42 protein-coding genes, 3 tRNA genes and 1 pseudogene are annotated in these 52,944 nt (G+C 41.3%); 23 read left to right on the top strand and 23 right to left on the bottom strand.

All coding sequences use genetic code 11. The annotated features are described in order from the left end of the window. The 3 genes from IQ211_RS03580 to IQ211_RS03575 all read left to right on the top strand — a co-directional run. Positions 1 to 321 (top strand): hypothetical protein (locus IQ211_RS03580; RefSeq protein WP_193836327.1); only part of this gene is annotated, 321 nt, incomplete at its 5' end. Between the two features lie 256 nt (positions 322 to 577). After that, the gene (locus tag IQ211_RS19470) at positions 578 to 751 is read left to right on the top strand and encodes a HipA domain-containing protein (RefSeq protein WP_223281547.1); all 174 of its coding nucleotides are present in this window, start codon (positions 578 to 580) and stop codon (positions 749 to 751) included. Further along, the gene (locus IQ211_RS03575; protein WP_223281548.1) at positions 748 to 1,236 is read left to right on the top strand and encodes a HipA domain-containing protein; all 489 of its coding nucleotides are present in this window, start codon (positions 748 to 750) and stop codon (positions 1,234 to 1,236) included. Before IQ211_RS19470 ends, IQ211_RS03575 begins: the two co-directional genes overlap by 4 nt. Before the next feature lie 25 nt (positions 1,237 to 1,261). Here IQ211_RS03575 and IQ211_RS03570 read toward each other — a convergent pair whose 3' ends face one another. From IQ211_RS03570 to pgaA, 8 genes are all read right to left on the bottom strand, one after another. Beyond that, positions 1,262 to 2,236 carry an EAL domain-containing protein gene (locus tag IQ211_RS03570; RefSeq protein WP_228011584.1) on the bottom strand — a complete coding sequence of 325 codons (975 nt, stop codon included), beginning with the start codon at positions 2,234 to 2,236 and terminating at the stop codon, positions 1,262 to 1,264. Positions 2,237 to 2,566: 330 nt separating this feature from the next. After that, positions 2,567 to 3,052, bottom strand: coding sequence for an outer membrane lipoprotein YfiB (yfiB, locus tag IQ211_RS03565; RefSeq protein ID WP_189758178.1), 486 nt, complete (start codon positions 3,050 to 3,052; stop codon positions 2,567 to 2,569). Continuing rightward, a complete protein-coding gene (dgcN, locus tag IQ211_RS03560) occupies positions 3,049 to 4,311 on the bottom strand; it encodes a diguanylate cyclase DgcN/YfiN (protein WP_189758179.1) in 1,263 nt (420 codons plus the stop codon). Before dgcN ends, yfiB begins: the two co-directional genes overlap by 4 nt. A 5-nt stretch (positions 4,312 to 4,316) precedes the next feature. Continuing rightward, a complete protein-coding gene (gene yfiR / locus IQ211_RS03555; RefSeq protein ID WP_189758180.1) occupies positions 4,317 to 4,931 on the bottom strand; it encodes a regulatory sequestration protein YfiR in 615 nt (204 codons plus the stop codon). Positions 4,932 to 5,261: 330 nt separating this feature from the next. Continuing rightward, positions 5,262 to 5,693 (bottom strand): poly-beta-1,6-N-acetyl-D-glucosamine biosynthesis protein PgaD, encoded by a 432-nt coding sequence (pgaD, locus tag IQ211_RS03550; RefSeq protein WP_189758181.1) that lies wholly within the window; start codon positions 5,691 to 5,693, stop codon positions 5,262 to 5,264. Next, positions 5,690 to 7,021 carry a poly-beta-1,6-N-acetyl-D-glucosamine synthase gene (pgaC, locus tag IQ211_RS03545; RefSeq protein WP_189758182.1) on the bottom strand — a complete coding sequence of 444 codons (1,332 nt, stop codon included), beginning with the start codon at positions 7,019 to 7,021 and terminating at the stop codon, positions 5,690 to 5,692. Before pgaC ends, pgaD begins: the two co-directional genes overlap by 4 nt. Then, the gene (gene pgaB / locus IQ211_RS03540; RefSeq protein ID WP_189758183.1) at positions 7,014 to 9,050 is read right to left on the bottom strand and encodes a poly-beta-1,6-N-acetyl-D-glucosamine N-deacetylase PgaB; all 2,037 of its coding nucleotides are present in this window, start codon (positions 9,048 to 9,050) and stop codon (positions 7,014 to 7,016) included. The genes pgaC and pgaB overlap by 8 nt, the downstream gene beginning before the upstream one ends. A 10-nt stretch (positions 9,051 to 9,060) precedes the next feature. After that, positions 9,061 to 11,544 carry a poly-beta-1,6 N-acetyl-D-glucosamine export porin PgaA gene (pgaA, locus tag IQ211_RS03535; protein WP_189758184.1) on the bottom strand — a complete coding sequence of 828 codons (2,484 nt, stop codon included), beginning with the start codon at positions 11,542 to 11,544 and terminating at the stop codon, positions 9,061 to 9,063. A 1,079-nt stretch (positions 11,545 to 12,623) separates the two neighbouring features. Here pgaA and menD point away from each other — a divergent pair. The 6 genes from menD (at position 12,624) to IQ211_RS03505 (ending at position 19,011) form a co-directional block, all read left to right on the top strand. Continuing rightward, entirely contained in the window at positions 12,624 to 14,297 is a 1,674-nt protein-coding gene (menD, locus tag IQ211_RS03530; protein ID WP_189758185.1) for a 2-succinyl-5-enolpyruvyl-6-hydroxy-3-cyclohexene-1-carboxylic-acid synthase, read from the top strand. Continuing rightward, positions 14,258 to 15,064: a 2-succinyl-6-hydroxy-2,4-cyclohexadiene-1-carboxylate synthase gene (gene menH, locus IQ211_RS03525; RefSeq protein WP_189758186.1), complete on the top strand. Its 807-nt coding sequence runs from the start codon at positions 14,258 to 14,260 to the stop codon at positions 15,062 to 15,064. The genes menD and menH overlap by 40 nt, the downstream gene beginning before the upstream one ends. Positions 15,065 to 15,076: 12 nt before the next feature. After that, the gene (gene menB, locus IQ211_RS03520) at positions 15,077 to 15,934 is read left to right on the top strand and encodes a 1,4-dihydroxy-2-naphthoyl-CoA synthase (RefSeq protein ID WP_189758187.1); all 858 of its coding nucleotides are present in this window, start codon (positions 15,077 to 15,079) and stop codon (positions 15,932 to 15,934) included. Between the two features lie 16 nt (positions 15,935 to 15,950). Beyond that, positions 15,951 to 16,931, top strand: a complete 981-nt coding sequence (menC, locus tag IQ211_RS03515) for an o-succinylbenzoate synthase (RefSeq protein ID WP_189758260.1) — start codon at positions 15,951 to 15,953, stop codon at positions 16,929 to 16,931. Next, on the top strand, positions 16,922 to 18,343 hold the full coding sequence (menE, locus tag IQ211_RS03510; RefSeq protein WP_189758188.1) for an o-succinylbenzoate--CoA ligase: 1,422 nt from the start codon (positions 16,922 to 16,924) through the stop codon (positions 18,341 to 18,343). The genes menC and menE overlap by 10 nt, the downstream gene beginning before the upstream one ends. Positions 18,344 to 18,468: 125 nt before the next feature. Beyond that, complete coding sequence (locus IQ211_RS03505) at positions 18,469 to 19,011, top strand: YfaZ family outer membrane protein (RefSeq protein ID WP_189758189.1); 543 nt, start codon at positions 18,469 to 18,471, stop codon at positions 19,009 to 19,011. A gap of 66 nt (positions 19,012 to 19,077) precedes the next feature. On the opposite strand, the gene tyrP is transcribed toward IQ211_RS03505, so the two are convergent. Next, entirely contained in the window at positions 19,078 to 20,283 is a 1,206-nt protein-coding gene (gene tyrP, locus IQ211_RS03500) for a tyrosine transporter TyrP (protein WP_189758190.1), read from the bottom strand. A gap of 457 nt (positions 20,284 to 20,740) precedes the next feature. Between tyrP and IQ211_RS03495 the strand changes: the two genes are divergently transcribed. After that, positions 20,741 to 21,838, top strand: coding sequence for an acyltransferase family protein (locus IQ211_RS03495; RefSeq protein ID WP_189758191.1), 1,098 nt, complete (start codon positions 20,741 to 20,743; stop codon positions 21,836 to 21,838). 179 nt (positions 21,839 to 22,017) lie between these two features. On the opposite strand, the gene IQ211_RS03490 is transcribed toward IQ211_RS03495, so the two are convergent. Both IQ211_RS03490 and IQ211_RS03485 read right to left on the bottom strand, forming a co-directional pair. Beyond that, a tRNA-Thr gene (locus IQ211_RS03490) sits at positions 22,018 to 22,093 on the bottom strand. 6 nt (positions 22,094 to 22,099) lie between these two features. Beyond that, positions 22,100 to 22,187, bottom strand: a tRNA-Ser gene (locus IQ211_RS03485). A 212-nt stretch (positions 22,188 to 22,399) separates the two neighbouring features. On the opposite strand from IQ211_RS03485, the gene rcsD reads away from it, so the two are divergent. Both rcsD and rcsB read left to right on the top strand, forming a co-directional pair. Further along, positions 22,400 to 25,135: a phosphotransferase RcsD gene (gene rcsD / locus IQ211_RS03480; protein WP_189758192.1), complete on the top strand. Its 2,736-nt coding sequence runs from the start codon at positions 22,400 to 22,402 to the stop codon at positions 25,133 to 25,135. A 1-nt stretch (position 25,136) separates the two neighbouring features. Beyond that, the gene (gene rcsB / locus IQ211_RS03475) at positions 25,137 to 25,787 is read left to right on the top strand and encodes a response regulator transcription factor RcsB (protein ID WP_189758193.1); all 651 of its coding nucleotides are present in this window, start codon (positions 25,137 to 25,139) and stop codon (positions 25,785 to 25,787) included. A gap of 81 nt (positions 25,788 to 25,868) precedes the next feature. On the opposite strand, the gene rcsC is transcribed toward rcsB, so the two are convergent. Further along, a complete protein-coding gene (rcsC, locus tag IQ211_RS03470; protein ID WP_189758194.1) occupies positions 25,869 to 28,706 on the bottom strand; it encodes a two-component system sensor histidine kinase RcsC in 2,838 nt (945 codons plus the stop codon). 163 nt (positions 28,707 to 28,869) lie between these two features. Then, positions 28,870 to 31,494: a DNA topoisomerase (ATP-hydrolyzing) subunit A gene (gene gyrA / locus IQ211_RS03465; protein ID WP_189758195.1), complete on the bottom strand. Its 2,625-nt coding sequence runs from the start codon at positions 31,492 to 31,494 to the stop codon at positions 28,870 to 28,872. A gap of 209 nt (positions 31,495 to 31,703) precedes the next feature. Between gyrA and ubiG the strand changes: the two genes are divergently transcribed. The 5 genes from ubiG (at position 31,704) to IQ211_RS03440 (ending at position 37,628) form a co-directional block, all read left to right on the top strand. Next, positions 31,704 to 32,438, top strand: coding sequence for a bifunctional 2-polyprenyl-6-hydroxyphenol methylase/3-demethylubiquinol 3-O-methyltransferase UbiG (gene ubiG, locus IQ211_RS03460; RefSeq protein WP_189758196.1), 735 nt, complete (start codon positions 31,704 to 31,706; stop codon positions 32,436 to 32,438). Between the two features lie 429 nt (positions 32,439 to 32,867). Further along, positions 32,868 to 35,159: a class 1a ribonucleoside-diphosphate reductase subunit alpha gene (gene nrdA, locus IQ211_RS03455; RefSeq protein WP_189758197.1), complete on the top strand. Its 2,292-nt coding sequence runs from the start codon at positions 32,868 to 32,870 to the stop codon at positions 35,157 to 35,159. 12 nt (positions 35,160 to 35,171) lie between these two features. Beyond that, positions 35,172 to 36,302: a class Ia ribonucleoside-diphosphate reductase subunit beta gene (gene nrdB / locus IQ211_RS03450; RefSeq protein WP_189758198.1), complete on the top strand. Its 1,131-nt coding sequence runs from the start codon at positions 35,172 to 35,174 to the stop codon at positions 36,300 to 36,302. A 1-nt stretch (position 36,303) separates the two neighbouring features. Further along, complete coding sequence (gene yfaE / locus IQ211_RS03445) at positions 36,304 to 36,570, top strand: class I ribonucleotide reductase maintenance protein YfaE (RefSeq protein ID WP_047769355.1); 267 nt, start codon at positions 36,304 to 36,306, stop codon at positions 36,568 to 36,570. Between the two features lie 284 nt (positions 36,571 to 36,854). Next, on the top strand, positions 36,855 to 37,628 hold the full coding sequence (locus tag IQ211_RS03440; protein WP_189758199.1) for an N-acetylmuramoyl-L-alanine amidase: 774 nt from the start codon (positions 36,855 to 36,857) through the stop codon (positions 37,626 to 37,628). A gap of 153 nt (positions 37,629 to 37,781) precedes the next feature. Here the strand turns inward: IQ211_RS03440 and IQ211_RS20070 are convergent, their stop codons facing one another. Continuing rightward, positions 37,782 to 38,123 carry a DUF6693 family protein gene (locus tag IQ211_RS20070; RefSeq protein WP_420497532.1) on the bottom strand — a complete coding sequence of 114 codons (342 nt, stop codon included), beginning with the start codon at positions 38,121 to 38,123 and terminating at the stop codon, positions 37,782 to 37,784. A gap of 729 nt (positions 38,124 to 38,852) precedes the next feature. Here IQ211_RS20070 and IQ211_RS03435 point away from each other — a divergent pair. After that, complete coding sequence (locus IQ211_RS03435; RefSeq protein ID WP_189758200.1) at positions 38,853 to 39,287, top strand: lysozyme; 435 nt, start codon at positions 38,853 to 38,855, stop codon at positions 39,285 to 39,287. A 222-nt stretch (positions 39,288 to 39,509) separates the two neighbouring features. On the opposite strand, the gene IQ211_RS03430 is transcribed toward IQ211_RS03435, so the two are convergent. After that, entirely contained in the window at positions 39,510 to 39,905 is a 396-nt protein-coding gene (locus IQ211_RS03430) for a VOC family protein (protein WP_189758201.1), read from the bottom strand. A 247-nt stretch (positions 39,906 to 40,152) separates the two neighbouring features. After that, the gene (locus IQ211_RS03425; protein ID WP_189758202.1) at positions 40,153 to 40,746 is read right to left on the bottom strand and encodes a lytic polysaccharide monooxygenase; all 594 of its coding nucleotides are present in this window, start codon (positions 40,744 to 40,746) and stop codon (positions 40,153 to 40,155) included. A 440-nt stretch (positions 40,747 to 41,186) separates the two neighbouring features. Here IQ211_RS03425 and IQ211_RS03420 point away from each other — a divergent pair. Next, a pseudogene (locus IQ211_RS03420) lies at positions 41,187 to 41,636 on the top strand (AAC(3) family N-acetyltransferase); the annotation flags it as partial. Positions 41,637 to 41,968: 332 nt separating this feature from the next. Here IQ211_RS03420 and IQ211_RS03415 read toward each other — a convergent pair. The 3 genes from IQ211_RS03415 to IQ211_RS03405 all read right to left on the bottom strand — a co-directional run bounded on the left by IQ211_RS03415 (position 41,969) and on the right by IQ211_RS03405 (position 44,119). Then, positions 41,969 to 42,045: transfer RNA gene (locus tag IQ211_RS03415), tRNA-Pro, on the bottom strand. 75 nt (positions 42,046 to 42,120) lie between these two features. Next, on the bottom strand, positions 42,121 to 43,860 hold the full coding sequence (gene yejM, locus IQ211_RS03410; protein ID WP_189758203.1) for an LPS biosynthesis-modulating metalloenzyme YejM: 1,740 nt from the start codon (positions 43,858 to 43,860) through the stop codon (positions 42,121 to 42,123). Between the two features lie 31 nt (positions 43,861 to 43,891). Next, on the bottom strand, positions 43,892 to 44,119 hold the full coding sequence (locus IQ211_RS03405) for a YejL family protein (protein WP_045971370.1): 228 nt from the start codon (positions 44,117 to 44,119) through the stop codon (positions 43,892 to 43,894). A gap of 276 nt (positions 44,120 to 44,395) precedes the next feature. Between IQ211_RS03405 and yejK the strand changes: the two genes are divergently transcribed. After that, a complete protein-coding gene (yejK, locus tag IQ211_RS03400) occupies positions 44,396 to 45,400 on the top strand; it encodes a nucleoid-associated protein YejK (protein ID WP_189758204.1) in 1,005 nt (334 codons plus the stop codon). An 81-nt stretch (positions 45,401 to 45,481) separates the two neighbouring features. Here yejK and rplY read toward each other — a convergent pair whose 3' ends face one another. Continuing rightward, positions 45,482 to 45,763, bottom strand: a complete 282-nt coding sequence (gene rplY / locus IQ211_RS03395) for a 50S ribosomal protein L25 (protein ID WP_047679702.1) — start codon at positions 45,761 to 45,763, stop codon at positions 45,482 to 45,484. 178 nt (positions 45,764 to 45,941) lie between these two features. Further along, the gene (radD, locus tag IQ211_RS03390) at positions 45,942 to 47,699 is read right to left on the bottom strand and encodes a DNA repair helicase RadD (RefSeq protein WP_189758262.1); all 1,758 of its coding nucleotides are present in this window, start codon (positions 47,697 to 47,699) and stop codon (positions 45,942 to 45,944) included. A 270-nt stretch (positions 47,700 to 47,969) separates the two neighbouring features. Here radD and rsuA point away from each other — a divergent pair, with 270 nt between their 5' ends. The 3 genes from rsuA (at position 47,970) to IQ211_RS03375 (ending at position 50,861) form a co-directional block, all read left to right on the top strand. Further along, a complete protein-coding gene (gene rsuA, locus IQ211_RS03385) occupies positions 47,970 to 48,677 on the top strand; it encodes a 16S rRNA pseudouridine(516) synthase RsuA (protein ID WP_189758205.1) in 708 nt (235 codons plus the stop codon). Between the two features lie 33 nt (positions 48,678 to 48,710). Continuing rightward, positions 48,711 to 49,901: a Bcr/CflA family multidrug efflux MFS transporter gene (locus tag IQ211_RS03380; RefSeq protein ID WP_189758206.1), complete on the top strand. Its 1,191-nt coding sequence runs from the start codon at positions 48,711 to 48,713 to the stop codon at positions 49,899 to 49,901. A 615-nt stretch (positions 49,902 to 50,516) separates the two neighbouring features. Further along, positions 50,517 to 50,861, top strand: coding sequence for a YejG family protein (locus IQ211_RS03375; RefSeq protein WP_189758207.1), 345 nt, complete (start codon positions 50,517 to 50,519; stop codon positions 50,859 to 50,861). A 78-nt stretch (positions 50,862 to 50,939) separates the two neighbouring features. Here the strand turns inward: IQ211_RS03375 and mepS are convergent, their stop codons facing one another. Continuing rightward, the gene (mepS, locus tag IQ211_RS03370; protein ID WP_189758208.1) at positions 50,940 to 51,527 is read right to left on the bottom strand and encodes a bifunctional murein DD-endopeptidase/murein LD-carboxypeptidase; all 588 of its coding nucleotides are present in this window, start codon (positions 51,525 to 51,527) and stop codon (positions 50,940 to 50,942) included. A 344-nt stretch (positions 51,528 to 51,871) separates the two neighbouring features. Then, complete coding sequence (locus IQ211_RS03365; RefSeq protein WP_189758209.1) at positions 51,872 to 52,576, bottom strand: phosphatase PAP2 family protein; 705 nt, start codon at positions 52,574 to 52,576, stop codon at positions 51,872 to 51,874. Positions 52,577 to 52,944: the final 368 nt, after the last annotated feature.

The following is a 52,944-nucleotide window of genomic DNA, read 5'->3' as shown; positions in this document are numbered from 1 at the left end:
AGTATGGATGATACTGGAAGATTAAAGGGCGTTAATTTAAAAGAATATCTTTGCAATGATGTTTTTATAATTAATGAAGGTTCCTATATAAAAGATGAGGTTTATTTGATGGATGCAAATAATCTTGATGATTTTGTTGGTAATTATTTCAAGCTGAACTCTGGTTGTTTTTTTGATGGCGATACATTTTTTATATCGCCTTTAAATAAAGCCCTGATTGAGTTTCAACATGATGGTTATGTGTTTTTGCATAAGCTTCCTATTTTGTTAAATGAACATGGTAAGGCTAAGATTTTAAATAGGGAAAGTATGTTTAAATAATAGAATGATTTGTTTAATTCTTGATAAATCATCATGCTTGTCTGTATTCACCATTATGCACCTTTAATTGCTACTATTGTGACAATTTTTCGTTATAATCGCTAAATATTGTTATCATAGTGACAGGAATAACGCTAATAAGACGGAGTTTATTTTCAATATGATGAGTCATATCTCGCTATTCATCCGAAATCAATCTCTCCTTTTTTGATTAAGGCGGACACTTTATTACAAAAAGCCCCTAAAGAGCATCATTATGGGTTACATGGTGTTTTTGGTGACAGTTTGCCTGATGGTTGGGGGCTGTATATATGCCTATATGAAAATGGCTAGAAATGTTGGAATTGAAGTTCCTGATTTTGATTTATTGGAGGCAGGAAATGGACGTTTTTGGTTACAGCAAACTCGGTTTGATTTCGCTACCACATGATTTCAGCTTGTGGATTACTGGATGCATCATTTAGGGCGCTTTCTTTAGATTATATTGAGTTGGTTAAAGCGACAAGGCTGCTGTGTGGTGTAGAGGAGGCACAAAAATTGTTGAAACGTGCTTTGTTTAACTATCTCACCGTTAATCAGGATGATCATGCTAAAAATTTTGCTTATTTGGCTGATGATACTGATAACTGGCGGCTTTCTCCATTTTATGATGTGGTATATATGCCGTCATCTTATAACGAACATATGACCTCATTTAACGGTAATGGTAAAGTGATTACTCCTACAGCACTGGAAAAATTGGCAGGGCAGGCGGGTTTCTCTAGCACTATCCCTTTGATAAATATGCTTGAAGAGATTTATAACGAAACTTGTCGTTTTCAATCGATTGCTAAAGAGTTGGAAATTGATAAAACATTAGCGGCTACCATTGGACAGCATATGGAACAGAAATGGTCAGAACTAAAGACCCCGTAAGCCGTTTTTGCAGGGAGAATGCTTATCATAACCATTTCCTGACAAATTCTTCCAGCGGTATCGGGCGGTCAAAGTAATATCCCTGCAAATAATCGACAGAATAGTTTGCTAACTGATTAGCTTGTTCTTGGCTTTCAATCCCTTCTGCCACAATTTCCAAATGCAACCGCAGGGCAAGGTCAATGATATTTTCCACAATATTTTTAGAAACCATATCGGTATTCATTTTGCTAATAAAATTATGTCCAATTTTCACTAAGTTAACATTAAGTTTTTGTAAGTAATTGTAATTAGAGAAACCGGTGCCAAAGTCGTCCAGTGCAATTAATACGCCTAATTCATCCAATTTATTGAATAAATGAATAGTATGATTATCCAGTTCCAATAATTCTCGTTCGGTAATTTCCAAAATCAGTTTAATAGAATTTTCTGGAAATGATTTTAGAAAATGATGACAATCATCAATTAACCTGACATCTTTATAATGTTTTGCACTAATATTGAAATTAAAATGGAAATTTGCAGGTAATTGATGAGCAATAGGCGCAAAATAGTCTCTTACTTGGGTGATTAAGTTATGCGTTAAGGGAATAATCAAATCTGATTTTTCAATTTGTGCGATAAATTTATTTGGCGTCAATAGTCCATGGATGGGGTGTTGCCAGCGAACAAGGATTTCACATCCAATGATTTCATTGTTTTTACTACAAATAATGGGCTGTATATAGGGAATGAATTGCTTATTTTTAATCGCTTTTTTAAAACGATATTCTGGGATAGTAATGGTTTTGGTCTGTCTATAAAAAAACACCGCAGATATGAACGTAAGCAGAGACAATAAAATAAATACACAGACTGATTCTACATCTGGCTGAATATTATCCTGATAATTGGAAAATAATCTCCAGAATATATAACCTGTGCTGGCAGTGATGGTGATGAATAACATCACAAACATCCGATACAGGGATCGGTATGATTTCAGATTCAGCCCCATCATATCTCCTTTCTTGAGCAAGCCCATTTCTTAACAGTAGGCTTGTTATCCAAACTATGCAAAATTTCATTAACTTATTGATTACAAAAAAAGAGGCTCTTTTTTTGCGAAAACAACGTCGGCTATGTTACAGGAAGAATTTAAAGACGGGAAATAACTATATAACAAAATTAGGAGGGAATTTTTTATAATTGCTGAGGACGGTCAAGATAAACAAATATTGTTGCCATCCATGGCTAAATTATTATTTGATTTATATCAATATATTATCAGGTTACCCGCAATCAATCGGGCTGTGTTAAAACCCATATTGCCGGCTTCATGGTATAGCTATTACGGTGTCGTTATCACAATGGCAACTCGGCGATTTTCTGCCCGACCTTTTGCGCTTCGGTTATCGGCAATAGGTTGGCTTGGCCCTAATCCACGGGTTATCAAATTATTACGCTGCATACCTCCCTGTGTCAGTGCATCTGCAACGGTGTTGGCGCGTTTCAATGATAATTGATTGTTGTAACTCACTTCTCCGTAGTTGTCGGTGTGACCATCAAGGCGTGCGTGGTGGATACCCACTTTGGATAAGAGACTGGCGAGTTGTTTTAATTTTGTTTCACCTTCTGGACGCAAGTGAAATTGGTTATTACCAAACAGCACCTTTTCTGATAGACCAAATAACCAGCCTTCATCAGTTTGTTGAAACCCTTGTTGTTTAAGTGCGGCGATTTGTGCGGTTGTCAATGTTCCTTTACTCTGGCAGGCGCTGAGGAAAAGTGCGCCAATAAACGCCAAGATAAATACACCATAACGATTTCTGCTCATAGAAGGTTCCTTGATAGATAGTTCAGTTTTGTTGTATCAGCGGAATACCAGCCACCGCCTCGTTGTTTAATGTGATACATCGCCGCATCGGCTTCAGAGAGTAGTTGTTCTGCTGTTAGTTCACCATTGGATAATGCAATACCAATACTAAGTGTGATACGTAGATGTTGTCCGTTGGGAAGGAGAATGGGGGTATCCATGGCATGAATGATATTTTTGGCAACGCGTTCTGCGTCTTCTAGATTGGCCGAAGGTAACAGGATGGCAAATTCGTCCCCGCCAAGTCGGGCAACGGTATCTGTTTTTCTTACTCTTCGTTTTAAGGTAGCAGCGATAGTGACAAGCACGTGATCGCCAGCAGCATGTCCATAGACATCGTTAACATATTTCAGTCTATTACCATCAATAAATAATATCGCTGCACTTTCACGCATAAATTTATCGCCCATGACGGTTGAAAGCACGCGTTCAAACGTTGCCCGATTTGGTAAGCCTGTCAGGGAGTCATGTTGTGCTTGCCAGGTTAAAGCGGCTTTTTCTGTTTGCAGATGATGTTGCCACTCTTCCAGCTCTTCTAACAGGTGATTGAAAACCTGACTTAGCTCATGCAGCTCAGCAATATGGGCCGAGGGCACGCGCCGTGAAAATGTCCGCCGTTGCCGCACATCATGGGCGACGGCCGTAATATTTTGCAGCGCCTTGACGATACCATCGTGCATCCGCAATGAGAGGTAGAGTGAAATGACGGCGCTGAACAGCAGACAGGCAAATAGCACCAGCAGGGCCTGATAAACAAATTTGATGATGTGGCAGCTGTTACCAAGCAACCAGACTGAACCTATTTTTTGCTGATGGTGGTAAATTGGCAGGGTGAAAGGTTCAGGAAAAAGCCAGTGCTCGATCAATTTCTTGAAATTACCCGTCCGAGTTTCCTGATTGGCTTGCCAACTCGCTAACACCTGCTGTTTTGCATCAAAAATTTTGGCTTCGGTAAAACCATCGTGAACGGCAATCATTTCCAATATTTCGTTTGCTGCGGTTTTATCCTGAAAAACCACGGCGGCTTGTGCGGTATGAGCAATGGTCGTGGCAATCAGTTTTAAACTGTTTTCGGCATATTTCTGCATGGCAAGCAATGCCAGTAACGATAAAAACAAGCCGACTACGGATAATATGATAAATGTAATGACCAAATGGATCCGGTGGAAAGCATGACGTAAAGTCGGGCGCGAGGGCATCAGTGAATAACGTTTTTTCATATAGATTATTCCACCTTACGAGCCAATTGCAGGACATTCGGCTGTACGCGCACGCCGCTGCGCGTCAGAATATCAAGATTGAGGCTAAATGTTGCCGGCGTGCTGTTAATATTGAGGCAAAATGCACTGCCAATTTCACAGTTCGGATTATTTTCAGCAATGGTAAGCAATGGCTTGTTATTTTTCAGGTTGATTACCTGGTGTTGAAGTTGTGGATCGACTTGACCATAGTAAATGACATCACATTTTTCTATGAGTTGTTCTACATTGAAATTGAGTGTTTCAACTTGTAGTTCTGTGTGCTCAGAAATCATATCAATGTGGGTTAAGGCGCTAATGTAATTGGATGGAGGAACCAGACATAAGTGCAGAATAGTAGGTGTAATAGGCCAGTGGGTATAACTGATAATTCCAGAAACTACCCGCGCAACATTTTCGGTGTGTGCTGTTTTTTCATTGATTATTCGTTTTTCATTGGTGTCAGACATAGCCATTACGGTTGACTGACATGTACCGGTGATTAAGCATAAGGTCATCAATACCCGTAACAATAATCTGGAGACACAACGTTTAAAAATAGTGCGTTTACAAAGATGATGAATCCGTTCAATTACTTTCATATCGGGTTCCAGTATATATTTTTCATCCAGTATTTGTTTTTCATATTGTCAATGGTTGTTTGAATGATCGTGTTAAAGTTATTGATAAAATCTGTTCTTTAACCAAAACCTATCTCATTAAAGAAATGAAACTGAATGAGATAGGTTGTACAGTTATTACTTGCCAAATAAGATTATTAGCAATCTAATTGATACCTTTAAGGTATAATTTCATTTTTAGTGAATAAAGATTATTTCTATACCAATCTAACTTCAAGATGCGTGTGATTTCTCCCCGCGAAGCGGGAAGAAATCAGGTTTCATAGCGTGTCGTAAATTGCAACTTGAAGTTTAATGCGTATATATTGATACATCTTCATCGATTCCTATTATATGTCCATGATTGTCATAAGTGATACTGGAAACTTTGCTTTGCCTTAAGGTATCAAACAATTTTTGTTCCAAAGTAAAACTCTGCGCCACCTCAGTGTGAGTTAACGCAGGTCGGTGACGGCGACGTTCGATCCTAAATCGACGTTGGTTGTATTTCGCCCAGCCAATGAGCAAAAATGCATTAAATATGGCAATGCCAATATAAAGGGTGATAGTTCCCAATTCTGAAGTAAATACTGTCGCTGTAAAAGGCCTGGGACCATTATGGGAGGTGTAAAATAATCCCACCATGAATAAATAGATAAACCCTACCCAAGCAAGAACGGTCAACAGAATATCAATTAAACGTGGCCATAACCTTTGTTCGGTAAAAATCAATGGTTCTTTCATGATTCGATTCTCTCTATTCCCCGGTCAGGGCTTTCCCAGCGAGCGCGTTTTCTGTGTACTTTAAGCATCACTTTGGGAAAAGATACCAGAGTCGTAAATAGGTTTAGCATCCAATAAACCATCGGATACCAAATCACCCAGAACAGCGATGAAGCAACGTGTTTTTCATAGCGCCGTTCAATCACTAAACTGACGGTAAACTGGATCAGGCAGGTAGCTGCCAGAACCAACCCCGTATATCCAGGCGGAAATAGCGTATAAACGCGAATGTTTTCTGGTAATGTGATGAACATGCCAAGTAAAAATAAAATGATGGAAAAGGCAAATGTAAATGACCAGATAACGGAGCAGCAGAATTCAGCAAATAATCCCCACATGCGGCGATATCGCCATGACCACAATTGACGCAGGTTTTTCAGGAAAACTTCGGCTCCACCCTGTGCCCAGCGTAACCGTTGCTTCCATAATCCCCGTAGGGTTTCAGGCATTAAGATCCAGCAGATGGCACGGGGTTCGAAAAAAATGGACCAATGGTGTAATTGAAGTTTCCAACTCACATCAATATCTTCGGTGATCATGTCATTGCTCCAATACCCCACGTCGGCCAGAGCACGACGATTAAAGGCTGCAACAACCCCTGAAACAGTAAAAACTTGACCATAAACCCGTTGGGTACGCTTGATTAGGCCAATGATGGAAGAAAACTCCCCAACCTGAATGCGTCCCACTAAAGTGGATCGTGTCCGAACGCGGGGATTGCCTGTAACAGCACCAACACGAGGATGATCAATCATGGGCTTGACCAGCCAAACAGCGGCATCGCGATCTAATAAGGCATCGCCATCAATGCAAACCAGATAATCACTTCTCGCGGCCGCCGCCCCCGCTTGAAGTGCAGTCGCTTTGCCTTGATTCTGTTTCAGGTGTATCACTCTTAGGGCTTGATGTTGTTTTGCCATCGCATTGAGTTCATCTGCGGTGCTGTCAGTTGAACCATCATTGATAGCGATCACTTCAATATTGGGATAGCGCTGGTTCAAGGCGGCCAGCAGTGTCTCGCGAACATTTGGCCCTTCGTTGTAGCAAGGGATCAAAATTGAAATCAGAGGATCACCTGCAAGATGCGGGGCTTCTTCATCAACGATTTTCCAATGCCTTTCCCGATAGAGCCAGAAATAGATCCCTCCTGAGATCCAGATGGCTGACATGAACAAAGGCCAGAAGAAGACAAAGTTCAGCATGACTTCCCCGGTAAAGGTGATAGCGATACCGAGAGGGATGCTCAATACCAGGCAGAGCACTGCAAAAGCAATAATACGATCAATCATTAAGTGGATACCATTCAGGAGAAAGAACAGGGCGGATCTCATTCATTTCTGGTTGATTGTTGAGAAAGTCATCAGGGTAGTAACCGAAGCTCTGTGCGCCATTGAGCTGCAATTGGCGCATCCATTCTGCTAATTGGTGCCCTGAAATTGCTCTTTTATCCAGTGGCTTGCGCCAATCTACGGATTGCAATTCAAAAACAGTTTTGTCCAGTGCTTGTGGACGTTGAGCAATGATTTTCACCAATCGGGATAACCACTGATTGCTTTTTGCTAGTGGCACATTTTCCATCAATGGCATTGCCATTGGCGCAACCCAATCGTAATGAGCGAGGAAATCATCCAGATTTTGGGCAAACCACTCTTCGCTGTCCGGTTCCAGAATGGGCAGGGCAAAAATATTGCGTGCCGTTTTGATCTGATAACCCCGTATTGACTTAAGTTCTCTGGTTAATTCATGAGTGAAATCAATCAGGTATTGGCTTTTAAAACGTGTCCAACGAGCAAATTGTTCCGGATCTTGCCGAATTTCTGTAATGGAAGCAGATAAACCTGCGGCCTGATAAGCGTTGATGGCATCTGCGCCAGCATCTTCAAAATCAGACATGACGGCATCATCGTGGTACAAGATACCCTGAAAAATAGCATGAGAGGCCAAATCCTGATAAATCTCTTTGATCCTTCGGCGGTTTTCTGGGTTATAAGGCGATAAACGACGATATTGTGTCGGGTTGACAAACAGCCTGTTATGGCTTGTGTCATAGCTCATCACCCGCGGGAGGGAAGACTCCAGTTCAAAGGCCAAAACAGGCATCCACGCATAAACTTCAATGTTCAGGCGGCTATGCAATTGCCAGGCGACACGGTTAAAGAGATCAGCTCGCATTGGTAGCCAGCGATTAGGAAAGTAGAGTTCACGTACATTGCCATCGCCTTTGGGATCAGCAAAGGCTTGCAGGAAAACGGTATTGACGCGCAGATCGGCAACGCGCTGGACCAGTTTATCGAGATTATCGGCTTGCTGAGCGGGATCTGGATCATAAACGTAGTCCAGATCAATATGAGCAATCCGTAAGAACGGTTTATTCTGTACCTGAATGACCTGCTCGGCGAATTCTTTCAGAGAAGGGTTATGTGTAAGCAAAATCCGTGGAACATTATCAAGATTGTTGACGTTTGCCAGCCCATTATCCAGAGTCAATGCCATTTTGTAGCCGTAGCGTTTGGCTATTTCCAGTGTAACACCGTTATCAATGCCATAAGGCCAAATCCAGACTCGTGGCTGCTTGCCTGTGGCTGCGATAATTCTTTGAGTGATCGTGGCGATATCCTTTTCCATCCGCTGACGAAACGCCTGCTCACTTTCATATTTTCTGGTTTTCGGATCGTAAATGCGAATGGCTGCGGCCGGCTCAGTATTGCCTTGTGGATTAGCGATGGCGCCGTAATGATGCTGATAAGTATGGGAGCCTATTTCCACTAAACCAGAACGAGACATCTCAGCCACCTGTTCCCAGGTAGTGAACCGCTCCCGCGCTACCATCAACCCACCAAAATCAACGGGTTTTTCGGCAGGCGCATCAACCCAGATCCCAACAGGTGCCAGAATGGCTGGCCAGTTATAGGCTTTCAGCAGCGGAAAGACGCGATGGTAGAAACTGCTATAACCATCGTCGAAAGTCAGCAGTACCGCCTTGGGCGGCAATGGCGTACCGCCCTGATTAGCTATGAGAATTTGGTCGACTGTAATCGGCTGGTAGCCATTTTCCCGCAGCCAGGCAAACTGATCGTTCAATGCGCTGGTACGGACTGACATAAAACGCTGATCTGCACCATCATCTTCAACATCATGGTAAGCCAGAACGACAAAGCCATTTTTAGGCCAGGGGCGTTCATTCATAGGAAGCGGCCGTTGGGCTGGTGGAACGAAATCAGGTTTTTCTGCATATGCCAGTATGCCAAGCTGGGGAATCAACAGGCTAACCAGTAGTGCCGATATCATCAACCAATGACGAAAAACATTGTATGTCATAAAAAATCCTTTAGAACCGATAGATTAAATCAAAAGCCGCTTGCAAATTACTTTCGCGTTTACCGTCATAAGGACGTTTATCCAACGTGAGCCTTACCCCTGCGTCAATAACATCATTCCATTTAATACGTTGACCATATCCAATCCTTGTGATCAGGCCACCGCCGTACCCTTGCTGCCAATATTGCCCAATACCAGCCACAACTTGCTGGCTCCAGACAGTTTGATAGTGCCGATATATGGTGTGGTCTGCTTCCAGTTCAGGCAGGAAGGTAAAGTCACTTTTGGGATTGAAATAGGGGGTATTTTGCCGAGTATTGTGAGTTGTACTCAGTTCCAACTGCCCATCAAGTTTCAGGTAAGGGGCGGTATATAGGCGTTGAAGGCCATCAATGCCATATTCAAAGCGATGGTTGCCATCTGAAAAGAATGCAGGAGCAAAGCGAGCGCTCCATTGGCTGCGTTCGCTGTCTCTCCAGCGAGCATAAATTTGTCCACTATTGGCGTGAATATTATTGCTCAACGCACGCAGGGGGGTATTACGGGCAAGACGTTCTGCGGAGCCACCCAGTCGCCATTGATCATTGAAGTCATACCAGGCTGCGATCCGTAGTCCCACTTTGCTGCCATGACGATAATGACGCGCAGAAACTTCACTTTCCAGCCAAAGATCCCGCGAACGCCACTCTACACCGCCGCGTAAATCACGGTTCAACCCCCTGCCTTCTGAAAATTGGCTGCGATTGTAAGCACCACCGGCAAATAAGCGCCAATTATCCTCAAAGGGAGGGCTATAAAGTATGGCGTCAATATCTGAACTGTGTTTACCACTTTCTGGATTATCTGAATTAATGCCTTGATTGACCTTAATTTGCAGTTCTGACATATGATGCACATTGCGCAGACGGTTAAGGCGTTTAGCGAGCATATCTTCTGGTGCGCGGGTAATAACATCATCGGCCAGCAAATCCATCTGTTGCCATTCTTGTAAGGCAAGGGCGGTATAGCCTTGCTGGATTTCCAATGCCAGATTACGGTGATCGAGTCCTTCAATTTGCTTTAATTCACTTTCAGCACGGCGTGGCCAACCACGATCCAGCCAGATAGCCGCCAGATCAACCCGCAATTTCTGGTTGCCAGGCGCTGTGCGTGCTAAATGGGTGAAGCGTTTTTCTGCTTCAGGAAGGTCTTCACGTAATTGTGCAGACTCTGCTAAAAACTGTTGCCCTTGTAGCCAGTCATCATTCGGAACGCGGATGGGAGAGCCAAAGACATTAAGCATATAAGGATTGCGCTGTTTGAGATCGGTGGCAAGCTGTTGAGCTGCATCCAGATGCTCACTTTCCACATTCGCATAAAAAAGGACGATATCATCTTCAAGGGGAATATTGGGCGATGATATTTTCCCTGACGGCGAGATATTTTCATCAGGGTAATTCAAAGCGTGCAAAATATTTCGTGCTTTTTCTGGCTGGCGCAGATTCAGGTAAGCTGCTGCCGCCCATTTCTGCGCATATTCTGGGATAGGTAGCCCTTGTTTTTGCAAGATTAGATATTCATCAATGACTTCCTGCATCCGATAGCGGGAAAGAAGGGCACCAAGCCGATCAATGCGCGCCTGGTGGTAGTCTTGCTGTGCATCGGGTAGGTTATGCCATTGATTAAGCATATGCTCATAGTGTGCAAGTGCCCGGTCAGCAATGTCAAAGCGCTCTGTTTCACTACGGTTAGGGATCATTGACAAGCGAACCAATTCTGCTGCGGCGTCAGCTTCCAGCCTGCGCAGTTGCGTCGTGGTTAATTGTGTGGCGTGTCGTTGTCCTAAACGCCATGCAGGATCACTGATCCGATGGTTTTTTAGGCTGAACAGATAGTCTTGGGTGACTTCTTTATTGTCGGGAAACCGTTTATACGCGATAGAAAGCATTTGCATGGCATCCCATGTCCGGCCGGCAGCTTGGTCAACATAGGCCAGCAAACGGTAATTAGCAGCGTCGGGTTGATGCGCCAATAACTCTTTTGCCAAACGACGGGCTTCTGCGTCTTGTTTGGCATCGGCGAGCGTCATGATAAGGCCAGCTTTGATATCGCGGCTCTGTTTGTCCAAGGTCAGGGCTGTTCGCCACATCTGGATTGCTTGTGACCATTGGCGTTGGTTGCGATAGGCGCGGGCAATAGCCGCGATCCCTCTGGCAGGTATAACCATTGAGCGATAGCGTTGCCAGAGAGAAATCACTTCATCATCATGTCCAGCCCAACTTGCAACTTGTAACCAATCAGCAATTTGTGAGGAAGAGAGATGATGTCGTCTTTCTTCCTGACGAATGTATTCGAGCATGGGGCGGGTATTCCCCTTTCTGGCTTGTTGAATTAATGCATCGTAATCTGCCTGAGCGGATTCCGTTGTTATTAAACAGCTTAGTGATATAAATAACGATAACAACTTATACCGATATCTATGAAAGCCCATCGGACGGAAATAAAGATATGACACGCTATCCCCTTTTTATACTGCATATTGGTTTTACAAATAGCAGGACCAGACGGAATTGAATTTAATTTAGATTAAGATGAATTTTTACATTCTTCATTTTTGAAGAGGCAGAATAATACTTACTGTGTGAATTTATATCAATGGGAAAATTTCGTGAAATAATTGCAGTTATTTGATTTTGCATTGATATCATGTCTATATAAAATAATATGAAATAGTGATATTTATGTTTTGAAATTATTGTTATTGGTTTTAAATCAATTGGTTGAATGAGTAATTTTCTGTCGTAAAAATACTTTTAGAGGTAAAGGGTAATATTAGGATTGATTTCAATGAAAAAAACTTAGACTGAATGAAAATATTTTTTATTGCCGAGAAGTTAATACTATTGATTGTTGAGTCTTTTATTTGAAATAAATTGGTTGAAATGAGGTTGGTTTATTTTTTTAGTATAAATATGTGGTTTATTGAACGTAATATGACGATATTTCAAAATTAAATACTATTTTTAATCCACAAACCGAAAATATTAGCGAAATTGGTATTCGATTATTCTCTTTTTTGTGTGAAGTTTAAACAATATTGTGTTGGTAATTTACATGAGTAATTTTATGGATATTACTATCGTTTGCAGATAACGTGAGATGATCATATTCAGATTTATCTGAAAAGGTATTAGCTTAATCACTAATTATTTTCCAGTTTTGTTATCAATGGATTTTATATTTCTCATTTGTAGCTGAAATATCGCCAATTAAATAGGTTTTCATAATACTGAAAGTATTAGATGTTGGCGTTCTTTACCCCGTGCCGCGCGGGGTAAGGAATACTCCTATCATTTTGAAACGCTATTTAAATGATAATTCCTTGAACTAAGATAAGGAAATCGTTTTTATCCGCAATTAAGATCAAGAACGTCTTATACCAATCTAACTTCAAGATGCGAGTGATTTCTCCCCACTTCGCGGGGAGAAATCACGTTTCATATTGTGTTGTAAATTGCAACTTGAAGTTTAATGCGTATATATAATTATTTATTATTCTTTGGCATCATTTTTGAAAGAATTTTTTGGGCTTATATGTCAAACAGCGCACTCAACCGCCGCTGGGCGGAACTTTTATTGGAAGCATTAACTCGCCACGGATTGCGTCATGTCTGCATTGCTCCCGGCTCTCGTTCAACATCATTGACATTGGCTGCCGCAGAAAATCATAAGTTGATTTGTCATACTCATTTTGATGAGCGCGGGTTAGGCTATTTGGCCTTAGGATTGGCAAAAGCGGGCAAAGAACCGATTGCGGTTATTGTGACGTCTGGAACGGCAGTTGCCAATTTGTATCCTTCTTTAATTGAAGCGGGCTTGACGGGAGAACGATTGGTCTTTCTCACCGCGGACAGGCCGCCTGAATTAATCGATTGCGGTGCTAATCAAGCTATTCGTCAGGTAGGGATTTTTGCTTCTCATCCCGCGCAAACTTTAGCCCTGCCACGACCAACCACAGAGATCCCTGCCAGCTGGTTGGTTTCTTCCATCGATAATGCAATGTCAAACCTGAAACACGGTGCGTTACATATTAATTGCCCGTTTGCGGAGCCTTTGTATGGTAATGAAATGACCGCGCATCAAGATTGGTTGCAAACATTGGGAACGTGGTGGCAAGGGCATGAGCCGTGGTTGGCCGAGCCAGAAGTGCATACCACCCTTAAGGCAGTCGATTGGGATATCTGGCAGAAAAAACGGGGAATTGTACTGGCAGGGAGGATGAGTGCAGAAGAGGGCAAATATGTTGCTCAATGGGCAAAAGAGATGGGCTGGCCGCTTATTGGTGACGTGTTATCCCAAACGGGGCAGCCTTTGCCATGTACAGACTTATGGCTGACTCATTCCCGCACTCAGGAGATTCTGGCGCAAGGGCAATTGGTGATCCAATTTGGCGCGAGCTTGACAGGCAAGCGATTGTTGCAATGGCAGGCTAAGTGCCAACCTGAACAGTATTGGATTGTCGATCCCATTGCCGGCAGACTTGATCCTGCAAACCATCGAGGACGCAAATTCACTTGCAGTGTAACTGATTGGTTACGGGAGCATCCCGCATATTCACGAGCACCTTGGGCAGAGGAATTGAACTTATGGTCAAAAAGCGCGTTTAAGTGTGTTGAAACAAAGTTGACGGGAGAATTCAGCGAGGCCGCGGTTGCGCATCAATTGCACCAATTGTTGCCAGAGCAAGGGCAATTGTTTGTTGGCAATAGCTTGGTTGTGCGTTTGGTTGATGCGTTGGGGCAACTTCCCGTGGGTTATCCGGTTTACAGTAACCGAGGTGCCAGTGGTATAGACGGCTTGATCGCGACTGCCGCAGGCGTACAGCGAGCAACCAATAAACCGACACTCACGATTATAGGTGATATCTCAGCCCTTTATGACCTGAATAGCCTGGCTTTATTACGCCATCTTTCCGCTCCCATGTTATTGATCATAGTGAATAATAATGGCGGGCAGATTTTTTCGCTGTTACCAACACCACAGGAAGAACGTCAGCGTTTTTACTGTATGCCGCAAGATGTCAATTTTGATCATGTTGCTGCCATGTTCGGCCTAAACTATGCAGCACCGCAAAATTGGCCGGAATTAAAACGTTGTGCCCAACAAGTATGGGATCGTAAGGAGACGACATTGATTGAGTTAAAGGTTTCAGGCAATGCAGGGGCAATATGCCTGCAAGAGTTACTGGAACAGGTGGCGGCGCTGTGAAACTAAACTGTCAGGCATTTCATACCGATAACCAAGGGACGTGGTTAGTCTGGTTACATGGATTATTGGGAAGCGGCGACGATTGGTTTCCAGTCGTGGATGCTTGTGATCGATATCCTTCATTGGTTGTTGATTTACCGGGACACGGTAATTCCGCCAATGTGAATGTGACTGGCGGTTTTGCCGAGATGAGTGAATTGCTGACGGCAACCCTAATCGGGCATTCAATCAATGATTACTGTTTGATTGGTTATTCACTGGGTGGACGAATAGCTATGTACCATGCGCTCTATGGTAAACAAAATGGCCTGCGCGGGTTGCTAGTGGAAGGAGGCAATCCGGGGCTGTTTTCCCAGCAGGAGCGTGATGTGCGATTGCGCAATGATCAGCATTGGGCACAACGTTTTCGCCAGGAGCCAATGGCGTCAGTCTTGCCTGATTGGTATCAACAACCGATATTTGCTGATTTAACGACAGCACAACGTGAGCAAATTATTCATCTGCGCAGCCAAAACAGAGGAGATCGTATCGCAGATATGCTGGAAAACACCTCGTTAGGCCACCAACCCTGGCTAGTTCCTGCTTTACAGCAAATATCTATTCCTTTCTCTTACTTATGTGGGGAAAATGATCGTAAATTCCAGAGCATAGCGCAGCAATATAGGTTGCCATTAACAACCATTCCTCAAGTTGGACATAATGCTCATTATGGCAATCCTGTGGCTTTTTCCAGCGCAGTGAACTGTTTTTTATCACTTTTTGGTTAAGGAAACACAATAATGCATTACCCAAGCGAAGAAAAATTATATGCCCCTATTGAGTGGCAAGATTGTTCCCAAGGGTTTGAAGATATTCTCTACCACAAGTCCACTGACGGCATTGCCAAAATTACGATTAATCGCCCACAAGTGCGTAATGCATTCCGCCCCCTGACCGTCAAAGAGATGATTCAGGCGTTGGCAGATGCCCGTTATGACGAAGCAATTGGAACGATTATTCTGACAGGAATGGGAGAAAAAGCGTTTTGTGCTGGAGGCGACCAAAAAATCCGTGGCGATTATGGTGGTTATAAAGATGACAGCGGAATACATCATCTGAATGTATTAGATTTTCAGCGGCAGATCCGTACCTGTCCAAAACCTGTCGTTGCCATGGTTGCGGGATATGCCATTGGCGGCGGGCATGTCCTGCATTTGATGTGTGATTTGACCATTGCGGCGGATAATGCCATTTTTGGTCAAACTGGTCCTAAAGTCGGTTCTTTTGATGGTGGCTGGGGGGCATCGTATATGGCGCGGATCGTAGGACAGAAAAAGGCGCGCGAGATCTGGTTCCTGTGCCGCCAATATAATGCTAAAGAGGCACTGGATATGGGACTGGTGAACACCGTTGTACCTTATGCCGAATTAGAAAAAGAGACGGTGCGCTGGTGTCGTGAAATGCTGGAAAACAGCCCAATGGCGTTGCGTTGCCTGAAAGCGGCATTGAACGCAGATTGCGATGGTCAGGCGGGTTTACAGGAATTGGCGGGTAATGCCACTATGCTGTTCTACATGACCGAAGAAGGGCAGGAAGGGCGCAATGCGTTCAACGAAAAACGCCATCCTGATTTCAGTAATTTCAAGCGTAATCCGTAATAAGTTGTCATCCATTATGCGTAAAGCAACTTTGTACCAATTCAGCCTGCCTATGGAGGCAGGTATCATTTTGCGTTATCAGCGCCTGAAAACCCGTGACGGGTTTTTGGTGCACTTGCAGGAAAATGGACAAGACGGTTGGGGAGAGATTTCCCCATTGCCTGAATTTAGCCATGAAACGCCTGAACAAGCTAAAGCATCGGCGGTGGAATGGCTGCAACACTGGTGTCTAGGGACACAGCCAGAAGAGAGCGATCTTCCTTCCGTTGCGTTTGGCCTAAGCTGTGCACTGGCTGAATTACGGGGAGAGTTACCTGAAACAGCTAATTATTGCAAGGCACCGTTATGTACCGGTGACCCTGATGATGTGATCCTGCGTCTGGGTAATATGGCAGGTCAGAAGATTGCTAAAGTGAAAGTGGGGCTGTATGAAGCTGTACGGGATGGCATGGTAGCCAATGTGATGCTTGAAGCGGTGCCTGATCTCCGATTACGATTAGATGCTAACCGCAGTTGGACACGTACAAAAGCAGAGGGTTTCGCTAAGTATGTCAATCCAGATTATCGGCACCGAATTGCTTTTATCGAAGAACCCTGCAAAACCAGGGATGAATCTCTGGCGTTTGCTCGTGAAACGGGTATCGCCATTGCATGGGATGAAAGTGTCCGTGAAGCCGGTTTTACTGTAGAAGCTCAGGAGGGTGTTGCTGCTATTATCATCAAACCAACATTGACAGGCAGTATTGACCGTTGCCGTCAATTAATTACTGAAGCACATCAGTTAGGGTTAGAGGCTGTTATTAGCTCCAGCATTGAAACTAGCTTTGGCTTGACACAATTGGCGCGTCTTGCGCAATGGCTCACACCGGATTCACTTCCGGGTTTGGATACTTTGGATCTTATCCAGTCACAACTTATTCGTTGTTGGCCAGAGAGCCATATGCCATGTGTCATGCTGGATAAGCTGGCTATGGTGTGGAGTCATAAATGTCAGTAATAGAGTGGACTCAATGGCCGTGGCAGCATTGGGCTACATCCTTACCTGAAAAACAAGCTATTCAGTTAGATGATGAGCAGCTAACCTGGCATCAATTAACGCAAAGCATCAATGCTATTGCTGTCCATTTCCACCTACAGGGTGTTATGGAAGGTAGTGGTGTGATCCTGAGAGGTAAAAACAGCGCGGAACTTCTGTTATGTTACCTGGCTATCCTGCGATGTGGTGCCAGGGCGTTACTTCTTAATCCTCAGTTACCTGATCGGTTGCTGGCGGAGCTATTGCCCCATCTCAATATGGATTATGGGGTGGATTTCACGAATTCGCCTTCACCTGTTATGCCAGTTAAGAGACTTGAGTGGCAACAAAAGTTTCCGGCGAAACATGATGGGCGTGCAAAAAACAACCTGTTGGTGATGTGGGAAAGTCAACGCCCTGCCAGTATGATCCTGACCTCTGGCTCTTCTGGGTTACCCAAGGCTGCGGTACACTCCATAGGTGCTCATCTTGCCAGCGCTCAAAGTATTCTTTCCTGTATGAATTTTCAGCCAGATGATAGTTGGTTACTGTCATTGCCCTTGTTTCATGTTTCAGGCCAGGGGATCCTTTGGCGTTGGTTACAAACAGGCGCAACATTAGTGCTGCGGGATTTACACCCGCTGGATCGTGCGCTGTCTGGTTGTACCCATGCATCACTTGTACCTACTCAACTATGGCGTTTGCTGGAACAACCCCATAACTATCCATTGACATTAAAAGAAGTGTTATTGGGAGGCGCAATGATACCGACGTCACTGCCCCAACAGGCTGAAGAACTGGGTATTCGTTGTTGGTGTGGCTATGGGTTGACAGAAATGGCATCCACTGTTTGCGCAAAACGCGCTGATGGGTTGCCTGGGGTAGGCAATCCGCTCCCCGGAAAATCCATTCGCTTAGTCGATGAAGAAATTCAGCTCCGTGCTGATAGTATCGCGATGGGTTATTGGGTTAATGGAGGATTGCAGCCATTGGCAGATAACGAAGGATGGTTTTCAACCCGTGATCGAGGCGTATTTGAACAGGGAGAGTTGCGGATTTTAGGGCGTATCGATAACCAATTTTTTAGTGGTGGGGAGGGTATCCAGCCAGAAGATATTGAGCGGATCATTAACCAACATCCTCAAATTGAACAGAGTTTTGTTGTTCCCATTCCTGATATTGAATTCGGTCATCGGCCAGTAGCGGTAATTGAAACTCAGTATCCTGCACTAACAGAGACAATTATTGATTGGCTTGCGGATAAAACCGCGGCTTTCCAGCGACCTGTTGCCTGCTATGTGTTACCTGCTCAACTGAAAAATGGCGGAATAAAGGTTTCTCGCCAACAAGTTATGCAGTGGATAACGGAGATAAATAGTAAATCTAATAAATGATAACGCTATTTACGTATCTTTATAAATCTAAACATTTCCTTGCTTTTTTGTCGTCTATGTCTCCGCGTCGGTTTAAGTACAATACCTTAGCCCATATAGGCATTGATTCATTAAAGGATAAGATTATGAAAGGCTTTATTGCTATTGGCGCCGCTAGTTTGCTCTTTATAGCTGGCTCAGCAAATGCTTTCTCTATAGATGCTCAAGTGGGAAAACACAGTACCAGCACCTCAGTGGGGATTGGTGATAAATATGCCGGCTTGTCTCTGACGGGTAACTGGACTCGCAGTGACCATAATGGCCAGCTTGGCAGTTTAGGTTTAGGCTTCGGTCTACCATTGGGTCCATTAGCTGCAAATGTTGGCGCGAAAGGGCTTTATTTGTCCCCCAAAGATGGGAAAGATGGCGCAGCATTGGCCGTCGGTGCTGGCCTTAGTTGGGCTGTGACTTCTTCTTTATCGCTGTATGGGGAGGCTTACGGTTCGCCATCAGGCTTAACATCAGGTATGGATTCTTATACGGAAGCGACAGGGGGAGTGCGTTATACGCTTTTCAGACCTCTGAGTGTAGATGTTGGCTACCGTGTCATTGATATACGGGGTAGTCATGGTCATCGTAATAACAAGGTTTCTGATGGTTTTTATGTTGGCGCTGGCTTGAGCTTTTAATTAAACGAAAATGCTACAAGGTTATCCGCGTCAGTATTAATGCGGATAACCTTCGACAGGATAAACTTACCCTATGTTTGGCAATATACCTGTAACAATGCCAATTTGAATGGCAATCACTGCAAGTCCACACAGGAAAACAAAGACTAATGCAGGCTTACCCCCCATGACACGATAACTGCCCTGGTTTTCTTCACGGCTACGCCAAACCAGCAGGCAAGGCAATAATAGGGCGAGAATAGAGAGGGCAACAGCCGCGAATGTCAGTGCCATAACAAAATTAGGGTAATACAGTGCACAGAACAAGGGAGGAACAAAAGTCATTAACCCTGTTTGTAAACGCCCTTTGGCGTGATTACGGCGCTTAAACAGGTCAGCAAGGTAATCAAATAACCCTAAGGCAACACCGAGAAACGAGGTAGCTAGCGCGAGATCAGCAAACAGATGAACGGCAAACTCCACTTTAGGTACAGCGACAATCTCTCTGACTGCTTTCAATAATCCATTCAGGCCAGACTCTTGTGCAAGAATGCCAACAAATGTATTTGAAGAAATCGCGCCGAGCGTCACCAATTGCCACAGAATATAGGCTAACAGGGGAATGGCACTGCCAATAACAAAGATTTTCCGTAGCTTGTTGGTATCGCCTCCCATATAGGCAACGATGCTTGGCACACTCCCGTGAAACCCGAATGAAGTAAAAATGACCGGTATAGCAGAGAGTGCTAATCCTTGCTCAATGGGCATGGAGATCAGGTTGATTTTATCAACATGAGGCATCATGACGCCGAGTACGATCACCAGAAAAACGATTTTAGCGGTAAACAGCAGGCGGTTAATCAAATCGACAGATTGGGTGCCAATACAGACGACCCCACCACCAATAATAGTAAAAATGATGATCCCAGCAGAGACAGAAATGGGTTTATCTAACCAAGAAGAGAGGGAAGCCGCCAGTAACTCACCCGCACCACTAATATAAGCTGTTGTCAGGGCATACATAAGGAAGAGCATACTAAAGCCAGTCAACACCTGCCCACCTAACCCAAGGTAGCGTTTCGCGATAGTTCCTAATCCAGTATTAAACTCATTATGTTGATACACTTCCACGAGCAAGAGTGCTGTATAACTCATTAAAGCCCACAGGGCGACTAACATAGCAAATGTAGTTCCAAATCCCACACCTGCCGTTGCCAATGGCATTGCTAGCATTCCTGCGCCAATCGTCGTTCCAGCAACGATAAAAATACTGCCAATAGTGCGATTTTTCACGCGATCCTCATTTCTGAATATGTTGAGAAATAGTTATAAGACTTGCAGGTTAAATGATTGATTTATGTCTGTCAAATCTATAGTACACAGTGTGTAAATAAATAATTACATTTTTGGTGGCATTGAATAAGGCGTTATCAAGCTATGTGATTCGGAGAAAATCACTAAGAAAGCAGAAGTATATTAAGTTAAAAAATAACTAGAAACTTCTTTGTTGAGTAACATAATTTATTCGTGTTTTAAATTATGTTATGGCCTGGATGCGGTCATTAAGCTAACGAGGACAATGAAGTAGCAAATCATTTTGAAACGCTATTGAGAGCTGGAATGATATCCTCCAGTTTGTTGATGATCTTGGTGAGATAAGGGATATAGCAGTGGATGATTCGAGTAATACAATACTTTCCTTTGCATTTTTTAATGCATGTTTTTCATATATAATTCAAGAGGTTATATTGTGAAATTTAGGCCTGACATCAATGGGTTAAGAGCTCTCGCGGTATTGTTGGTTGTTTTTTACCATGTACATTTCCCAGTTCCGGGAGGATTTGTAGGCGTAGATGTTTTTTTCGTTATATCTGGATTTTTGATAACTTCAATAATTGAGAAAGAAATAAGAACGGGCGTATTTTCTTTTGGTCATTTTTATAGCCGAAGGGCAAAAAGATTATTACCAGCATTTATTTTTATGTTAATACCTTTATTTATATATTGTTGGTATAATTTATTAGCGGTTGACTTGGTATCATTTTCAAAAAGTGCATTATTTTCTATCATTGGAGCTAGTAATTTTTATTTCTACAGTATTCCTGACTATATTATCTTATCTGGCAGAGAGCCTCTTATTCACACGTGGTCATTATCAATAGAAGAACAATTTTACTTGATCTGGCCTGTCATGCTCTTTCTTCTTTATAAGAAAAAAGATCTCCGTATAAATTTTGTTGTTTTATCGGTAGTTTTATTTTTATCCCTATTTTCATCACAGTATTGTGTCATTCATGATAAGCATTTGGCCTATATGATGTTGCCTTTTCGGTTTTTTGAGCTACTGTCGGGTGCAGTATTGGCTATTAACTATAGAAGAATAAAAGTAAAGGATGAATGGATTCATGTGACATCGGTTTTAGGATTTTTTCTCATATTATCAAGTGCTTTTCTTATTAATAAAAATAGTCAATTCCCCGGATTTTTATCTTTACCCGTTGTTATAGGGGCGGCACTATTTATAGTATCATATAATGGAAATAAGTTTGGGATTTTCAACAGAATACTTTCAAATTCAATATCTTCATATATAGGGAAGGTATCATATTCTTTTTATCTTTGGCATTGGCCTATAATTATGTTTTCAACATACAGAGGAATAGAGTTAAATAAAATTAATTCAAGTGTTATTATCGTTATTTCATTTTCCGTAGCATGTTTAAGCTATCACTTTGTTGAAAAACCATTCAGAAGGCTTAATTATAGAAAATACACACTGCTATCTTTTTATCTTTTGTCAGTTTTATTATTAATGGTTATTTCCATTGTGATAACTCAAAGCAATTGAGGCGGAAGTGCATAACGAGTCATGGTGAGCTGGGAGTCAATCGAAGTGCTCGCTTTATCGCCAATTGGTTCACTGGGGACGCCAAAAAGATCGACGCCCTGATAATCTATCATGACGCATTTGTGTCATAATCAACTATCAGGGCGTTCGCTTCAACATTATAACATGTTGATTTTATATGGTGCCGGCTACCGGAGTCGAACTGGTGACCTACTGATTACAAGTCAGTTGCTCTACCAACTGAGCTAAGCCGGCGAAATTTGGCGGAAGGATAGAGATTCGAACTCTAGGATGGTTTCCCATCGGCGGTTTTCAAGACCGCTGCCTTCGACCGCTCGGCCATCCTTCCATGGCGCGAGATTATGCCTATATCATTTTGATGTGTCTAGTCCCTAAAGAAAAAAAATTGTGTTTTTTTTACTGTTTGCTCAATCTTCGATCTGTAATGGCCTTTTCATTGGCTAACCTGCTAATATTAAGCACAGTACACCGGCTTATTTAGCGACGATTCAATGTCGTATTGAACAAAATATATTCATACTAAAGGCAACCATCCAAAGAATGTATAAACAACCACCTATCAAGCCATCTGCTATTCCTCGTTTTTACGCGTTATTTGTTACTTTGCTTTTTACGTCTCTATTTTTATTCGGGTATAACTATTTTGATATTTGGTTGATGGAGAAAAAATATGCTATCAGTAGTGTAACCGCTAAGATGAGATTGCAGATTAAAGATTATCGTTACCATGCCAGTCATATTTTTGAGCAGTCAAATACTCTGCCAATCTCCTCTCAGGAGAATACGCCATTGTTTAAATTGCGTCCCGATGTCTATTGGCTAGAAAATCGTTATCAGTCTGTTGATGCCATTATTTTTGGTCAATATAACGACTCAAGTGTCCAACTTGCTGAGCATTTATCTGGCTATTTGGATATTCTCTGGGGGGCCCATAATGAATACTTGTCTATGTACTACCTCAATGGGCAGGATAATAATTTGTTATTGATAACAACCTATCCGATTCTAAAACCAGAAATCAGGTTCAAAGAGAGCTATCTGACGTTGAATTCTGAAACCAAACGCACCGAGATGTTGGAGCAGTCTTCTGCTTTGGAAGAAAAAGAGAGTATTTCTTCCATTAATGTATTACGTGGTGAAAATATTTATTTCTACACCTATAAAGCTGCATTTAATGCAACAGGGCAATTAACCACCATTATTGCTTTTGATTTACCCATTAATAATCTCCTGCCGGTTGATATGTCACCAGCAGACTTCCGATTGACTGCGATCAACTTACATGAACCCGAAGCTTCCGATAAAGCTGAGGTTTCATTGAGCGGCTTTTGGTTAGAATTTTCTCAGCCTCTTGATGTCATGCCGTATAAATTGATTTATCAAGTTCCATTGAAGGCACTGATTGTAGACTTGTTGTTCAGGAATGTCTGGCTTTTGCTTTCGATATTGTTTTTCTTTCTGTTTTCTTTAAGCGGGTTATTCTATATCCGTAGGCGATATATTGCACCGAATGCTGCTATGGATCATGAACTGAAAATTAGGAATACCCTAAATGGTGATATTATCTCCAATATTCCTGTTGGCGTCGTGGTTTATGATTTTGAATCAAATCAAGTAATGATAATGAATAAAATTGCGGAGCAGTTAATACCCCATCTGGATTTGAATAAAGTGAGAGCGATGGCGCAACAACATCATGGTGTCATTCAGACATCCATTGACGAAGCGGTTTATGAAGTAAAAATGTATAACAATAGCTTATTACCAGAAACTTACTTGTTTTTACTGCAAGACAAAGATCAGGAAATTTTGGCAAATAAACGATTGCAATTTGCTCATCGTGAATATGATAAAAGTATTCAGATCAGGCGTTCTATGCTTTCAAATATTAATAATGAAATAAAAGAACCTGTTAGTAGTATTAATGATATTACCAACCAATTGAAGCAACTGTTACAAGATGAAAATAGGCAAAAGCTATTAGGTAAGTTATTAGATAAAACAAAATATATCACCGAATGGGTTGAAAATGTTTCGTTACTCAATGAGTTGGAGTTGGGAGATTGGCAGCCGGAAAACGAAATATTTTCCCTATCTTCACAATTAGAAGATATTTTGAAAACCTCTTTGCCGATATTAAATGCCAAAGGTTTGAGAGTTTATTATCATTTTAATATTTCTCGTGAGTCTTTATTCATAGGAGAAAAAGCAGCATTAAGTAAAATTGTTACATTGTTATTTAATTATGCAATAACGATGACCAGCTATGGTAAAATATCATTGGTTGTTAACGGTTCAGGTAAGTATGATAACCAGATTCAGATTGAGTTGATGGATAGTGGCGCTGGTTTAAGTGAAAAAGATCTAACCAGCTTAACTTATCCTTTTCTGAACCAATCCGTACAAGATAAGTACTCTACAAATTCTGGCATGACTTTTTATTTATGTAATCAGTTGAGCAAAAGAATGGGAGGAAGCCTTGATATTAGAAGTAAGTTGGGGTTGGGAACACATTATGTTATCAATCTGCCCCTATCGCACCATGATGATGGAAATAGCGAAACGCCTCCGCTTTTGGAAGGGATCACGGTTTTAACTGATATCAATAACCCTGAAATCAGCAAAATCGTCCATAATTATCTCAATAATTATGGTGCTGCATATTTTGATAAAAGAAAAGAAGGTATTACGGAAGAATACGATATTATCCTTACGGATAGGCTGTACAAAGAGGAAAAACAGTACAAACCTGAAAAACCAACTATATTATTAGTGGGGAGTTTAGCAGGATTTAAGCAGTTGAAGCAGGGAATGGTTCAGTGCAATTACAATCTTGCTGATGATATTATTAATGCAATATCGTTTCTGGTCGAAGAAAATTTCCGTTTAGATGGCACCAGAGAAACGCCTAAATCAGCAGATGATTTAGCTAATCGTGTTGATTTATTTGAGAATGTTGATAGTGGTATTTGTGATATCCTCAAAAGATATCAAACTCAGTTGGCAGACAGTGATTACAGGAAATTGTTTATAGAGACAGTACCTATGGACATTACCAGACTGTATACTGATGTAGAACGACATGATTTGATATCACTTTCGCAAACGGTACACCGCCTTAAGGGTGCATTTGCTATGTTAGATTTAAAATTTCTTAGGTCATCATGTGAGGCGTTGGAAGAACACATAGCAGACAATAATGAAGTAGAAATTAAAAATAGCATCAGCTTCATTGATTCTTTTGTCACAAAGCTGTTGCAGCAAGGTAACCAATAATATGAATAACCTTAATGTCATTATTGCCGATGACCATCCCATCGTTTTGTTTGGCATCCGCAAGTCACTTGAACAAATTGAGTGGATTAATGTCGTCGGTGAATTTGAAAATTCAACGACACTCATTAATAGCTTGCCACATATAGAAGCAAATGTTCTCATAACAGACTTGTCAATGCCCGGGGATAAATATGGTGATGGGATCACCCTGATAAAATATATTAAACGTCATTACCCAACATTGGCAATCATTGTTCTTACAATGAACAATAATCCGGCCATTTTAAGTGCGATACTTGAGCTTGATATTGAGGGAATCGTGTTAAAGCAAGGAGCACCAACAGATTTACCGAAGGCACTTGCTGCTTTGCAAAAGGGGAAGCAGTTTACGCCTGAAAGTGTTTCTAAGTTACTTGAAAAGGTTAATGCTAATGGATATGGGGATAAGCGTTTATCTCCTAAAGAGAGCGAAGTCCTGCGTTTATTCGCTGAAGGCTTTCTTGTTACGGATATTGCCAAAAAACTCAATCGCAGTATTAAGACAATCAGTAGCCAGAAGAAATCAGCCATGATCAAACTGGGAGTCGATAACGATATCGCATTGCTTAACTATTTATCTTCTGTCACTATCGATAAAGATATTGGTAACTAACCAATGTGTTATCTTTTCTAATGGAAAATCGGTAGCAGTCGTTACCGATTTTCCATCGTTCATAGCTCAATATGCATGAGTTTAAATAGCACTGTATTTAATTAATGTTTCTTTTAATATAGCCAGTGTTACAGGTTTTGACAGGCAATCATTCATACCCACACTAGCACAACGCTGTTTTTCTTCTGCCAGTGCATTGGCAGTAACGCCGATAATGGGGTTGGTATAACCCTTGCTCCTCAAATATTGGGCAAGTTCATATCCATCCATATTTGGCATGTTGACATCCGTTAGAATAATATCTGGTGAGTTGTTTTTAAGATATTCGATGGCTTCAATACCATCATTAACCATTGATGCACTAAAGCCGATTGAGTTTAATTGGTCGGCCAGTAAGTTTTGATTAATAGGATGATCATCAACGACCAATACTTTAACTCTATTTAAACAAATATCAGTCTGGACGATTTTATCTGTAATAGGAATGGTTGATACAGAAATACCGGGCAAGAAAGTCTGTTTTGCCAGCAAATTATCCAACAGATTATCCAGTTCATTCAGTTCATAAGTGTTATATAACCAATAATTTTCTCTGATTTGTTCTGGCGAACCGATATGTTTCTCTGAAATTTCTATAAAGTAACCTACAGAAATGTTTGTTTTATGTGCTCGATCACTAATTAGTATTTCTGTGCCATCTAGTTGGTTTTCGTCATAGAGAGAAACTCGGAAATGATGTTGTGTAAGAAAATCTTGCAAATATTTTTCCAGAAAATCATTGCAAATATTCAACAAAATCCTCTTTTGTGACCGCTCGCTGGATAATTGTTTGGCATGGTATTTCACGCCATATAAAGGAAGGCGGATAGAAAAGATGCTGCCAACATATTTTTGTGAGACGAATTCAATATCACCATCCATTAAATTAATAAGTTTTTCACAAATAGCCAACCCTAATCCTGTACCTTGTGAGGAACTTTTTTTATTGGCACTGGCTTGGAAGAAAGGCTCGAATAATTGAAATTGTAATTTATCCTCGATCCCAAGCCCAGTATCTTTAATACTGATATATAAATAGCCATGCCTTGAGCTGATTTCAATGACAACATAGCCAGCTGCCGTGAATTTGATCGCATTGTTCAGTAAGTTGGAGATAATTTGTTGTAACCTTACAGGATCATTACGGATGATATCAGGGATATCTGGTTCAATATAGCAGTACAAGCCTAAGCCTTTTTTGGCAACCAGGGGAAGGTAGTTTGAAATCACATGTGACAGGATCTCTTTACAACTGAAATCTTTAGGTTCAATTTTCAATTGCTTGGACTCTATCTTCGAGAAGTCGAGAATATCACTGATGATTTTCAGTAATAGTGATGATGAATTATTCATTGTTGCCAGTAATCGGGTAGATTCTGGTGGTAATGGGTGGGATTGCATCAACTCTAGATTGCCAATAATGCCATAAAGTGGTGTCCTCAGTTCATGGCTGACTGTGGCAAGAAACATTGATTTTGCCTGGTTAGCTTGTTCTGCTGCTGAGGCCATTTCCTGCAAAGATTTTTCCATTTTTACACGGGTGCTGACATCTATCAGTACACAGATAGCAACTTCTTCATTACGATAACGTGAGTGTACGAAACTAATTTGCAAGTGATTATTGTTGCTGGTGACGATATCAATATAACTACTGGTTTTATCACAAATGATATCGACAATGCGTTTTTGATCTTCATGTGTCAACATTCGAGTGTAATTATGTGCTAACTCATTACTCAAGATGTTGACGCCATCACTGATCCTTAAAATACTTATCCCCACAGGGGCAGAGGCGACAATTTTATGGTTAAACTGCTCATGTTCTTCAAGACGAATAGCATTCTCTTCGGCCGGAGAAAACATTTTACGTTCAAACAGCCAAACGAAAAAGATAATCGCAATCGCAGAAATAATATTCAAGATGATGCCATTAATTACACTGACCTTCATTTCATCGTAAATATGTTTGAGCGGTAATGAATAAGTAATGCTTAATGACGAGGGAGATAAATTCCGCATTAATACCAGGCTGGTAAAATTTTCATCGTAACCAAAATACATCGGCTGCGAGTTGGAATTTATAACGAGGGGTTTATTATTAGTTTTTATAGAAAACTGCAATTCGGGCAGGCTTGATTCGTTTAGCATCATGACTGTAACAGGGCGCTCCCTTTTTTGCAAAAAGGATTCTAGCCTGATAAATTTTTCGATACCTATGATCCCTGTCATGTGCCCATTAATATAAATAGGCGTAAAAACATAAAGATTACCACTATCCGCCTTGGGGTTAGGTTGTATCCAAAAGAGTGTTCTTTCATTGTTTTGTTCTCTCATATTGATCAACCTGCGGGTATTTTCGTAGATCATTTTTTTTAACGCATCAGGCTCTGCGATATTGTTATGAGGGAAAAAATTCACCATGCATTTGCTTTTTACTCCAATGAAAAAAGTCTGATTTATGCCGCGTATAGCAGCAAGATTATCTTTCCAAAGTGCAATCAACTGATCTAATGAATATAAATTATTATGAGAGGTTCTACGTAATAGTTCACAATCGGAATTCTCATTCAACGGAATGTACGAGAGAACATTGTTATTATACGGTACGATTGTTTGATTTTTATCATTATCCTGTGATAAATGCTTTTCCGCCATAAATTGAATATCTCGCAAGATATTGGCGATATGTCGTATATGAGAAAAGGCTATATCGTAGTTGGCATTATATTCTTGACGAATATCTGATTTGAGTGCATTAAAAAGACTTGTCAAATAAAAGCTGGTTAATAAGGCTCCAAGCGCCCATAGCATAAATCCAAGCACCCGAAAAAGATAACGTGATATCTTTAATGACGTCCGAAAAGAAGATAGATATCTCAAGAGATCGCCTGATGAAATATATGATTAATATTAACTGTTCACAGCATATACTAGTGTAGCAGGGAATACAAAGCAGCATTTGCATCTTGCTCATTCTTTGTCAAAAAATTGAACAAAAAAAGCAGGCACTTAAGTGCCTGCTTCTCTTTAACTCACGGTCTTTTTATTCGTTATTCCCTTCATCAGAAGGTGCCGCTATGTTGTCATTTTCATCATCGTCATCTGGTTCAGCTACGCGCTGCAAGCCAACGACTTGTTCATTTTCGGCTGTGCGGATCAGGGTGACACCTTGCGTATTGCGGCCAACAACACTGACCTCAGAAACACGGGTGCGTACTAATGTTCCTCCATTAGTAATCATCATGATCTGATCCGTTGGCTCTACCTGAATTGCGCCAATCACATTGCCATTACGTTCGCTGACTTTGATGGAAATAACCCCTTGGGTAGCCCTCGATTTCGTCGGATATTCGCCCTCGGCAGTGCGCTTGCCATAACCATTTTCAGTGACAGTCAGGATTTCTCCTTGCCCACGAGGAATGATCAGGGAAACAACTTTATCCCCTTCACTGAGTTTGATACCGCGAACCCCAGTTGCAGTGCGTCCCATTGCACGTACACCTTTTACGCGAACAGTACCATCTTCCAGTGTTTCTTCCTCTTCTTCCAGGAAACGAACAACTTTACCCTGTGCAGAGAACAGCATGACTTCATTGCTGCCGTCTGTCAGGTCAACGCCGATTAGTTCATCTCCTTCATTCAGATTCACGGCAATGATGCCGGCACTGCGTGGACGGCTGAATTCGCTGAGCTTGGTTTTTTTAACAATACCACTGGCTGTTGCCATGAAGATATTCAGCCCATCTTCATATTCACGCACGGGTAAGATAGCGGTAATACGCTCGTTCTGATCCAATGGCAGAAGGTTGACAATTGGGCGACCGCGAGCACCACGGCTCGCTTCCGGTAATTGATAGACCTTCATCCAGTACATTTTGCCCTTGTTTGAGAAACAAAGGATAGTGTCGTGGGTATTGGCTACCAGTAAGCGCTCAATGAAATCTTCTTCTTTGGTACGTGCGGCCGATTTGCCTTTGCCGCCACGACGCTGGGCTTCATAATCGGACAGTGGCTGATATTTGACATATCCTTGATGGGACAGGGTAACGACAACATCTTCCTGATTAATCAAGTCTTCAATGTTAATATCGGCTGAATTCTCAGTCAGCTCAGTCCGGCGGGCATCGTTATATTGCCCTTTGATAAGTAGCAATTCTTCACGAATGACTTCCATCAAACGTTCTGGGCTTTCCAAAATGAACAACAGTTCTGCGATGGCTTTCAGCAGATCACGATATTCATCTAACAGTTTTTCATGCTCAAGGCCGGTCAGTTTTTGCAGACGCAGATCCAAAATAGCCTGTGCTTGCTGTTCGGTCAGGTAATATTTACCGTCATGGATGCCGTATTCGGGTTCCAGCCATTCCGGGCGGGCCGCATCATCACCCGCTTGTTCCAGCATCGAGGCAACATTACCCAATTCCCACGCTTGGGAAATCAAGCTGGCTTTCGCTTCAGCAGGCGTGGAGGCTCTGCGGATCAATTCGATAACAGGATCGATATTCGCCAGGGCAACAGCCAATGCTTCAAGGATATGGGCGCGTTCACGCGCTTTGCGCAGTTCGAAAATTGTCCGGCGTGTAACGACTTCACGGCGGTGGCAAACAAAAGCAGAAAGAATGTCTTTCAGGTTAAGTAACTTAGGCTGTCCTTGATGCAGGGCAACCATATTGATACCAAATGAAACCTGTAATTGAGTCAGTGAATACAGGTTATTTAGGACAACTTCACCAACAGCATCACGTTTTACTTCGATAACGATGCGCATACCATCTTTATCGGATTCATCACGCAGTGCACTGATCCCCTCAATGCGCTTCTCTTTGACCAGTTCAGCTATCTTTTCGATCAGGCGGGCTTTGTTGACCTGATAGGGGATTTCATTGACGATAATGGTTTCGCGGCCATTTTTCTCATCAGTTTCAATTTCTGCGCGGGCGCGGATATAAATTTTACCACGGCCTGTACGGTAGGCTTCCTGAATACCACGGCGTCCGTTGATAATGGCAGCCGTTGGGAAGTCCGGGCCTGGGATATACTCCATCAAACCTTCGATGCTGATATTTTCATCATCAATATAAGCCAGGCACCCATCGATCACCTCAGATAAGTTATGAGGTGGAATGTTGGTTGCCATACCGACAGCAATCCCTGATGAACCATTCACCAGTAAATTGGGGATACGAGTTGGCATTACCTCGGGAATTTGTTCTGTGCCATCATAGTTGGGCACAAAGTCGACAGTTTCTTTTTCCAGGTCTGCCAGCAATTCATGGGCAATTTTTGCCATGCGTACTTCGGTATAACGCATCGCTGCCGCAGAATCCCCATCTACTGATCCAAAGTTCCCCTGACCGTCAACCAGCATATAGCGCATGGAGAATGGTTGTGCCAGACGAACAATCGTGTCATAAACAGCGCTGTCACCATGTGGATGGTATTTACCGATAACATCCCCAACAACGCGGGCAGATTTTTTATAAGGTTTATTCCAATCATTTCCCAATACATTCATCGCGAAAAGTACGCGGCGGTGTACTGGCTTCAGTCCGTCCCGAACATCTGGCAGTGCGCGTCCAACAATAACGGACATCGCATAATCCAAATACGAGCTTTTCAGCTCTTCTTCGATATTGACCGGTGTGATTTCTCTGGCAATGTCGCTCATGGAGCCACTGTCCCTCATACTCCGAATTCAAAGGCTTAGAATTATACCACAAAATGGCAGTTTTATAAAAATCTGACACGGGTATTTCAAGATTAAGGCATGTATAATAGTTTTCTATCACACATCCCCATAATACTGTTACATTTTCTGTGAACCAGTTTGCTGTGAACCAGTTTGCTGTGAAGCAGTTCCTAGGAGCGATATTGCTGATGAACGTCAAAACTCCCGATTCACACATTCAATCCCATGCTAATGTGGATCAGCAGGAAATCGAAAAATTTGAAGCCGTTGCCTCTCGTTGGTGGGATCTTGAAGGCGAATTCAAGCCATTGCACCGTATCAACCCTCTGCGTTTAAACTACATTTTGCAACATGCTGACGGCCTTTTTGGCAAAAAAGTGCTGGATGTTGGATGTGGTGGCGGTATCTTGTCGGAAAGCATGGCGCGTGAAGGTGCGACAGTGACAGGGTTGGATATGGGGTTTGAACCCCTGCAAGTTGCCCGTTTGCATGCATTGGAGTCCGGTGTTTCCGTTGCTTATGTTCAGGAAACAGTAGAAAGTCACGCAGAACAACACCAACATGCTTATGATGTCGTGACTTGCCTGGAAATGCTTGAACATGTGCCAGATCCAGAGTCTGTAGTCCATGCCTGTGCCAAATTAGTCAAACCTGGTGGTCATGTGTTCTTTTCAACGATTAACCGCAACCGCAAAGCCTGGTTGATGGCAGTTGTTGGCGCTGAATATATATTGAACATGGTGCCAAAAGGAACACATGATGCGAAAAAATTTATTCGACCTTCTGAACTGATCAGTTGGATTGATAAGACTACTCTGAAAGAGCAACATATTATTGGTTTACATTACAATCCGTTAACAGACAAATTTCGGCTTGGACATAATGTAGACGTGAATTATATGCTACATACTCGATCTGTCTGACAAAGACAGTTAAGGGATTAATAAAACAGCAACTAAATATTATTTTTAAGATTTTATTTTCCCTGTTTCGCCGATAGCCTTATGAAAGTAACATCAAGTAACTACGCAGGTTATCGGCTTTTTACCAAAATTAATCCTCAAGTTATCCACAAAACTTCTCGATCTTGTACACTTGATAAAACCCGAAAATAACATTATCTTGTTATTACCGTTTTAATTACCCCCTATATATTGTGTTTCTTGTCATCTTGTTGTAGCAACTTGTGATGTAGTCAGTATGTAGTAGCAAGTCGCAATAAGCAGTAGCAAAACAATAGTGAATTGTAGCTAAGCCCCAACTGGCCTTCAGCCATCTTGGGGGCATCGTGCTGTCAAGAGGTCAAGGAACAATATAGGCGGGATACGAAAAGAGAGAAGGTGTATTTCCCCATGAACCAGAGTCTGCTAGTTACCAAACGTGATGGACATAAAGAACAAATTGATCTTGATAAAATTCACCGGGTTGTTGCCTGGGCTGCTGAAGGTCTGAAAAATGTCTCAGTGTCACAAGTAGAACTGCGTTCCCAGATTCAATTTTACGATGGCATCAAAACATCGGATATCCATGAAACTATGATCAAAGCTGCGGCTGACTTGATCTCCGGTGATGCTCCAGATTATCAGTATCTGGCAGCACGCTTGGCTATTTTTCACCTGCGTAAAAAAGCCTATGGTCAGTTTGAGCCACCTGCACTGTATGATCATGTCGTAAAAATGGTCAACCTGGGTAAATATGACAAACATTTGCTGGAAGACTATGCCAAAGAAGAGTTTGAGCAAATGGACAGTTTTATTGATCATTTGCGTGATATGGATTTCTCTTATGCAGCGGTCAAGCAACTGGAAGGGAAGTATTTAGTACAAAACCGTGTGACTGGCGAAATTTATGAAAGTGCCCAGTTCCTCTACATGCTGGTTGCTGCGTGCCTGTTTTCCACGTATCCAAAAGAAACGCGTTTGGACTATATCCGTCGTTTCTATGATGCAGTGTCTACTTTTAAAATTTCACTGCCAACGCCAATCATGGCGGGGGTTCGCACACCCACTCGCCAATTTAGTTCTTGTGTCCTGATTGAGTGTGGTGACAGCCTGGATTCTATCAATGCGACCTCCAGCGCGATTGTTAAATATGTTTCCCAGCGTGCTGGCATTGGCGTAAATGCCGGTCGCATCCGTGCATTGGGTAGCCCAATTCGTGGTGGTGAAGCTTTCCACACGGGTTGTATCCCATTCTACAAACATTTCCAGACTGCGGTGAAATCTTGTTCCCAGGGTGGTGTGCGTGGCGGTGCCGCAACACTGTTCTATCCGCTTTGGCATCTGGAAGTTGAAAGCTTGCTGGTACTGAAGAACAACCGTGGTGTTGAAGGTAACCGTGTTCGTCACATGGACTACGGTGTACAAGTTAACAAACTGATGTATGAACGCCTGATTAAAGGCGGAGATATTTCTCTGTTCAGCCCGTCTGATGTTCCGGGCTTGTACGATGCATTCTTTGAAGATCAGGACGAATTTGAACGTCTGTACACTCAATATGAAAATGACAGCAGTATCCGTAAAGAGAGTATTAAAGCGGTTGAACTGTTCTCTTTGATGATGCAAGAGCGCGCTTCAACAGGCCGTATTTACATCCAGAACGTTGACCACTGCAATACCCATAGCCCGTTTAATCCGGCTATTGCACCTGTACGTCAATCGAATCTGTGTTTGGAAATTGCACTGCCAACTAAGCCGTTGAACAATATTAACGATGAAAATGGCGAAATTGCGCTGTGTACGCTGTCTGCTTTCAATTTGGGCGCCATCGAAAATCTGAGTGAATTGGAAGAGTTGTCGGAGTTGGCTGTTCGTGCACTGGATGCCTTACTGGATTATCAAGATTATCCCATTATCGCCGCAAAACAAGGTTCAATGGGGCGTCGAACTCTGGGTATTGGCGTAATTAACTTCGCTTATTATCTGGCAAAACACGGTGTACGTTATTCCGATGGCAGCGCTAACAATCTGACTCACAAAACGTTTGAAGCGATTCAATATTACCTGCTAAGAGCTTCAAATGAACTGGCGAAAGAGAAAGGAGCTTGTCCGTGGTTTGGTGAAACCACTTATGCACAAGGTATTTTGCCGATTGATACTTATAAAAAGACACTGGATACCTTGACCAGCGAGCCTTTGCACATGGATTGGGAAGCTTTGCGCCGTGACATTCAACAATACGGCCTGCGTAACTCAACATTGTCTGCATTGATGCCATCAGAGACTTCTTCGCAGATTTCTAATGCGACCAATGGCATTGAACCACCACGTGGTTATATCAGTGTGAAAGCATCCAAAGACGGCATTTTGCGTCAGGTTGTACCAGATTACGAGCTTCTGAAAGGTGCTTACGAGCTGCTGTGGCAAATGCCGAGCAACGATGGCTACCTACAGTTGGTAGGGATCATGCAGAAATTTATCGATCAGTCGATTTCGGCCAATACTAATTATGATCCGGCACGTTTCCCTAATGGCAAGGTTCCGATGAACCAATTGCTGAAAGATTTGCTGCTTGCTTACAAATATGGCGTGAAAACGTTGTATTACCACAACACCCGTGATGGGGCAGAAGACGTTCAAGGTGATCTGGAAGAAGTTGTTGAGTCAGCAGATTCCGATTGTGAAGGCGGCGCGTGTAAGATTTAATTTGAGGAAACTATGTCCTATACCACTTTTTCACAAGTAAAAAATGATCAGCTACAAGAACCAATGTTTTTCGGTCAGTCTGTTAATGTGGCGCGTTTTGATCAGCAAAAATATCCTATTTTTGAGAAGTTGATTGAAAAACAACTTTCCTTCTTCTGGCGTCCAGAAGAAGTGGATGTTTCCCGTGATCGCATTGACTATAACGCGCTGCCAGATCATGAAAAGCATATTTTTATTAGCAACCTAAAATACCAAACGCTATTGGATTCCATTCAAGGCCGTAGCCCGAATGTGGCTTTTCTGCCATTGATTTCCATTCCTGAATTGGAAACATGGGTTGAAACATGGTCGTTTTCAGAAACGATCCACTCGCGTTCTTACACGCATATTATCCGTAATATCGTGAACGATCCCGCTATCGTATTTGATGATATTGTGGAGAACGAACAGATTTTAAAACGCGCCAAAGACATTTCCGCGTATTACGATGATCTGATCGAAATGACTAATTATTACCATCTGTTTGGTGAAGGAACGCATGATGTTTCAGGTAAAACAATTACCGTTAATCTGCGTGAATTGAAAAAGCAACTTTACTTATGCTTGATGAGTGTTAACGCCCTGGAAGCCATCCGCTTCTATGTCAGTTTTGCTTGCTCATTTGCTTTTGCTGAACGTGAATTGATGGAAGGTAATGCCAAAATTATCAAACTGATTGCGCGTGATGAAGCCTTACATTTAACGGGAACACAGCACATGTTGAACCTGTTGCGCTCTGGTCAGGATGATCCTGAAATGGCGGAAATTGCCAAAGAGTGTGAACAAGAGTGCTACGATCTGTTTGTACAGGCAGCAGAGCAGGAAAAAGAGTGGGCTGATTATTTGTTTAAAGATGGTTCTATGATCGGCCTGAACAAAGATATTCTGTGCCAGTATGTTGAATATATTACTAATATTCGTATGCAGGCGGTTGGCTTGAAGTTACCATTTGAAACCCGTTCTAACCCGATCCCTTGGATCAATTCATGGCTGGTTTCTGATAATGTTCAAGTGGCTCCACAGGAAGTTGAAGTCAGCTCTTACCTGGTTGGTCAGATTGATTCGGAAGTCAATACTGAGGATCTCAGCGGTTTCGAACTCTGATATGGCTGATTACAAAGTTACCCTGCCGTCACGGCAGGGTTTATATATCCATTACTCTTCTGGTTTGCACGACAATTTGTTGGAAGCACTGGAACACGGCAAAGTTCAGCTTGAATATCAATGCCGGCAAGGATATTGCGGTTCTTGTCGTGTTCGCCTGGTGAAAGGGAAGGTTGGATATCCTTGTAAGCCACTGGCATTTGTTAATGAAGGTGAAATTTTACCCTGTAGCTGTTATCCACTGACAGATATTGAAATTGAGCCGTAATTTTCCTTAACATACCAATCTAACTTCAAGATGCGTGTGATTTCTCCCCACGAAGCGAGGAGAAATCAGGTTTCATATTGTGTTGTAAATTGCAACTTGAAGTTTAATGCGTTGTGGACATATCGCTCATCGCGACGGTATGTCCCTATTCCCGCTTGTCTTCTTCACGATGTTCCAAAATAAATAAATAAACAAACAAAACCTTTATTGCTATGTTTGTTCCTTTTATGCTGTTGGTAACAGCGGATTAGAACACACATCAAAACAAATGAAGGAGAACAATGATGTATAAAATTGATTATAATTCATATCGTTCAACCAAAAGTTTTAACAGACGTTCCCGCTTTTTAGTTATGCACTATACTGCTTTGAACTTTGAGAAATCTATTCGGGCATTGACCGGGGATCTTGTCAGTGCTCACTATTTAATCCCAAACCCAGATGATCCGACTTACCAGACTGCTGGATTTGATAAAGTTCGCATATTCAATTTGGTTGATGAACTTGAAAGGGCCTGGCATGCAGGAATAAGTAGCTGGGACGGGCGAGAAGGGCTGAATGACACATCCATAGGTATTGAGATTGTGAATGAGGCGAGTGATGATGGCGGTGTATTTACTTTCCCTCCTTATCATCCTGATCAAATTACTGCAATCAAAGAACTAGCTACTAATATCTTACAACGTTACCCGGATATTAAACCGACTCATGTTGTAGGGCATTCAGATATTGCATGGCAAAGAAAAACCGATCCAGGTCCATATTTCCCGTGGAAAGAATTATATGATGCGGGAATTGGAGCATGGTATGACGAAGAAACTAAGCAAAAATATATTGAACAATTCGGGCATTGTCTGCCTGATGTCGCCAAGATTTTAGAAAAGTTCAGGCGTTATGGGTATGACATCACTGGGGCAGAAAAAGAAGAAAATTTTCAATCTTTAATTAAAGCATTTCAAATGCACTTCCGTTCGTCATATTATGACGGTGTACCAGATATAGAAACCATCGCCATTTTATATGCCTTGGTTGAAAAATACGTTGATAATAAATCCTGATTTCTGATGGATATCAAATTGCAGCTCATTAATTGGGTTGCAATTTGGAGTTTATCGAGTATAAGACAATATAGCTCATTGTTTCTCCCCACGAAGCGGGGAGAAATCAGGTTTCATATCATGTTGTAAATTGCAACTTGAAGTTTAATGCGTTTATGCAGAGATCACACGTGTATGATTAATGCAATGCGCTATGATTTTGTAAAGATAGACAAAATATAAAAGACCAAATGTAATAAAAGAGAGAATAGCCCAAATCACAACATATCCAATTATTTGGACTAAATTAATCTCACAATTTAATTTGCCTATAATTTGTCCGCTATCTCGATCGATAACATGTGTTTTACTAATGATAAATCGAGTCATATAGTAGGGAAACACGAAGGCACCTAACCCTAATGTCAATAAAATAATCAGGAACCAGATGACGAGATGTAAAATAATCTCAAGTATCCCTAATTCTGATTTTAACTTCAGACTGCGAAAGTCCATCGAATTCTCCTGATGTTTAGATAAATACGGCAAGCCAGTCAGTATAGACATTTCATGAACACTATGCCTTCATTTTGCTTTTACAGGTTGCCGCTTTGTTGGCTGTTCTCCCGCCTGATAACATATTCAATAAATTGGCTGTTATCTAAGCTACTGAAGGATGTTGCCTTGGCGCAGTATTGCGACTTGAAATTTATTAGGCATATAAGACAAATTTTTCGGAACAGAAGTTCAATGGACAGCCTGTAAATAATGAAACAGGCAAGAAAGCATTTATCTTAGGGCTATAGTGACGATAAAAAAGCCAGTTTTCGGCTGGCTTGTTTTTATATTGTAGCAGCTCTTACATAAAACGAGTTGCTGATAACCGGATAACAACGCAGTGTACGTTTGAGAGGAAAGATTTTACAGATTTCATGATGATTTCCTTTGCGGGTTATAAATTGTGATTTACTTCACGAAAATCTAAATTCTGAGGAGAATTTTATGCTCAAAAGCAAAAGAGTCAAGGTATTTATTAAAATATTTTTTTAAAAATTAAAAAATTTTTGTATTAAATAATAATTTATTGATATTTAACGTATTATTTTTTATTTGATTTTTTGTAGAGGCTTTATCGCTCAGTGTAATTGTAGCTTTGCTGATTGTTTTTTCATCTACACTTGATCTCTGGATTGTTTTTTAGACCAAAAATAACGTTGGTGTTCAATCTGGTAGCGGGAAAAATGAATGAAAATCAGTGAAGACGGCATTAATAAACTTAAAAATTACGAAGGATTGAAATTGAAAGCGTATCCAGATCCTGTCACTGGCGCAGAGCCGTGGACAATTGGATATGGTCATACGAAAGGAGTAGAGCCTGGACAAGTGATAACTATGCAACAGGCTGAGGAATATTTACATCAAGATCTTATCCCGGTTTATGCCGCCATTCAGCAATTAGTGAAAGTACCTCTAACACAAGGACAATTTGATGCATTATGCTCGTTTATTTTCAATTTAGGGATCGGTAATTTTGCTCATTCAACATTATTGAAAAAATTGAATACAGGTGATTACCAAAGTGCAGCAAAGGAGTTTGTGAAATGGGATCATGCCGATGGGAAAGCGGTAGCAGCTTTGCGTATGCGAAGAGAATCTGAGCAGAAAACATTTTTGTCGTAACATGATCAAATAAACATGATGGTTATGGTGATTTTTTTAGGCTATCAGAAATAAAAAATATACCAATCTAACTTCAAGGTGCGTGTAATTTCTCCCTGCGAAGCGGGGAGAAATCAGGTTTCATATCGTGTAAATTGCAACTTGAAGTTTAATGTGTATCGAAGTCTAATCAGATTATTACTAATAGCCTAATGAATAAATAATCAACCGTAAAATAAATAACTAAATTTCTGAAGTACCATGTTGTAATACAACACGATAACCATCGATATCTTCGAACGTTTTTCCGTTCTTATCCCAATAAGGATTATAAGAAGGAACGAGAATAAACCCGGCATTTTGCATTGATTTTACATGCTCTTGCCATTCAAGTTCATCTTCTATATAAAATACTAATAAATTATCTTTAGTTGGGGCTTTACCAACATGTGTATTGTGGTGATGAGTGAATTCAAGATGCCAGGAGTGGTTGGGATGTCCTAACATGATACCATCAAAACCATCGTGATCTTTAAATTCTCCTAGTGTGATAAAATCTAAGCCACGACGATACATTTCTGCAATTTTAGTAAGATTATCTGTTGGTCTGGCAATTCTAAGAATAGTTGATTTTTTCATATTTTCCTATGAGTAGGGCTGTGTTAGGTAAATATAGCTTACCTGAAAAGTATCTCCATTTTTTAGAAAAAAGTGCTGGTTACTTTCCAGCACTTTTTGTGCTCATATAATATCTTATACCAATCCAACTTCAAATTGCAGCTTGCAAATCAATGTGATTCTTTATATCCCCCCACGTAGCAGGGAGATATAAGACGCATCTTGAAAGAAAATTAGTATAAATAAAATGTCAGTTTAATTAAAAATATTATTTAATATCAACATCAATAACTTGATAGAAAGCATTGGTAGTATCAGCAATTGTCCACACGCCGAGAATAACATGATAGCCTGAGCGATCAGGAATATCACAATTCAATGAGACAATTTGGCCTGGCCTTTTTCCATCATCAAAGCGCTCACAGAAGGGTTTTAGATCAAATTGAGCACGCGTTAGAGGTTTGTTTGGATCCCAGTCAGGCTTGGTAATATAGAATTGCCATGAAGTGGTGCTATGCCGGGCTGTTATTGTCCATTTAAATTGGTTAATTCCTTTATTGATAGTAACGTGATGCCAGCGGTCTGTACTTTGTTCATTGAGTTGTTTGAACTGACCGACACCACCACTAGCGATTTGTCCGTCCGGTGGTCCGCCTTGTGGGAATCCTTTGGGGCCTTCAACCGATTGTGGTTCATACGTGACAGGCCCGCAGTTTTTATTGATATTTTTTTTGCATAAAAGTGCCCTGCTTGGTGGTGTGTCGATATATCCATGATTGTGATCTGGATCAGCAATACTAGAGAATGGGATAGCACCAAAGGCTGTCAATCCCACTAAAAGTAGAGACTTTTTAATATTCATGATGAATTTCCTATTTTTTCCTTACTTAACTGTAAAATAAGTGAATTTACTTTCTTATTATTATGTTAATCATTAATGAAATTTAAATTTCTTATAAAGGAAATGCACAGGAATATTTATAACAAAATTAGTTAATTATAAATACTTAATTTATGATAGAGGTATGCCAGAAAGATATAATTACCGTTGACTCTGAGGCGATTACAGATAGTAGGAAAATATTTTTTTATAAAATTTTCAACGATAAAAATCCCTCCCTGAATCTAGGGAGGGGAAGAGCGAAATAAGAAGCAAATGAGGGTGTACTAAACAAGTAGGATTTGAGTACACACATATAAGGTAGTCCCAAATGGAAGAATATGCAATAAACCAAACCTAAACAAAGAGTGAAGGTAATAAAATCAACATAGGGTTAGATATATGATTAAAGCCAAAACCCTGGTGCTTCTGTCGTCGCTATTGGGAATAATGCTGAGTATTTCGTAGCGAATCATTCATTAGATTATGGCTATGGCAATGATTCACCATTTGCAAAATTGGTAGAGTGTCAGGGAAAAATTCTTATGATTGGCGCTCCATATGAAACCATGAGTCTTTTGCATCATGCTGAACATTTAGCAAATATTCCCAACAAGCGTATTAGGAAAATGGAGATCCCACTATTGCAAGATAACCAAGTAGAATGGGTGATGTTAGAGGAATTTGATACTGTAGATCCTGTTTGTGAACGATTTAATCAAGATTATTTTAAAGATATCGTTGAACATTTTTGTCATGAACATTCAGAGGTTATTATTAAAGGCACTATTGGAGCGGCTAATACACTATTTGTGCCTGCTAAAGAGATATTGGATTATGCCGTACATTGGATGGAGAGTTATCGGTCGTAAAATCAATTCAAAAAATATATCAACGTCTACAAACTCACCTGACAACATCTTTTTTTGATCAAATGCAGCGTCTTTGGGTTCTGAAAATGTATATACCAATCTAACATCAGGATGCGTGTGATTTTTCTCCGCGAAGCGGAGAGAAATCACGTTTCATATAACGTTGTAAATTACAACTTGAAGTTTTATTCGTATAGAAAAGAATAAATAAGCAATTATTTTAATAAATTTTAATGTGAAATTTCCATCGGCCATTGTACCAGAATTTTACCAAGAGCAAATTCCAGACATAAAAAAACCAACCATAACAGGTTGGTTTTTCTAGGGAAATTTGGTCGGCATGATAGGATTTGAACCTACGACCCCCGACACCCCATGACGGTGCGCTACCAAGCTGCGCTACATGCCGATGACTTCCCTTATATTACCGTTTTTTATTTGCAAAGCAAGCCCCTAATTTAGTGAGCGATTGATTTTTAAACGATTAGTTTGCTAAAAATCGTTTCACTTCCGTTAATATTTGTAATAACTGGGCGAAGTTTGGTTTGGCATCCTGAATTTCATTACCATCTAAATCATACAGATGATAGTCTCCATCTTTGGAGAAATAGACAGTATTTTGGGCCATTGTAACAATTAATGAACCGTTATCGCCTGTAATAAGCCATGGATTTTCTCTTTGGGCATTAAAAAGATCTTCACCCTGGGAATAATCTTCAGGAGAATTAGTAACGTGCAATAAACGGCGCATTAAGGTTGTCATGATATCTTGATGGCTAGTCAACTTATCGATAGTCTGTGCTGGAGTGCCTGGCCACTGAATTAGAAGGGGGACATGGAGCTGTTCACGATTGAATTTATCACCCGTAAACCATTTTGCACTGTTACCTGCTGTGTCTTTACTCTGTTTAGCTGTAATCACAATGATTGTTTTATCTAAGGCGCCTTTAGTTTTCAGGACTTCTAAAACATGGCTGATTTCAGTATCCAGCGCTTTCTTATCAAATTTTCCGGACGAAGGTACAAAGCCGTTAATATCCAGAAATGAGAACCAAGGTGTGGAATCATTGCGCAGATCTAACCATTGGCTCCATTGCGTCACTGTCACGTCATCATTTTGTCTTTTAGCTTCTGGCAATGAATAGTCGGTCAGTATGGCCTGGCTATAAAGTGGTGTCTGAAATCCATCTGAAGAAAAAAGGCCAAATTGATACCCTTGATGTGTCAGGGCATCAATAAGTGCTGAGGATTTTCTGGCGTTAAGAATGCCGTCCAAATAGCCTGATGATATGCCATAGAATAAACCAAATAATGCCGTGTCATCTTGAATACCGGTACTGAAATGCTGAGTGAACTGGATATTGTTCTGCGCGAAATGTTCCAGAGTTGGCATATCATGGGTAATGTCTTGATGATCCAGACCATCCACGACAAGCAGAAGTAAGTTATAACCGCGCCCAGTGTCCTGATAAGATAAATTATTCAGCGGATAATTGACACTCAAGGCGGTGGGATTGCCTTGTTGATTAACGCGGCGTTGAAATTCTTGCTGATCCAATAGGCCATGTCTTTCAAGGAACTTGCGGGCGGTCATTGGATAAGAAATGGGTAAGTTTGAGCGTTGCATGGTAATCGGGCGGTAGAAATTAGCATCTGCCCAGATGTACATGAGGTGTGAAGCGACAAAAGCAGTAATGAATACTGCAGCCAGTGGCTTACCAAATCGTTGACGGTTCAGGCTACGTAACTTTTGCCAACTCCATGTGCCGAAAAGCATCTGTATTAGAAAAATCAAAGGAATACAGATAAACATCAGTTGCCATTCTCTTGCTAATTCACCTTGTTCTGGGTTGGTGACTAAATCCCAAACCAGTGGAGTTAAATGCAAATGAAAGCGAACATAGATGGAGGAATCAAATATCAGTAGCGTTAAACTTGCTGTTGCCAACGTGGCCGAAAGAAACCTCATTAGCCGCTGAGACATAACGATAAATGTCAGCGGAAATAGAATAAGTAAATAGATGGCAAAGACAATGAAACTGAAATGGCCAAGCCAACTGACCAGCGCGTAGATGCGACCAAACAGTGAACCCGGCCAATCAGATGCAAATAGATAGCGACTGCCCAGCACAAGACTGAACATAATGTTGAACAGTGCGAACCAGTGTCCCCAACTGATCATCTGAGAAACTTTTTCGCGGTAATGCTGACAGCTAGTCACCATATTTTCTTTACGTCAACGTGTTAAATAAAGATTAATGCGCTTTATCTTCGTTGATTGAAGATTGCAACGCGTGTGCAAACGAGTCTGCGATATGTCTGCGTTGGGCAGGAGCAATACTCGTATTGATCAAATTTGTTACCATATTACCCAAAACCATCAAGGTTAGGTCAGTTGGAGTATGGTCTTTCTCGAAAACATTTACTAATTCAGTTAATAAATGTTCAACTTTTTCATCGCTATAGCGAGATGACTGTGGCATAAATCAAAAATCCTGAATGTACAAAGCCCCATATATTACCGTATAGAGGGGGGATTTTCTGCTTTTTTTATGACAAATTAACTCTCTGTTGCCGGAGTTGTTGCCAATATTGAATATTGCAGCATCATTTTAATCTTTGATATGCAGGATGTTGGCAATTAAATGGCGAATATTTTTGCCAATTGGGTTTTTGGTTGCAGCAGAAAGATAACGATGTTTGAATACGCCGCTAACCGCACGGCCCTATATGGTCAACGCTGCAAAGGAGTATAAATAATGAGTCTGGAAATTACCCAGATCGCGTTACATCGGTTGATTAAACGTGATGAACAGACGTTGGAAGTGATTTTGCGTGATGCTTTGCTGGATACCAACCAAGTGGTTGAAGAGATGATGGCAGAGTTGCATCGTGTATACAGCGCGAAAAGTAAAGCTTACGGTTTGTTCAATGAAGAAAGTGAGCTGGCGGGATCACTCCGTCATCTACGTAAAGGAGATGATGATTTTCTCGGTTTTAGTCGGGCTGCAACTGTTCGCTTAAAAGATGAGCTGGCGAAGTATCCGTTTGCCGAAGGGGGAACGGTGTTGTTTTGCCAATATCGTTATCTTGCCGTGGAATATTTGCTGATTGCTGTTCTTAACAGCTGTAATAGCACATCCGTCAATGATGAACTTGATGTAAATACAACACAATATCTTGATATTCCCCATGCTGATATCATTGCAAGAATCGATCTAACTGAATGGGAAACCAATCCTGAATCCAGCCGCTATCTGACTTTTTTAAAAGGACGGGTAGGGCGCAAGGTTTCAGACTTTTTTATGGATTTTCTCGCCGCCAGTGAAGGTATGAATGCCAAAGTTCAAAATAAAGGTTTGCTGCAGGCTTTAGATGATTATTGTGAGTCGGCACAGTTAGATAAAAATGAACGTCAGGCTTATCGTCAGCAAGTTTATGGTTACTGTAATGAACAGTTACAGGCGGGCGAAGAGATTAAGTTACAAGAACTCTCCCAAGAGTTACCCGCGCTGGGTGAGCAAAACTTTCAGCAATTTTCGCAGGAAAAGGGCTATGAATTGGAAGAAAGCTTTCCTGCTGATCGCGGAACGTTACGCCAACTAACAAAATTTGCCGGTAGTGGTGGAGGATTAACCATTAACTTTGATGCTATGTTGATGGGAGAACGCATTTTTTGGGACCCAGTCACAGATACATTGACGATCAAGGGAACACCCCCGAATCTGCGCGATCAACTGCAACGCCATGGTGGTAATCGCTAGATTAGCCGCTGTAAAAATAAATAACGCCGCAATTGCGGCGTTATTTACTCGGCGTCCCGATAAAAGCTCGACTGTGGCTAATTAAGCACGCAGGAAATCGATGTGCGTCAGTTTAGGTTTAAACGGATGACGCTGTACTGCCTGCACTTTAACTTTAGTTTCTTTACCATCAACAACCAGAGTCAGAACTTCGTAAAATTCTGGTTTGCTTTCGTGGTTGATAACTGCATCGTGATCCAGTTCGATAGAAACTGGCTCTTGGTTACCACCATAGATGATTGCTGGAAACTTGTTAGCTCTACGCAGGCGGCGGCTCGCACCTTTGCCCTGCTCTTTACGTACTTCTGCATTAATAGTTAACATTATTTTTTCTCTGTAAAAGAAGAAAATAAATCCTGCTACAGGCGACCCAGCAGCAGGTTCGATACTTGGCTTAACATGTATTATTACGCTAAGCGGGCGGCATTCTAGCGAAAAACCGATATGACAGCAAATATAAATATGCTTTCCAGTGAGTCAGTGGATGATCTATCTGACATATTTAGTACAAATCATCAGCCCGTCTAAATCGCCCTTGGTAGTCAAAAATCTTTTCTCTAATTTGCCAAAATTGCCCTTTTTTACGCGCGACAACAAAATCAGGATGACGCAATAAAGAAAATTGATTAGCAACGTCTGCCGCTGCTCTCCAGTGAAAAACGGTTCCTGGTGCACGTTGATGTTGGCGAAGGAATTGCAGTTCAAATACTTTCTTTTGGGCTGAGGTCGATAAACGGAACAATTCAGATACGTCCGCACCATCTTCATCGTAATAGGTGATTTTTAGCCATTCTCCTTTATTGTCGTGACCTGGTGTTAATTGCATACCACCACAACGTAGCACCAGGGCATCTTTTAGTTTTAGAGCGGCTTTCAGCATATCATCGGGATCGACGAGCACTTCTTCACAACGATGACAGCGTCGGGCCGCGATATCGTTTTCTGCACCACAATGGGGGCATGACTTAAAACGAAAACGAAAATCACATTGTTGACGTTTCCCATTTTCGTCTTCTTCCCAACCTTGGCAGCGTCGCCCAAAATGCTCAACGATCTCTCCATCTGTCGTGCATATCCCCCAGAAAGTATTAGCAAATTGACAGATAGGGCAAAATACCTGAACGGGCTGGCTTTGTGAGTTGGGTTTACTGTTACCGATTTCAGGTGTGTAAAGATCGTGGGGATTGCCTGCATAGTCTAAAATCAAGCAATCTTTTTTGTCAGGAAATAAACGTAAGCCGCGCCCGACGATCTGCTGATAAAGACTGATCGATTCTGTTGGGCGCAATATGGCGATTAAATCAACATGGGGAGCATCGAATCCTGTTGTGAGTACGGCAACATTGACCATATAGCGGAGTTGCTGTTCTTTGAATGCCGTAATTAAGTGATCCCGTTCAGATGGTGGGGTATCTGCGCTGACTAATGCGGCTTGTCCTGTCGGCAGCAATTGGAAGATTTCTTTGGCATGTTCGACTGTCGCGGCGAAAATCATCACACCTTTTCGATTTTGTGCATATTCAATGATCTGTCTAATGATATGAGGAGTGATACGCTTTTGGCGTTTAAGCTCCCGATTTAATTCCGCTTCATTGAATATCCCTTGCTGACTGGTTCGTACCTGACTGAAATCATATTGCATTACAGGCATGTCCAATCTTTCTGGAGAAACCAGAAAATGATGCTTAATCATATAACGCAATGGAAGATCATAAATACAATCGCGAAAGAAACTACGTTCATCACCACGGATCATGCCATGATAATGATATTGATATATCCAGCCAGCACTAAGACGATAAGGTGTTGCGGTTAAACCCAAGATGCGGATTTGGGGATTGTTTTTTCGAAGTTGTTGGATAATTTGTTGGTATTGGCTGTTTTCGTCATCACTGATGCGGTGGCATTCATCGATGATTAGCAGTGAAAAATGGTGGTCAAAGCAATCCAGGTTGCGGGCAATAGACTGAATACTGCCAAAAACCACTTTTCCTGTACTTTGTTTTTGATTTAGCCCTGCGGAAAAAATATCTGCATCCAATCCATAAGCACAATATTTGCTGTGATTCTGCGCAACAAGTTCTTTGACATGTGCCAAAACCAAAACACGACCATGGGCCAGCTTTGCCAATTCTGCGATGACAAGGCTTTTACCTGCCCCTGTTGGTAAAACAATAACGGCGGGATCTCTGTGCTGGCGAAAATAGCGAATGGTTGCGTCTACCGCTTCTTGTTGATAAGGACGTAAAGTAAAAGCCATTTTTATGTTACTGTCACAAATATCAGGTAAAAGATAATTACGGTAGAGAATAACATTTTTCTTTGAAGCCTGCCGTTGAGAAATCATGCATCATTATTTTTCTAGGATCAGGTGGGCTATAACGTGTAACTTATTGTTGATATAGTTACTGGCGTGATGATTTTTCTATAAATTATCTGTTTAATCTTGTATCCCAATAGTGGCCTTGAGGTTGTTCATAATATCAAGGACATGTTCATCTGTGTTTATTTTTGTCAGGTACATCTATTCATGCGATTGGATAAATTTTTATCACAACAATTAGGTATTAGCCGCAACGATGTGGGGCGCGAGTTGCGGGCAGGGCTAGTCACTGTCGATGATGAGATCATCAAAACAGGAGCCTATAAATTGAAGCCTGATCAGCAAGTTGCCTATGATGGCACGATATTGCAACAACTCAATGGTCCACGTTATTTCATGCTGAATAAACCCCAGGGATATGTATGTTCGACAGATGATCCTGCAAACCCGACAATTTTGTATTTTATCGATGAGCCTGTTGCTCATAAATTACATTCAGCAGGGCGTTTGGATATCGATACGACAGGGTTGGTTTTGTTGACTGATGATGGTCAATGGTCACACCGTATTACATCCCCTAAACATCACTGCGAAAAAACTTATCTTGTGACATTGGAACATCCAGTCTCTGGGGATACTGAGCAAAAATTTCTGGCAGGGGTGCAGTTAAATGGGGAAAAAACACTAACAAAACCCGCACAAATGGAAATTATCGAGCCTCAACGTGTTCGTTTGACTATTAGCGAAGGACGTTATCACCAAGTAAAACGCATGTTTGCCGCAGTGGGAAATCATGTTGTTGCGCTTCATCGGGAGCGAATCGGCGAAATTTATCTCGATCCGGCATTAGAGCCAGGAGAATATCGGGCGCTGACTGATAATGAGATCAACAGCATACAAATGCCAACCCCTTAATTTTTATCCTTCAATTGATTCAGGAGTAACTGCGTGCAACAACAGCGTTCGTCCTATTTGGGATTAGTCTTGATCCTTGGTTTGCTTTCTATGTTAATGCCATTGGCAATTGATATGTATTTGCCGAGTATGCCAACGATCGCTGAGAGTTTTGGTGTCAGTGATGGTTTGGTACAGATGACGTTGAGTAGCTATATTTTGGGTTTTGCTATTGGGCAAATGATTTATGGGCCAATGTCGGATAGTTTAGGACGTAAGCCAGTCATTTTGGGAGGTGTCATTGTTTTTGCTATCTCTTCTGCTGCATGTGCTTTAGCGCAAGATATTGATACCTTTATTTCCATGCGTTTCTTACATGGATTTTCTGCTGCGGCTGCCGGTGTTGTCATCAACGCTTTGATGCGTGATAGATTCACAAAAGAGGAGTTTTCCCGCAGCATGTCTTTTGTCACATTGGTGATGATCATCGCCCCGTTATTGGCTCCCATGTTGGGTGGGATGTTGATGGTATGGTTTAACTGGCATGCTATTTTCTGGTCGATAGCCTTGGTTGCAGTCATTACTGTTACCCTGGTGGCTCTCTTCATAGAAGAGACATTACCTAAAGAGAAAAGGCAGAAATTTAACTTAAAAACTACTGTAAGACAGTTCGTCATGCTGTTTCGGCAACGCCAGGTACTCTGTTACATCTTAGCGAGTGGTTTTTCCTTTGCTGGAATGTTCTCTTTTCTCAGTGTTGGGGCATTTGTATACATCAAATTGAACGGTGTACCTGCGCAGCATTTTGGTTACTATTTCGGGCTGAATATTATTTTTCTGTTCATCATGGCAACTATCAACAGTCAGTGTGTACGCAAATATGGCCCATTAAAAATGTTGCATATTGGGCTGTTTATTCAATTTGTCGTGGGATTATGGCTATTGTTTAGCACCTTGTTTGATCTGGGATTTATTTCTCTGGTTATGGGAGTTGCCATTTATATCAGCGGAATTTCCATGATTACGTCTAACACGATGGCTGTTGTGTTGGACGATTATCCCCACATGGCCGGAACAGTTTCTTCACTGGCAGGAACCATCCGTTTTAGCATCGCTGCATCGGTGGGCGCTATTTTGTCTCTACTGCCTGAGGAGAATGCCTGGCCGATGGTAGGCTCAATGGCATTATGTGTGACATTAGCAATGATGCTTATTATCTATGCACGTAGTGAATCGTATAAATAATCAGCATCATAAATAAAGTGTTGTGTTCTGAGAATAATCAAGTTCAGGCATAAAATGTTTTTAAAGGCCATCTGCCAATAGGGGATGGCCTTTTTTTAAGTGTTTTTCCTAAAGTGCTTTGAGCCTTTAGAGGGTTATTGATTAATCTGATAAACAGGAAATATCGAGCAATCATCAAAAAATGGAGGAAATTTTTAATACTATCATATCCGGCTAACGCTGAAATGTTGCTTTTTTGTTAATTTCTAATAATGGCTTTATGTCTATGGAAGGTTATAGGGTTGTCATTATTTAACCTATTGTAAATAAAAAGATTGTGGTTCTATTGGCACTCAGTAACATTTGAAAGAAACAAATATGTAAATAAATCTTGAATTAAAGGTTGCTGTTTTGCATAAAAATAAGTTGAATTTTTTACCTAAACAGTATAAATATATATAAAATGCGAGCTGGGTCGCACTTTTTTTAAAGCAGGAAGTGAAGTAAGTGCGGTAACACGATTTTTATTTTAACCTTTTATTTACTTTTTTGTTGGGTGGTTATTCGGTTTTGACGAATCGATAATCTACAGCTGGTGGTTAGATGTATTAATGTTGTTTCTGATAGGAATGATACGTGAATAATATCCAACTTTCGGTAGTACACAGACTGCCGCAAAGTTATCGGTGGTCAACTGGCTTCGTTGGTACAAAAGTTGAGATTTTACCAGCAGAAGAGACAGATTTAGGAAATAGCCTAATGGGGCTGAAATTATTAAGCCATGAGGGTGAAAAAGCACGGGAAATTTTGCATGTTATTAATCAGTCTATTGCTGATATGCAGATACCGAGTGCTGTGATTGAGTGGGAGAGAGAACCCTGTTTGTTTTTTGCTAAGGAAGATGAGAGTGCAGTGATATGTCGTTTGAAGACATTAGGTGCTGCAATTGCAGAAAATATAACTGCGCTGTACCCACTATGATTTTACCCATTGATAAAAAACGCTTCTTAAATGGAAGCGTTTTTTAATGTCTGCAAGGAAAGATACGTTAGGTGTCCGTCAAACCGAGGTTTTTATGTTATCTGATAACACTCGTCTGGCTCCATAGTAGCGTTTACTCCAGTAAGTATCGGTCAATTTGGAAACGATAACCCCATTACTGGTTGAAGCATGGACAAATTGATTATTGCCGATGTAGATACCGACATGGCGCCTGCGAACTCCTGTCTTAAACAGTACCAAGTCACCAGCCCGTAATTTAGAGCGACTCACGGTTTGTCCTATATTTTGTTGTTCTAATGTGGAACGTGGTAACTCCATACCAAATTGATCATGAAAAGTACGTTGCACAAAAGCGGAACAATCGATACCGCGTTTGGTGTTTCCACCTAACCGATAGGCTACACCTTTCCAGTCAGCGTATTGATTGAGTATCTTAGACTTAATATCTAACTTGTTGACCAGAGTTTCAAATTCATCCTGAGATGCTTGCAGTAAATAATGCTTTCCAGTGTTTACTGCATGCGTCTCAGTTTGTTTATTGCGTAGGTTAGAATCTGGTGAACTACATGCGGTCAGTGTTGCTGCCGCTATGATTGCGGGTATCAGCCGCAAGATGTATCTCAGTGTTGGTTTAGATTGAACCATTTATTGATTTTTCCTTGCAGTCCTTAACGTGACTTTCACCACCATGAAAACACTAAATGTTCTAAAGCCTAGTCAAAATAGGGTGAATTAACAAATTTCCTGTCCATGAAAGTGTGCGAAGCAACACATTTTATTATTGTCTTTACAAAACATATTATTTTAATAAACAGGATGCAGGAAAGATTACTGAAATCATGAGTAAAAAGCGAGAGACAAAAAGAGTTCTTTACAAAAAATTGGATTAGGAACTAATAGGTTAGAATGGTTTGTTGCCATTTTATACAGCTTTGCTGAATATGAGGTGATATTGAGGAGATAACAGGCATCTCCTCAATATTATGAGTTTAATTATCGCGTCTAATATGCGGTAATTTTTTGTCTAGCCATGTTGCCATCATATCACTTAATGGGGTGAGTAATATCCAGCTCATGCCGATCAACGTTAGAGATAAAGAGCCTACTGCAATATCTGTAAACCAGTGTGCACCTGCCATAACACGGGGAAGAGCAAAAGCAACCGTAATCAGTAGAGCAATGCAGAATGCACTGCGGGAAATATAACGCAGAATAAAGCTGCTGAAAATTAAGAGCATTAATCCGTGATCACCAGGGAAACTGTCTTTAGAGGAGTCTTTTGTATGCCAACTGGTCATTTCGTTGATGCGATTAACATTTTCAAATGTCAGCGTTGGACTTGGACGGCTGACGGGGATTTGATGGCCTATTTGATTAATGATAATGGCAGAGATCAGCATTACTAACCCAATCATGAAAAGTCGGCGCTTGCCGGCGTAGTCTTGTTTGCGAAACGCGCTGTAATAAAGTAAGCCCATGCATAAAAGTGATATGACATCGAATGCCCTGACATTCGCGATAGCGACAAATAGGGAAAATTTCGAATCGGGTAATAATTTTTCATTGAAAAAATAAAAAATAGTAGAATCAATGTGGAACCAAAAACCGTGATTCTCAGGCAAGTACCATGAGAGGAACAGAGCAATTCCAAGGATATTGAGAATAAATATAGCGAACGGGTGACTGCGAGTCATGAGATACCTATTTAACACGTAAAGTGGAGCTTGGTAGACAGATTAACTTGGGAAAGGACTATAACAAAATTTATGAGAAAGCGTAATCACCATCAGATGCTGTGGTTAAGAGATAACTATATCAGTATATTTGTATATACGTATTAAACATCAGGTTGCAATTTACAACACGCTATGAAACCTGATATCTCCCCGCTTCGCGCGGAGAAATCACACACATCTTGAAGTTAGATTGGTATAGTTCACCACTAAACTTTATTGTTATCAAATATGTAAATAGATTTATGATATCGGAAAAATAGCTAAATCACTACGGCAGTACCGATAATATATATTTGATGCAATGTCAGCACCTGACTATTATTAAA

This window comes from Xenorhabdus griffiniae (assembly GCF_015163655.1).
Classification (GTDB): Bacteria; Pseudomonadota; Gammaproteobacteria; order Enterobacterales; family Enterobacteriaceae; genus Xenorhabdus; species Xenorhabdus griffiniae.
This window is presented reverse-complemented; position numbering and strand designations above follow the sequence as displayed.

Excerpts from the sequence above, each read along its gene's own strand:
- IQ211_RS19470 (WP_223281547.1), top strand. The coding sequence starts at position 578 with ATGGGTTACATGGTGTTTTTGGTGACAGTTTGCCTGATGGTTGGGGGC.
- IQ211_RS03570 (WP_228011584.1), bottom strand. The coding sequence starts at position 2,236 with ATGATGGGGCTGAATCTGAAATCATACCGATCCCTGTATCGGATGTTT.
- yfaE (WP_047769355.1), top strand. The coding sequence starts at position 36,304 with ATGGCTGATTACAAAGTTACCCTGCCGTCACGGCAGGGTTTATATATC.
- yejK (WP_189758204.1), top strand. The coding sequence starts at position 44,396 with ATGAGTCTGGAAATTACCCAGATCGCGTTACATCGGTTGATTAAACGT.
- mepS (WP_189758208.1), bottom strand. The coding sequence starts at position 51,527 with ATGGTTCAATCTAAACCAACACTGAGATACATCTTGCGGCTGATACCC.
- IQ211_RS03430 (WP_189758201.1), bottom strand. The coding sequence starts at position 39,905 with ATGAAAAAATCAACTATTCTTAGAATTGCCAGACCAACAGATAATCTT.
- IQ211_RS03435 (WP_189758200.1), top strand. The coding sequence starts at position 38,853 with ATGAAAATCAGTGAAGACGGCATTAATAAACTTAAAAATTACGAAGGA.
- IQ211_RS03365 (WP_189758209.1), bottom strand. The coding sequence starts at position 52,576 with ATGACTCGCAGTCACCCGTTCGCTATATTTATTCTCAATATCCTTGGA.
- yfiR (WP_189758180.1), bottom strand. The coding sequence starts at position 4,931 with ATGAAAGTAATTGAACGGATTCATCATCTTTGTAAACGCACTATTTTT.
- rsuA (WP_189758205.1), top strand. The coding sequence starts at position 47,970 with ATGCGATTGGATAAATTTTTATCACAACAATTAGGTATTAGCCGCAAC.
- pgaB (WP_189758183.1), bottom strand. The coding sequence starts at position 9,050 with ATGACATACAATGTTTTTCGTCATTGGTTGATGATATCGGCACTACTG.
- rcsB (WP_189758193.1), top strand. The coding sequence starts at position 25,137 with ATGAATAACCTTAATGTCATTATTGCCGATGACCATCCCATCGTTTTG.
- rplY (WP_047679702.1), bottom strand. The coding sequence starts at position 45,763 with ATGTTAACTATTAATGCAGAAGTACGTAAAGAGCAGGGCAAAGGTGCG.
- menH (WP_189758186.1), top strand. The coding sequence starts at position 14,258 with ATGCCTGCAAGAGTTACTGGAACAGGTGGCGGCGCTGTGAAACTAAAC.
- nrdA (WP_189758197.1), top strand. The coding sequence starts at position 32,868 with ATGAACCAGAGTCTGCTAGTTACCAAACGTGATGGACATAAAGAACAA.
- IQ211_RS03575 (WP_223281548.1), top strand. The coding sequence starts at position 748 with ATGATTTCAGCTTGTGGATTACTGGATGCATCATTTAGGGCGCTTTCT.
- IQ211_RS03405 (WP_045971370.1), bottom strand. The coding sequence starts at position 44,119 with ATGCCACAGTCATCTCGCTATAGCGATGAAAAAGTTGAACATTTATTA.
- menB (WP_189758187.1), top strand. The coding sequence starts at position 15,077 with ATGCATTACCCAAGCGAAGAAAAATTATATGCCCCTATTGAGTGGCAA.
- pgaD (WP_189758181.1), bottom strand. The coding sequence starts at position 5,693 with ATGAAAGAACCATTGATTTTTACCGAACAAAGGTTATGGCCACGTTTA.
- menE (WP_189758188.1), top strand. The coding sequence starts at position 16,922 with ATGTCAGTAATAGAGTGGACTCAATGGCCGTGGCAGCATTGGGCTACA.
- menD (WP_189758185.1), top strand. The coding sequence starts at position 12,624 with ATGTCAAACAGCGCACTCAACCGCCGCTGGGCGGAACTTTTATTGGAA.
- ubiG (WP_189758196.1), top strand. The coding sequence starts at position 31,704 with ATGAACGTCAAAACTCCCGATTCACACATTCAATCCCATGCTAATGTG.
- radD (WP_189758262.1), bottom strand. The coding sequence starts at position 47,699 with ATGGCTTTTACTTTACGTCCTTATCAACAAGAAGCGGTAGACGCAACC.
- menC (WP_189758260.1), top strand. The coding sequence starts at position 15,951 with ATGCGTAAAGCAACTTTGTACCAATTCAGCCTGCCTATGGAGGCAGGT.
- dgcN (WP_189758179.1), bottom strand. The coding sequence starts at position 4,311 with ATGAAAAAACGTTATTCACTGATGCCCTCGCGCCCGACTTTACGTCAT.
- pgaC (WP_189758182.1), bottom strand. The coding sequence starts at position 7,021 with ATGATTGATCGTATTATTGCTTTTGCAGTGCTCTGCCTGGTATTGAGC.
- gyrA (WP_189758195.1), bottom strand. The coding sequence starts at position 31,494 with ATGAGCGACATTGCCAGAGAAATCACACCGGTCAATATCGAAGAAGAG.
- yejM (WP_189758203.1), bottom strand. The coding sequence starts at position 43,860 with ATGGTGACTAGCTGTCAGCATTACCGCGAAAAAGTTTCTCAGATGATC.
- nrdB (WP_189758198.1), top strand. The coding sequence starts at position 35,172 with ATGTCCTATACCACTTTTTCACAAGTAAAAAATGATCAGCTACAAGAA.
- IQ211_RS03425 (WP_189758202.1), bottom strand. The coding sequence starts at position 40,746 with ATGAATATTAAAAAGTCTCTACTTTTAGTGGGATTGACAGCCTTTGGT.
- rcsD (WP_189758192.1), top strand. The coding sequence starts at position 22,400 with ATGTATAAACAACCACCTATCAAGCCATCTGCTATTCCTCGTTTTTAC.
- IQ211_RS20070 (WP_420497532.1), bottom strand. The coding sequence starts at position 38,123 with ATGGACTTTCGCAGTCTGAAGTTAAAATCAGAATTAGGGATACTTGAG.
- IQ211_RS03505 (WP_189758189.1), top strand. The coding sequence starts at position 18,469 with ATGAAAGGCTTTATTGCTATTGGCGCCGCTAGTTTGCTCTTTATAGCT.
- yfiB (WP_189758178.1), bottom strand. The coding sequence starts at position 3,052 with ATGAGCAGAAATCGTTATGGTGTATTTATCTTGGCGTTTATTGGCGCA.
- IQ211_RS03440 (WP_189758199.1), top strand. The coding sequence starts at position 36,855 with ATGTATAAAATTGATTATAATTCATATCGTTCAACCAAAAGTTTTAAC.